Genomic DNA, 57,671 nt, shown 5'->3' with positions numbered 1-57,671 from the left:
AGAAATACTGTTCAAGGACGCAAAGGTAACAGGTGTGCGTTTTGAAGAAGAGGGTAATATAACCGAAGTTTCTACAGACAATGTTGTTCTGGCCATCGGACATAGCGCACGTGATACATTTGAGAGCTTGCTGAATTGCGGTGTTTATATGGAGCAAAAATCCTTTGCGGTGGGAGTACGTGTTGAACATTCCCAAGAGATGATAGATAAAATTCAGTACGGCGACTTCGCCGGACACCCTGAGCTTGGCGCAGCTGATTACAAAATGGTCGTGCATCTGCAAAACGGAAGGGGCGTATATACTTTCTGCATGTGCCCAGGGGGGACTGTAGTTGCGGCAACTTCAGAGGAAAACGGTCTGACAACGAATGGAATGAGCGAATTCGCTCGGGACGGTAGAAATGCCAATACCGCACTTTTAGTAACCGTCGAGAAGGAAGAATTCGGGAGCGAACATCCACTTGCGGGTTGCGCTTTTCAGCGCAGGATAGAGGCAGCAGCATTTACAGCGGGCGGCGGAGGGTATAAAGCACCGGTACAAAGGTTGGAAGATTTTCTCCAAAAGCGCAAAACAACGGCATTCGGGGATGTACTCCCTACCTATCTTCCGGGGACTGAGTTCGCCGTGTTGGATTCCTTTTTGCCGGAATATATCACAGATTCGCTGCGTCAAGGTATCTTAGAGATGGGGGACTGGATGCCTGGCTTTGCCTACCCGGATGCATTGCTGACGGGGGCCGAAACTCGCAGCTCTTCTCCCGTGCGCATAACAAGAGGGGAGAGCTTAGAAGCCATTGGCTTTAAAGGTCTTTACCCCTGCGGAGAGGGAGCGGGATATTCTGGAGGGATCATATCGGCTGCGGTGGACGGAGTGCTTTGCGCAGAACAAATACTGGGTAGTTAATTCTCTTCCTCATGCATAAACTGCATGGTGGTGGATGTGGCTCGTCGATTAATCATCCTGCGGCGCTAAAGTGTTCGTCACTGGAAGCTGTCATGTGTGACGCTGGGAAAAGCAGAAAAAAACTATCTTCTAACGAGGTAGTTTTTTTGCTTGAGCTATACTTTGTCATGAAGTTCCTGAGTCACATCCTTTCGATGGTAAGTGTTAAACAACAAACAGGTGTATTGAAAAAAATGAAACCTTTATTTAAGCTGATTATTACACCGAATGAAATGAATTATTTTCGAAATGTGTTTGATTCAGCTCTTAATGAATTAAAAGGCAGAGAGCAATACATTCAATATCAGGAACCTCTGTACAAACAATGAGGAACATATTATTTAGTAAGGGCAGTACTATTTCTGCGCTTATTGGTTTATATGTAAAATCATAACAAACTCGAGTGTATTTTAGATTGACGAGAAAAAGACGATCAGCGCTATATACTCCCCCTCGGGGGAGCTTTTTCATGTCTAAAAGAAACGTGGTCGCCATTTGGAGCTTCTGGGTTTAAAGTGGAAGAACCTGTTAATACCAGGACAAGGGTATTGAGAATATATTGAAATGATTGTAAGATTAATTTGAATAAAATGAAGGAGTAGATATGATGATAATTGAAGCTGTTCTGGATATTATTGGGGATACCCCAATGGTTAGTCTGAAGAAACTAACAGCGTTAAACATCTTCGCTAAGGCAGAATATCTAAACCCTGGTGGAAGTATTAAAGACAGAGTTGCCAAACATATGATTGAACAGGCGGAAACTAGAGGGGTTTTGAAGTCCGGTATGACAATAATTGAACCTACTTCTGGTAATACGGGGATAGGCATTGCTTTAGTCGGTGTTCAAAAAGGATATAGGGTAGTCATTGTTATGCCGGAAAATATGAGCGATGAAAGAAAAAAGATCATATTGGCATTAGGTGCAGAGCTAATATTGACTAAAGCGGAAGAAAGTATTGGGGGATCAGTTTTGGAAGTTGAACGACAAAAAGCAAAAGATCCCAATATTTTTGTTCCTCAGCAGTTTGAAAATCCCGATAACCCTCAAATTCATTACCTTACGACAGCTTCGGAAATCTGGGAACAAATGGAGGGCAAAGTAGATATTTTCGTTTCTGGGCTGGGCAGCGGAGGGACTTTGGCAGGAGTGGGAAGATTTATTAAAGAAAGAAATCCAAAGGCTAAAATAATTGCAGTAGAACCTAAAAATGTTTCTGCACTTCTGGGTCATGAGCCGGGATTACATAAGATTCAAGGAATTGGTGACGGTTTCATCCCGAAAGTGCTCGATGTAAATCTCATTGATGAAGTAATTGAAGTTACAGATGACGATGCAATTAGTACTGCCAGAGATCTGGCCAGAGTTCAAGGTATTCTGGTAGGGACTTCTTCAGGTGCTAATGTTTGGGCTTCTATCAAAATGGCTCAAAAGTTTGGTGCGGATAAAAACATAGTGACTGTTTTGCCTGACAGAGTTGAAAGGTATTTTAGTACCTCGCTGATATAAAATTCAAGAAGAATCTTTATTCATGCTTAGAATCTTGAAGATCTCCATTTCTGGGGAGAGCAGTCTATTATGAACGAAATCGAAAGCCGGGAATTACTTTAGCTTCAATTCCCGGCTTTTAGTTCCCTTTGACAAGAACATATGTTTCGTATTATAGTATTATTGTCAGGGGGTGTTGATCATAGATGTCTATAATAAGCTTACAATCTTGTCTGATTCAGCTAAATATGATGTGGCTTGCACCTCTAGCGGTGTGGATAGGAAAGGGAAATTTGGCAGTATCGGAAGTGCTGCCAAAGCGGGAATATGTCACAGCTTTTCAGCGGATGGACGGTGCATATCCTTATTGAAAGTACTCATGACTAATGTCTGCATCTTTGATTGCAAATACTGTGTCAATCGTGTGTCAAATGATATTGTAAGAGTAGCATTTACACCCCATGAATTAGCAGAACTTACGATTAATTTCTACCGCAGAAATTACATTGAGGGACTATTTCTAAGCTCCGGAGTGATTAAAAGTCCCAACCATACGACTGAGCAATTAATTAAAGCGCTTGAATTATTGCGCAGTGTTTACCACTTTAACGGCTATATTCATGTCAAGGCTATTCCCGGAGCAGATAGCGAGCTTATAACACGCTTAGGACTTTTAGCCGATCGGATGAGTATTAACATTGAGTTGCCTTCTCAGGAGAGTTTGACGCTTTTAGCTCCAAACAAAACCAAGGAATCAATACTGCGTCCGATGGGACTGATTACTGCTAAGATCCAGGAAAATTGTACGGATCTTGTGAAATACCGACATGCTTCCAAATTTGTGCCTGCTGGTCAGAGTACACAACTTATAGTGGGGGCAACACCCGATACTGACCATAAAATATTAACTCTTACCGAAGGGCTGTACAAAAAATACCATCTTAAAAGGGTTTTCTTCTCTGCCTACATGCCAGTCGCGGAGAATTCCTTGTTGCCTTCTATGGATACAAAACCGCCTCTCTTACGAGAGCATCGGCTTTACCAAGCTGATTGGTTGCTAAGGTTCTACGGTTTTGAAGCTAAAGAATTGCTTGATGAGCAAAATCCCAATTTCAATTTACAAGTAGATCCTAAGTGCAATTGGGCGCTCAACCATTTGGAGAAATTTCCGTTAGAGATTAATAAAGCGCCTTTTGAGATGCTGTTACGAGTGCCGGGAATTGGCGTGACCAGTGCCCAGCGTATTCTTACGGCCAGGAGAAGTGGTCCCATTGATTTTTCGGGCCTTAAGAAGATTGGTGTTGTACTGAAACGCGCGCAGTACTTTATAACCTGTAAGGGAAAGATCATAGACGGTCTGAAAGTAACATCTGATGGAACTATTAGAGCGTTGATGGCGGATCAGTATAAGCTCCCGTCACCATACCCTGAGCAACTATCATTTTTTAACGAACCCCTCATTACTAGGGAGGATGTGCAACAATGCTTGACGGGACAGATTTAATCTATGCTTATGACGGCAGCTTTGAGGGACTAATGTGTTGCGTCTTTGAAAGCTACCAACGAAAGGAAATTCCCAACATTATTCGCCCCCCTAGTGTTCAAGAGACTCTTTTTGATAGGGCGAAATGGATTGAAACAGACGAACAGAAGGCGGACAGGGTTTATAATTCGATTCCTATGAAGATATCTTCTCAAGCCCAGGAGTTAGTTAAGCTGGGTTTTTTAACATGTGATCCCCACAAAGAAGTGCTAATCTTTCGTTTCTTGCGTTTGGGGTTTAAGCATGGAGGCAAGGTTATGATGATGCTCACCGATGATACGGTTTCTTCCCTCCAAAAGGCAGTACGCCACTTGACGTCAGAATGTCATAAGTTCAAAGGGTTTGTGCGGTTTTCCGTCTACGGTGAAGCACTTGTAGCGGTTATTGAACCCAAAAACTATGTTCTTCCCCTTTTGTCACCGCATTTCTGTGATCGTTACCGCAATGATAGGTTTATGATTTATGATAAAACCCATGGTATGGCCTTGATTTTTCAATCACAAAAAGCAGAGCTGATTTTTGTCGAAGAGCTAACCTTGCCGGATGTTGATTCCGCAGAGCTTGAATACCGCCGTTTATGGAAACAATTCTACAAAACAATTGCCATTGAAGGCAGGAATAACCCCCGGTGTCGAATGACTTTTATGCCGAAACGCTATTGGAATCAAATGACCGAATTCGACGAAATTGTTGGGTTAGCACAATGGCAAGTGGGGGAAACAGGAGCAAAAGAACCCCAAACTTCACTTTGCACTCTGGATGCTCAATCTACCTATAAAATAAGCCCGGATTAAAAGGTCCCAACAAAAGATTAAGTTCATGTTTTAACCGCGATAAAAGAACACCATGCACGTTTTCAATGTGTTAAGGTTTTTTGTTTGCCAAAAACCCTTGGAGAACAGGAGATAAGTGAAAAAATTGGCAAATTAATTCCTGAGCAAACAAGGAATTTAACGAGTTTTGGCGAAATTATAACTAAAGTATTTTTAAGGGGTTTAAGTTAAATGAAAAGGATAAACTCTCTGCATAAAACAACCTTAATCAGCATTATCGGAGTCTTCCTGTTAGTGGCGTCATCGATGCCTGCGCGGGCAGACAACTTACAGCAGCAATTAAATCAATCTCAACAACAAGCCAATCAGTTAAATGGGGTTTTGAAGGCTCAACAAGAAAAAGTTGCCAGTGCAACGACGGAGGTTATGGCCTTAAAACAATCCGTTGAGGTTTTAAATGACAGTATTGATCGGGAACAAGCAAAACTCACGGAGGAACAAAAGAATCTTAAAGATTTGGAAGATCAGCAACAAAAGCTAGAGACAAAACGTCAGGAACACATTAAAGCCTTAGGACAAGTCTTAAGAAGTAACTATGAAGATGGAGTGACTACATACTTGGCTGTCTTGTTTGAAGCTACCAGCTTATCGGATTTTATTGATCGGGCGGACAAGATTCAGATGATTGTCAGTAATCACGGTAAGCTTCAAGAGGAAATTATTAAGTTGAAAGAGACCATGAATAGTCAAATGGGACTTATCGAAGAAAAGAAGGTAGCCATTCAGGCTTCAATTGAGGGTAAGACCGAAACACAGCAAGCTGTGCAACAAGTTCTATATAAACAGCAAGCCGTACTTGATCAATTGAGCAAAGAAGAAAAAGCAGCCCTTAATGCTTCCTTATCGGCTAAAGCAAAGGTTAACCGAATACAACAATTAATTGAACAGGAAAAGCTTGAAGCTGAATATGCAGAAAAAGAGAAGAATTCCCCAGGAACATCATCGGGCGGAGGGGGAGTCGTTGGTACGGTCACTGTTTCGGGCGGAGCAAAACAAGTACTAAACTATGCTTCTCAATTTTTAGGAATAAAGTATGTTTGGGGCGGAACAACCCCCTCACCGGGTTTTGATTGTTCGGGATATGTGCAATATGTATACCGTAACAGTGGCATATCACTGAGTAGAACTTCAGAACAACAGTTTAAAAATGGAATTTCGATTTCGAAATCAGATTTAAAGCCAGGCGATTTAGTGTTTTTTGCCACATATTCTTCAGGAGCTTCCCACGTTGGAATTTACGTCGGAAATAACACCATGATACATTCGTCTTCTGGCGGGGTTTCCTACGATGACATGACTAGTTCTTATTGGGCTAAACGTTATCTTGGGGCTCGGCGTGTTATTGCTCCTTAACAATTAAATCAACTTTGGATGTGGATATTTGAAGGGGCTCAACTTATAGTACTTGAAAGGAAGGCGTTTCCTGCGTGATATAGTATCAGCGCAAGAACGCTTTTTTTGCCTTGAAATCCTTAGAGATAACCATGAAAAATAAGGCATCTCTTCTGTATAGGAAAGAATAATTGGCGTTACTTGAAAGTATTTATCAATTCCGAGAGGGGCCGTAACGAAACTTGAGATTTTTTCAAGCTGGTGGTGGGTTATCCCAAAATAGAGGACTGTACACCTTTGAAGTGGTGAACAGTCCTCTAATATATCAGGGGATTGCAAATAGAGTGGAGATGTAATAAACCGGAAAACAAGTTTCGTTAGATCCCCTTCGGATTTCCACTTCGGTGGGGGTAAGAATCCTCTACCGAAGCCCCGATGTTCAGCTTAAGCTGAACGAGTTCACTCGAGTAATTGTATTGGTTCGATTCGAAGATAATATTTATTTAAGTAATCGACTTAGATGTTTGGGCTTGATTTTAAACCCGTATTTGTATAAGGGCTTAATTGAAGTTTTGATTTTATGATATAATTAAACAGTTTGTTATTGATATATCGACAAATGGATTTAAATAGGGGGATAATACTTGAAAGTACTTGCTATAAATCCGGGGTCAACATCCACGAAAATTGCAGTTTATGAGAATAAAACTTGTCTTTGGAAATCTGGAATTGACCATCCTGCCAGTGAGATCCAAACATTCTCACACGTAAGTGACCAATATGAATATCGAATTGAGCACATTTTAAAATTATTAAAAGAAAAGGGAATTCCAGTGGAATCCTTTGATGGAATAGTTGGCCGAGGAGGTATGCTGAAACCTCTTGTTGGAGGCACTTACTTAGTTGATCAATATCTTGTTGATAGCTTAAAAAACGCGACTAGTGGAGAGCATGCTTCTAATTTAGGGGGTATTATTGCGTTTCACTTAGGACAGAGGATTAATGTTCCTGTCTATATAGTCGATCCCGTTTCCGTTGATGAAATGGAACCGGTAGCTAGGTTTTCAGGATTTCCGGAGTTAGCTCGGCTAAGCCAATCTCATGCTTTGAACATGAAGGCCGTCGCTCGTAAGGCCTCTCGTATGCTGGGAAAAGCTTATCATGAGGCGAATCTGATTGTTGCCCATTTAGGCGGAGGAATTTCTGTATCACCCCATCGCAAAGGAAAAATGATTGATGTGAATAATGCCAATAATGAAGGACCGTATTCTGTTGAACGGTGTGGAACCTTGCCTTGTTCACAACTAGTCAAACTATGCTATTCCGGGAAGTATTCAGAGAAGGAAATGAACACAAAAATTCTTAAAGAAGGCGGTTTGTTCGCCTATCTCGGGACAAAAGATGCTCGAGAGGTTGAGAAACGTATGGATGAAGGAGACTCCTATGCCAAGCTGGTATTAGAAGGCTTATGTTATCAAGTTGCTAAAGAAATCGGTGCAATGGCCACGGTGCTGGCGGGTGAGGTTGATCAAATCGTCTTAACCGGAGGGCTTGCTTATTCAGAGTTCATCACTCGAGAAATTATTCGAAGAGTGTCTTTTATTTCCTCAGTTACTGTGATTCCCGGAGAAGAGGAAATGGAAGCCTTAGCTCTTGGTGCGTTGCGAGTCCTAAATGGCGAAGAACAAGCATTAACTTATAAATGAAACTTACTTCAGGCGGAGTTTAGCTGAACTTATCTAGAGACTTAGCGGCATTTATCTCTCGACGGCCATGAACGACCGAGTGTCGCTGTAGTCATCGGATAAATTATTACAGGGTAATGAAAATGGGGTGTATAGAATGCGCTTTAGCGGGTTTGATGCTTTATTCGACAGAGCAAAGAGTTTAGGCAAGACAAAGGTTGCCGTAGCCGCGGCCGCAGATAAAGAAGTCATGGAAGCTATCAAATTAGCGGTGAGAGAAGAACTAATTATCCCTGTTCTGATAGGCGATGTTGAACAAATCAAACGACTGGCGGTTGAAATTAAATTCAGTTTGGAACGTGTCGAGTTGGTTGATGAGCCAAATGCATTGGAGGCGGCAAACAGGGCAGTTGACTTCATCGTTGATGGAAAAGCACATTTCTTGATGAAGGGGCTTATCAACAGTTCGGATTTTTTACGCGCTGTACTTCGCTCAGAACGAGGACTTCGAACTGGGCGTTTACTTAGTCACTTGGCAGCCTTTCAAGTTCCAGGGTTTTCACGGTTATTGTTTGTTACCGACGGAGGGATGAATATTGCGCCTAGCTTAGTTCAGAAGAAGGAGATACTAGAAAATAGCTTATTATATTTGCAGGGTATAGGAATGGATTTGGTAAATGTAATTGTCTTGGCAGCCAACGAGATGGTGGATTCAAAAATGCCGGCGACCATGGATGCTCAGGCACTAGCTGAGATGAGCCGAGCAGGGAAATTTTCGGGGGCAATTGTAGAAGGTCCACTGGCTCTCGATGGAGCATTAAGTGCAGTTGCCTTGAAACATAAAGGGATTAGCAGTCAGATTAATGGCGAGGTGGATTTGTTCTTGACTCCTACCATAGAAGTGGGCAACGTCTTAGGGAAATCGATGGTTTATTTTGCCGGGGCGACAATGGCAGGGATTATCCTTGGAGCTCAGGTTCCTATTGTACTGACATCAAGGAGTGACACTCCAAGAAGCAAGTTTATGGCCTTGACTATGGCTGCTTTAAGTCGAACAATACCCTAAATTGAACCATTATCTTATTGAGATTAATCTGGCCTCTTACATTTTTTTGTTATCTGAGTTAAAATGCTTACATGGACAAGGTTTAGTACAATTTTGATCATTTCCACTAAGGGGGGAGACTAGAGAAGGCATGAAAACATTAATGACAGGCAATGAGGCAATTGCTCGGGGTGTCTACGAATATGGTGTCAGCGTTGCTGCAGCCTATCCTGGTACACCAAGCACGGAAATCCTCGAAAATATTGCGAAATACCCAGAAGTTTACAGTCAGTGGTCGCCAAATGAGAAGGTAGCGATGGAAGTAGGAATTGGGGCAGCTATTGCCGGCGCTCGCGCTATTGTTGCCATGAAAATGGTTGGCGTTAATGTAGCCGCCGATCCCCTTTTCACAGTGGCTTATACAGGAACGCGCGCCGGCTTAGTCTTGGTATCAGCTGATGATCCTGGAATGCACTCCTCACAAAACGAGCAGGACAATAGACTATATGCGGCGTTTGCTAAGATACCTTTGCTAGAACCCTCGAACTCCCAGGAGGCTAAGGACATGGTTGGCTTAGCGATGGATATTTCCGAAGCCTTTGATACTCCGGTTATGATACGAATCACAACTCGCATAGCGCATTCCCAAAGTTTAGTAGAGCTGAAGGATCCTCAAGAACGACAAGTTAGAACCTTTGAACGGAACCCGCGTAAGTACGTCATGCTTCCGGCAAATGGACGCGCCCGACGTTTAGTGGTCGAAGAAAGGATGTATAAACTAGCAGCCTATACCGAAAGGGTAGCTGTCAATTATATGGAACTGCAAGACCTGACTATTGGTATCATCACTTCGGGAATTTCGTATCAATATGTCAAAGAAGCTCTTCCCGCGGCGTCCATCCTCAAATTAGGATTAACCAATCCCTTACCGTCTGGATTAATCAAAGAGTTTGCTGCAAAGGTAGATAAGCTTTATGTTGTCGAGGAATTAGAACCTTATATGGAAAAGGAAGTCCGTCTTTTAGGAATCAATGTTATAGGGAAAGAACTCTTCCCTCCTTATGGTGAACTCTCCGTTCGTATGGTATCAGAAAAGATCAGCGGCCAACTCGGGATAACGGTGGCCCCTGCTTTTGACTCTCCGATTCGTCCACCTGTCATGTGCCCCGGTTGCCCACACCGCGGAATGTTTTTTACCCTGAAACAACTTAAACTCATTGTTTCCGGTGATATTGGCTGTTACACTCTGGGAGCCATGGCTCCACTTGAAGCCATGGATACTACTATCTGCATGGGGGCGTCAATATCTGCAGGCTTAGGAATGATTAAGGCCCATCCGGAAATGGCAGAAAATATGGTCGCTGTAATTGGCGACTCAACTTTTCTGCACTCAGGCATTACCGGCCTAATGGATGTAGTTTATAATGGAGCAAATCTAACTACGATCATACTGGACAACTCTATCACCGCCATGACAGGACACCAGGAAAACCCTTCTACAGGTAAGACTCTCATGGGTCAGCCAGCTCCTCAAGTCGACTTTGTTGCCTTATGTAAGGCCTTGGGAGTAAAGCGAATTACTGAGGTTGATCCTTTTGACTTGGCAAGTGTTAAGGAGACTATCAAGACTGAAGTTGCCGTTCCCGAACCCTCAGTGATCATTGCCCGGCGTCCATGTGCCCTTATTATCAAAAACACTGAAAAACCACTCCAAGTCCAAGACTGCAACGGGTGTAAAATGTGCTTGAAGTTGGGATGTCCAGCAATCTCCTTTGATCAGGAAAACAAAACAGCCCAAGTTGACCAAGCCCAATGTACAGGGTGTGGAGTGTGTATTAATGTCTGTAAATTCAATGCCTTGCGAAAGGCCGGTGATCTTAATGCCTAAAATTATTAATGTTTTACTTGTGGGAGTCGGTGGCCAAGGAACAATTTTGGCCTCCAAAGTTTTAACTCATGTCGCTATTGCTGAGGGTTATGAAGTTAAAATGTCAGAGATCCACGGTATGGCTCAACGGGGCGGATCAGTAGTAACTCAAGTCCGAATGGGAGAAGGCGTATATTCTCCGGTCATCGAACCGGGAGAAGCAGACTTTATCGTGGCCTTTGAGCAGTTAGAAGCTTATCGGTGGGCTCACTTCTTAAAAAAGGACGGCGTCATGATCGTTAATACTCAAAAAATTGTACCTTTAACCGTACTCATCGGAGCATCAACTTACCCCGAAAATATTCTTAGTGACCTTAAAGAGCGAGTAGGGCGTTGTATTGGATTGGACGGATTAAAATTAGCTTCCGAAGCTGGCAATGCCAAAGCCACGAACGTTGTGCTAATGGGAGTTCTCTCTCAATACATGGATTTCCCTGAGGATTCTTGGCAAAATGCACTTGAGGCAAGAATCCCAGCTAAGCTGCTGGAATTAAACCAGAAAGCTTTTGCTTTTGGGGTTGCCGAGGCAAAGTAGGGATTATTAAAAAGCTGGAACGCCGTTAGGTGGACCAGCTTTTTGTTCCGGGCTACAACAGATAGAATCCAAATATTATCGTAAGTAGGTATATTATTTATTAACAAGCATGATTTAGTATTTGTATTCGCCAGGGACTTTGTTTAAAGCTCTGGTATTTTTTATAATAATTTGTATTTATAGCAGGAATAATTAGGAAAAGTATTGAATTCTATGTTTAATAAGATGATTGTAACATATTACGATTACCAAGTAATATTTTACACGAATTACCAATTGTAAAAGATTGGGATGACAGTTACAATTGGCTAGACATCAGTTTGAGTGATAGTTGATTAGCTTAGAATTGATACAGTAGAAACATGAACTTTGGCTCCATCCTATCAAAAAATGCCAGCCACAGATAAATAAAGGGCATTATTTGGTTTTGCTTTTTCGATAAGTCGAAACACAAATAATAGACGAAAACGTTTATAAGGGAAGAGGAGGTGCCTTGAATATTGATACCATGACAATCCTATTCAATATATGTTTAGTAACGGGGTTTGCTGTACCAATACTAAGTCTGTTAACAGGTGTATTCGGGTCAATACTCGATGTGGATTTTGACTTGGATACAAATCATGATTTTGATGGACTCGTACCATTCAATTTAATGTCGACTTGTTTTGCATTGATTGTTTTCGGGTCACTCGGAAGATTGTTTGCGCCATACATGATCAATACGGTATTCACAGTAGTAATTATTGCGTTGTTAGCGTTAGTATCATTTGTAGCCTATATAGTGTTATACAAATATGTGATAGTTAAGTTAAAACGTAATAATCCTTTAGCAATAACGAGTGATGATATAGTAGGGGCAGTAGGGAAATTAACGTTGAGGATTACAAAGGACAGTGATGGTGTTGTATCCGTTTTGGATAGTACAGGAGCCTCCATATCCTACAGGGCTAGGGTATGTGATTTCTATAAGCTTGACGATACTGGGAGGATAGACCAAGGAACAGAAGTTGTAATCACTGGGGTTGATAAAGATGCAAATATTTATTATGTGCATCCGTTATATGAATAGACAAATGAAGTGGAGGTAGATTTAATGTTTAGTTCGGTCTTTGGGGTTGTAGGGATAATTTTGTTAGGTCTTATTTTGATCATCGTGGCGGTATTGAGTACTTGGAAAAAAATACCATCAGACAAAGCGGCTGTAATTGTAGGGTTAGGCAAGCCTAAGGTAGTTACTGGTGGTGGTACTATGGTAATCCCGATTATACAGAGAATGGATGTCATCACACTAGAGAACATTATGTTTCCGGTAGAAATCAGACAAACTAAGACGGCATTAGGGGTACCACTTAATGCAGAGGGCATCGTTGTAATTAAGGTTAAAAATGATCAAAATAGTATTTTAGCAGCTGTGCAACAGTTTAATTCTGCAAAAGAAGAACAAACCTTAATGACAATCAGAACCCAGGCATCTGAAATATGTAAAGGGAAGCTTCGTGAAATTGTATCATCCATGAGTGTAGAGGATATCTACAATGATAGGGAAAGTTTTTCAGCTAAAGTACAACAGGTAGCGGGAACTGAACTGGGTGAAATGGGTCTTGAGCTCAAATCATTTACGATCAATGATATCACGGATGATGAAGGATATATTGAGGCTCTAGGTAAAGAACAAATCGCAAAGGTCAAATCATCGGCTGCTATTGCAGAAGCTGAAGCGGCTAAAGAACGTGAAATTCGTACGGCAGACGCTCTTAGAGAACAGCAAATTAAAACGGCAGAGGCTCGTAAACTGGGTAAACAGGCAGAGCTGGGGGCAGAGGCTCAAATCGCTGAGGCAGAAAAAGATAAAGAGTTAAAAATACTCACGTACAAAAGAGACCAAGAAACACAGAAAGCCGTAGCGGATGCTGCCTATCAGATTCAGAGTAATATTACATCTAAAGAAGTTAAGAATACTGAAATGGATGCACTTGTGCTTGAGAAACAACGTGATAAAGAAGTAGCTGAAGCACAAGTACAGGTACTGATCATCACTGAAGAAAAGAACATTGAGCTTGCTAAGAAGAGGGCTGAGAGAAAAGAAGCTGAGCTATCAGAGACAGTTGTTAAGCCTGCTGAAGCAGCTAGACAAAAACAACTATTAGAGGCAGAAGGGAGAAAGTTTGAGCAAGTTAAAGCGGCGGAAGCCGAGGCGGAAAAACTCCGCTTAGAGGGTGAGGCTCAAGCTAGTGTCATTGAAGCTGTGGGTAAAGCGGAAGCCGGTGCCATAAGGGCGAAGGGATTAGCGGAAGCTGATGCACTCGCGGAGAAGGCTGAAGCACTTGCAAAAATGGACGAGGCTGGTAAACTCCAGATGGTTATTGAGAAACTTCCTGAAATCGCTAGAGCAGTTGCGGAGCCTCTATCTAGAATTGATAAAATCACAATCATTGGTGGCGGCGGCGGTTCAGATGGAACATCTGAAGTATCGAGATACACAGTGGGAGCACTTAAGGCAGTAACAGAGTCACTAAAGGAAACGATTGGGTTTGACCTTATGGATGTAATGAAGGCAAACACATTCGATGCTAAGACAACCAAGAACCTTAACATTGACGTAAAGGGTCTGCCGGAGGGTCTAGGATTAAGCAAGGAGACTATAAGTGCTACTGTAGATAAAGTATTCGACGATACTAAGTAAAAAACCAAAGCTTAATAAAAAGTGTTAATAAGTAGGGTGTTCCCTAGGTAATTGAGTATGCAGAAGCTTGTCAATGTAGAGTAGTTAGTATCATATTATCATATCCGTATAAGCCCAAACAAAAGAAGCCGGAACGCTGCTAGGCGCTCCAGCTTCTTTTGTTTGGGCTTATACCTCTTTTGACGTCTGGGAATCTTCAGTGCTACTATGCTCTTGTAAACGTCCTGCCCGTCGGACTGCGTCCCGGAGCAAAAATTCGATATGTGCATTGGCACTTCGAAATTCATCGGCTGCCCAGCGTTCTAAGGCTACATAAAGTTTAGGATCAAGGCGTAAGGGGAATTGTTTTTTTGTTGCCATAGTTATCCACATCCAATATCAAGCTGCTAATTCTTTGTACTGTCGGAATGTATAAATCGCTTAGTGCAGCAAATTTTCACATTAATACATAGTTCCGGTATTAATGACAGGTTGGCTTGAACGTTCAGAAACGATGGAAACGAGCAGGTTATTAATCATTGCGGCCTTGCGCTCTTCGTCAAGTTTTACGACACCATCATTTTCCATTCTTTCAATAGCCATCTGAACCATACCGACAGCACCTTCGACAATAATTTGGCGGGCAGAGAGGATGGCGGAAGCCTGTTGACGTTGAAGCATTGCGCCTGCAATTTCAGTAGCATAGGCTAAATGAGTAAGGCGAGCTTCGGTCACTTCCACACCGGCAAGCTTAAGTCGTTGCTGGAGTTCTCTCATTAATTCGGCTGAAACTTCTTCTGGATTCCCTCTTAGCGAGAAACCTGAACCTTCATAGCTGTCATAAGCGTAACGCGTAGCTACGTGTCGCAAGGCAGTTTCGCTTTGAATCTCCACAAATTGTTCGTATTTTTCAACGTCGAAGACAGCTTTAGCGGTATCAACAACCCGAAAGACAACGACTGCAGCAATTTCAACTGGATTACCCTCAATGTCATTGACCTTTAGAGTTTTGCTGTTGAAATTTCGAACCTTTAAAGAAACTCCTTTGCGAATAGCTAATGGAACACTTAACCATAGGCCAGGTTCGCGGAGTGTTCCGAGATAGCTTCCAAAAAAGACCAAGGCATAGGACTTATTAGGTTGAACGACAATAATTCCAGTTGCCAGGAAAATAGACATAATAATCAGAGGGATACTAACTAAATTCTTCTGGACGACTAAGGCAATTCCACCGATCATCAGGGCAAGCATAAGAATCAGAGCAAGATAACCATTGACAGCCCAAGCTTTTTTTTCTATCATTTAAATTTCCTCCTTGAGTTCATATCGATATTAATATGATATCACTTTTTGGCGATATGTAAAGCGTTATCTATGTTTTCTTAAACTGAAAGATTTACCATTAAAGAGGAACATGATTTAACTATAAAGGACATTTAATTATAAAGGACCGAGGCTTTATTTTGCCCCGGTCCTTTATAAGGATAGTTGGGAGATCTGCCGGAACAAAACAGAAGAACTCTGAATTCCGATCTCTTTTTATTTTTTCCGTCTGTACCATCACATTTCTAATGTTTTAATAATTTCTTTCAATGCACAAGCAAACTCAATGCAAGCTCCTTCTAGATCTTCTTCTGGTATAGAATTAAACCCAAAGAGGAAGATGTTTTCCGATGCTTTTTGCTGGTTCCGCCAATGGTCTTTCGTCCCATAAATTCCATAGCCTCTCAATCTCATCTTCGTGATCAGGCCTTCTTGACTCGTGCATCCCGGAATTTGTATCAAGGTATGAGAACCTGCCGGTGCCGGGAAAATCTTAACGACACCTGCAAGATGTTCTTTTATCACTTTGTTAAATATTCCGTATTTTTTTCTGTTTGACAGCGACATTTTGCGTACATGTTTTTCGAGATGCCCATCTCTGATAAAATACGCCAGTGCCTTCTGATAATAAGTCGGAAGCGCCGAATAATAATACTTGTATTTATCTTCATATATTTCCATAAGTTTGTATGGGAGGACAAAATACGCACACCGAAGAGACGGAGAGAGAACCTTCGATAATGTACTCAAATAAATCACATTCTGCCCAGTGCTTAAAGACTGAATAGAGGGAAGGGGTTTTTCTCCATATAAAAACTCATTGTCATAATCATTTTCGATAATATAGGCGCGGTTCTTTTGGGCCCATTCCAAAACCTGCAAACGTTTTGGCAAGGATGTAGTGACTCCGGTAGGAAATTGATGGGATGGCGTTAAGTAAAGTAGATGACACATGGAGTTTTCTAGGACATCAATATCGATCCCTAGATCGGTCATGGGTAGCTCTTTGATCGAATATCCTTTATTCGTAAATATTCTTTGCATTCCAATAAAGCTGGGGTTTTCCACACCTATTGTATGTACTTTCTCATGTAATATTTCGGTAATAATATCCATAGCATATTGTGTGCCGGCGGAAATGACGATTTGCTCCCAACTGCATTTTACCCCCCGGCTGTTGTTGATGTAATCGCACAGACTTTTCCGTAATTCTACATTTCCTTTGTTGCATTCATATGTGATTTTCGTGGAACAGGATTCCTCCAACATTGCGTGCTGCATGTACTTTCTCCACTTCGTCCACGGGAAAAAACTTGACTCAATGCTCTCATAATTGAAATCATACTTCAGCGGAACAATAGACTCCCCTACTACTTCTTTTTGTCCCTTTATATATAACACGCTCGATCTCGGTAAAGTTAACAAGTTCTCCACATAATAGCCGCTTCCCTGAACCGACCGGATATATCCTTCCTCCAGTAGCTGCTGATATGCCCTGCTCACGGTATTGATGCTGATGTGCAGTTCTTCCGACAATACACGAATCGGCTTAAGAGCGTCGTTTGTTTTGAGATCACCTTGTATAATACTCTGCCGTAAAGCCTCAAATAGCTGTTCATACAAAAACGGTCCAATTTTATCCAGCAAGAGCATGGAAATCCCTCTCTTTCCAATTCTGGATATTAACAATATTCTTGGTTCAGATGGGTTTTTTACCCCACCTGAACCTTAGAAGATGTTATCCAGGAGCCTTAGTGCCACTTATCCGACGTCCATGGAGGGACTAGTGTCGCTGTAGCCAAGGATGGCGAGAAGCGACCCGCCGCTTGAAGAAGCGGAGGGGTTAGTGGCCAGTTAGCTATCGGATAAATCCTGTAATCATGATAATGTAGCATACCACCGGAAAAAACCCTCATCATTTTTTCACATTGCAAACCAGCTGACTCAGAGAAAAAAATGACGCTCTTCTGGGAAATAGGTTAAACCTACCCCGGAAGAGCGCCGTTGCTCAGAGAAAATACCTTACTAATAAGCCATTCATAAAGTAAGTCATTCATAAAGCTACGATGGTTTTCTTGAATTAACTTACCATCACAATATATGATAAAATTTTACTAGTCAATAGTTTTGAACTATTGAATATTGTATTTTGGCTTAACGATTGAATCAGGTAACTGAGTATGTTATTAAATGTACCTGGCAAATTGACGCCGGATATGTTGCATAAACTTATTATGCCATCTTTCTTCCCGCCTTACAATACATACAGGTTTTCCCTGAGGATAAGCAGTTCCCGCAATCATTTCCGACGAAGTTTTGTTTACTGTTTGTGACCAGAAAGAACCCAGCATAACTCTTTATGGGCGACATAAAACCACTGTCCAGCAATTTTAAACTGATTTTCTCGCCATCCAATATGGCAAAAAATTGCTCCAACTGTGAAATATCCATACCGAAAAAACCCGGTCCAAAATTATCGGAAACATACCTGTCTGTATTGCAACTCAATCCCTGCAAATATTGTCTTAATATTTCCTGCCCGGCGTCCATGTATGCATTTTGCCACATATCATAGTAAACTTGATTCAGGATACTGGCTTCGCTCAAATTTAGTTCTCCAACTGTTAACAGGTAGATGTATATTCGCTCAATTTCCTCGGCGGGAATCTGAGCAAGAGCATTGCAAGCAAACAGTTTTCCGTCCAGCAGCATATTAATTCCTTCAACACAAGTTTTTTCGTATTCTGAGATCAGAGCCTTGATTTCCAGCTGATGGTACACATCATTCAAACTTCTTAATGATCTTTCAATTATTCTCTCAGCTACAGGTTTTCCTCTGTTATACCCGCACATGTCTCTAAAATTCTTTTCCGCGAGTTCCTTTCCCTGATCCTTATCTAAATGAATTATATGGTTTTTCATGCCCAACTCCGACAATCGGTTTTTTTGAGTTTCCGTAAATTCTATACTCATACCGTCACCTATTTTCTGGCATCCGTAAATACCGTCTGGGAATATTTCGTCAGTTTCCATTCCGGGATCTTGCACTTTTTACAGGGATTTTTACACCAACGATTGCGCAGCCATCTTGCGCTCCGGCTATTTTTCGAATCCCACGCGACAAAGGATTCTCCACAGTGTGTCGTCACCACCATGGTCTTACCTCTGTTTTCTAATGATTTTACACCGTGAAGGGTTCCGGACCGGGACGGCCATAGTTTGACCTTATTGATCAATTGGAATAGCTTCTGATTTTTATAGATATACCTTACGACTTTTTGTTTTTTGGTTTCCTTTATCTTTTGGTCCATATCTTAACCCTCTAACTGTTTCATACAATTAAAATACATGGTTATGATCCCAAGCTCCAATGGATTATGTATTACGGTGGCTTTTTCTCTGGCTGCAGCTGTCGCTCCGCAGGGCATACCCGGTGCCGCAATGATTGTTTTTTCGGTCACGTCTTCTCCCGTAATAAAATCGCCTGTCGTACCGGCATCGATGATATAGGTGAACTGATGGATTGGGGCAGGGGAAGAAATCCATGCGGAATGCTCCAAAGTTGCTGCCAAGGAAGCTGCTTTGTTATTGTCCAAATCGCAGATTACTGGTATCGCATGTTGTTCAGCAATGTAATGGGCCGCCGCTTCTCCCACCGGGCCGGCTCCGATTATCAGTACGGGTTCCTGCCGAGGATTTATTCCTTGTTTTCTCATAGCCTCGATGATTGCCGCTGCAAAGCCCCTTCCCGTGGCCCAGCCATTGTCGGAGTGCACGGCACTCCCAATCCCCAAGGCCGCGCACACGCAATCGTCGGCAAGAAATGCGATGCCGCATTTTGACCGATAGGCTTGTTGGAGACCGGCAACGTCCGTTTTCTCCGCAATCAAGGTTTCCACCCGGCAGTGACGAAGAATGGCTCCCACCGCTTGTGAGAATCCGGTGATAATGCCCAGTCCGCTCGTAACGGAAATGACGGCGGTCTTGATTCTCTTTGTATTTTCCCTTAAACCCACCGCTTTTTGAGCAATTTCCTCCATGGAATAGCCTGTTTGACTGATAAACTGATCTTCATAATCCTGAAGTTGAGTTTCAATCAAATCAATATCAGATTCCAGCAGTCTCGACATACCTCCGTACTCCTCTCATTATTCAATAAACTCCCAGTCCTCGATCCCCAACCCTTTCTTCAATTGCTGAATAAACATGAGAAATGTTTCGTGGGCTTGCTGTTCGGTTTCCCCGGTAACGATAATAATTCCTTTCCAGTCAGTGCTGCCTTCTTCATAGTCGGTGATGGCTTCTGTGCATCCAAAGAATCTTTGGCGAATCTTCAATTGGCGGCAAGCCCCAATGATATGTTCTCCCGTGACTTTAATTTTTCCGTCCCAAACCTGTATCTGCTGGTACAGACAAACCTGTTTTGCCGGAAGAATCCGGATGCTCTCGGGGTTTCCTAATGCCAGCTCGGTCATCATTTCCACCATATTCATCCCCGTTGAATGATATACGCTGATGGGGGTCTGGCTTGGCAGCCTGGCATCAATCTCTAGTATTTTCAGTTTTCCTGCCTGGCTGATAACTTCAATGTCGAAAATGCCCTTAATTTTCAGGATTTCCGCCAGCCTTTCACCGATCTCCAGCATCTGTTGCTTTTCCTGCCCTGCCAGATTGGCAGGAGCAACGATTCGTTTGCAGTCATAGTCCTCGTCTACTATAACTTCTGTAATCTGAGGAAAATAGAAACGTTTTCCGTCTCCGACCACTTCCAGAGAATAAGAGGGGCCCTCCACATATTCCTGAATGACAGTATGAATGTTTTTATGGGTTTCCAGGTATTCTTCTACCTCGCGACGACAATAAGCCTTCCTTACATGCTTGCTGCCACTTTCCCCGTCCGGCTTTAAAATAACAGGGAAGACACAATCCGGATATATTGCGGGTATGGGCAGACAGTTTTTTTGAAAAAGTTCAAGGGAGCGATGTTTGGAACGGGAAATATTGTACGCATTCACATCAAACATGACTTTAGTGCCCATTTTCCTTCCGTACTCCTCCACTTTGGCAATGACTTCATGATCCTCTATTGCCGGCAGCACGACATCCGCTTTCAAAAACAGCGGAAGCATCCCTTCTTCATCAAAGACCTCCGCTTTGACAAATTCGTCAGCCAGATCTCTGCCGGGAGCATCCCCATTGTGATCCAAAGCTGTAACATGATACCCGGCCTTTTTCGCCAGATATATTGCCTCAACTCCTTGCAATTTCGCACCGATGACTAGTATGTTTATCATGAAATCCCCACCTTAACCGCCAATGAAATCGCCTGCACATTTTCTGGCGGCATGCTTATCTATAGTTCTTCTGTCTGCAACCCAACGGCTATATTCCTGGGCTGTGGCATTCTCTAAATTACATTTCTTCAATGTATTCTGAATCCCCGCTACCGTACGGAAGCCCTCATCAATGTCATTTTTAGAGTTTGCAACCCCCGCGAACCCCTTCTTAGGCGGAATGATGGAGGTCACAATGTTTGCCCCAGCCATCAATCGCTTTTCAAGGCCACCCAACCCTTCTACATCCATGGATGCCGGGATCAATACATCAGGGAATAGCAACCTCATGACCGCGATATTCATCAGTTCGTTTTGATACCCCTGATTCTCCGCACCTTCAAGGGGTGCTCCCTCTTGCGGGACAAAGGTCATAGTCCTTATTTGCCTTGCTCCCAGTTTTTTCATCTCTCTAAAGGAATGAACCCTGTCCTCTAACGTGTCTCCGATTCCGGTCAGCAAGCCTTCCTCAATGAGCATCCCCAGATCTCGGGCATGTCGTTTGGCAATCATCCGTTTTTCGTAACTTTGCCCTTGCCGCAGCTGTTCAAACAAGGGTATTTGATGTGTCTCCTGATATAACGCATACCAATCGGCCCCCGCACCCTCGATCAACTCCAAACCGTGCTGGTCCAGCACTCCCGGGGATACCATGATAGACAGGCCGGTTTCGTCTTTTACGGCTTTCACAATTGAGGCCAGTTTCTCCGGATGTTCTGTATAAAACCTATCGTCTCCCGTGGTCAAATCAATCAAATGCACTCCGGACTTCTTTAATTCCACAGCTATGTTAACCACTTCCGGCAATGTTTTGCGATACCGTGGAGAATTGGGGTTTTCTTTTCTGAAATAACAAAAGGTGCAGCTGTTCTGACAGTAGGTTGAAAAATAGACGAAACTATATAGAAAGACTTTATTCCCGAATACCCCTTGCCGTACCTTTCTTGCGACCGCAAAAATCCGTTCCATTTCACTTTCATCCGTCCGGCTCAATAGGTAGACAATTTCTTCGAAGGATATTTGATTTCCTCGCTGGCATTTTCTGAGTATCGTTTCAAGCATTCCGTAAGCCTCCTGCTTAACTTTTTCCTTCTGTATCTCTTTACACTTTGGCCAAAAAGGCAGAAAAACAAGCGAACATAACATAAGCGCCATCCCCAAACCTATGGATCCATTTTTCAACAAAAAAATATAGGAATCTGCAAGTGCTAAACATACTTCCATGAGACATACCAGAATGTTTAGACCTTTCAGACACCTATATACCAAAATGCATTATGGCGGAGAGTCCCGGAGTCGCACCCGGCTGTACGGATTTAGAGTCCGCAAGATCACTACGATCCACCCTCCAAATAGTCATCTGCCAACAGTCCGCAGATCGAACTTACGAACCACCCTGTGTCAATAAGCGTGAAATCCACAGACTGCCGACAGATTAATACAGTAATAGTAGTTATGCCTGATTGAAATTAGTCATTCCAATATGTCAGGCCTAAATCAGTCATAATTTTAACAGCTTCATCGTAAACCTGGATATATTCCTCGGTGGGAACCAGTTTCTTTACATCATAGCATTCCTGGAAGGTTTTCCCCGCAGGTGCCGTTTTATAATCCTTTTCATACATGGAAACTAGTTTGTCCAACAGAATGTTTACTTCATGAAGATCCATTCCCGCAACAGCATGTGCTACTTCACCCATGAATCGAGCTTCCATGGCTGTAAAGAGGTCGGTGACAACACCTTTACCGGCTGCGACACCGGACAAGATCTCTCGTCCGCTGATTGTATCCGTAATAGCCTGAGCTGCCGTCTCCAGTAAGCACATGACTGTGCAGGGACCTGCTAATGTGTAATACTGATTTCCCAAGATCAGATGGGTATTCTCTTCAATGGCACGAGCTGCGTGACCAGCAACGGCAAGAGCCTCTCTCGTCGTTGTTATGCCCCAGCGCACATGCACCGGCCCATCCAGATGCCAGGTGGCCTGTAACATTACAAATGAGTTTAAAGTTGTAGCGACATCAACGATGGTGGTCTCTTCCAGGCCACCTGCGTATCCGCCGAAGATAGGCATCTGTTCTACCATTACGTTTACACCAGCTGTAGCGTAATGTGCTCCAACAACCAACGCACCTACGTCGATTTTGAGCTCATTCAGCTGAGAAACCTCATGTGAATCAGATGGCCTCATGCCGCCTTCAAAGTCAGCAGATATGACCCCTGCGGCACTTAATGATGTCTCATTGCCCTACGTTCCCATGCCTTTGCGTCCGGCTCTGAGCTGTGCCTCACGCACTTGTAAAGCCTCTGAACGCACAGCCATTATCTCCCAGGGAGAACCGGGGGACGGGTCCTTACCCATGACAGTCTGCAACACACCATCAACAATCGTATCGATGATCCGTTCTTGGGCATAGGACTGGTGGATTGCCAGGAACAGTTCCTCAGAACAGGGAGAACCGGTGGGGCCGCCCTGAATAACGGGAGCTTTCGGCGAATCATAACTCCTAGGCACCACATTTATAGCTTCTCTACCTTCACCGTAGGTGAAATGGTTCGGTGCGGCTTTAATGGCATGGAGCACCTCATCCTTTGTGTACTTGATGACCCGTCCGGTATCCATACAATAAATGCCGCACTCAACCAGCATCTCCAAACCTGCCTTAAACAGCTTCTCGATAAGTTCTTTGTCCTCCGGAATCATTGTTTTTTTGTCCATTTTTATTCCGTATTTATCTTTTAATTTTCGGGCGGTCTGGGGTATTAATTTGAAATCCCAATCTTTTTCATCCATTTTGGGTCCGGTCTTTGCCCGATCATAGACGTCAAACACCGTAACGTTTTTCCCTATTGCCTTCATTAATTATGCACCTCTTTTCTTTGCAATCAAGTCTTTGGCCATTGCAGCTACCTCTGCAGCCGTATCGGTGTAACCGTCTGCTCCGATTTCCTTACACCACTTGGCAGATACGGGGGCGCCTCCGAACATGACGATGTATTTATCACGAATTCCGTCTTCCTTGAGAGAATTGACAATTTCCTTCATGGAGGCCATGGTTGTGGTCATAAGGGCGGAACCGCAGATAAGATCCACGCCGTATTCTTCCGCCTTTTTGATGACTAAGGGCACCGGCACATCACGTCCAAGGTCAAATACTTCAAAGTTGTTTGCCGACAACATGACACTGACTATGTTCTTGCCAATATCGTGAATATCGCCCTGCACTGTGTGAATAATAACTTTTCCACTGGAAGCTTTGTGTTTCTCCTCGACAGACAGTGCACTTGTCAAGATATTGATTGCGGTTTCGAATGCCTCGGAGGCCATCATCAAATCAGGAACAAAAGCCTCGCCTACATCGAACAAGTCACCCATAACCGCCATGCCTTTCGAGAGGCCCAAGCTGATACACTCCAACGGATCAAGGCCCGCTTCAATGGCCTCATTAGCTGCTTCTTTTGCTAAATCAGGATCCATTTCCACAATCGAATTTTTGAGTTTTTCATAAATATCTTGGCTCAAGCGTGTTTCTCCTCCTTTAAAAGAAATTTTCTTTTGCTAGAATACTGACTCATTACAAACAAGCTAACGACGATATGATTGATTTGACACAAGATTGCTTTACTGCCAAGCAATTCTCCCAAAGCTTAAAATGACAATAAAAAAAGAGCCATAACTATTTGCGACCCCATTGTCTGCTTATCACTTCGTCTCGTCCGTCTCATGTGCCAAATCTATATGCAAATTATAAGATACCGTTCCTCAGCTTCAAAGATACAATTTTAGAATTTTTTCGGGATACAATTCCCAACGGTGTCTGTCAATTAAACAATGCAGCTTTTTCACTTAGTCAATGAAGAATACACTTTGGACGGCTCGCCGAAGAAATTGTATCCTGAAAATCCTTTCAAATTGTAGCTTCACAATTTTTAGACCATAATTTATACTTTCGTTAATATCTATCAAAAACTCATCACAGCAAAACAGCAAAGACAAAGACGCTGTACCAGCTTATCGGAAGCGTCTCTTTGTATACATTGCCCCTGCATTTGACGCGGGGTTCGGTGGATGAATGTTCATTTCAAAACGTCAGGAGGATACAAAAAATGGGTAAAGAATTGCTAATGAAGGTGTTGAATCACGAGGATACTAAGGGACAGATTCCATGGATTCCTTTCGCGGGTGTCCATGCAGGAAAACTAAAAGGTTATTCAGGAAAAGAAGTCTTAACCGATTCCGCCAAATTGATCGAAAGTCTGCGGGAAGTATACAAGCTTTATCAACCGGACGGTATGCCAATTACTTTCGACTTGCAACTAGAGGCCGAAATTCTTGGTTGTGAGCTTATGTGGGCTGATTACAACCCTCCCTCTGTTGTGTCTCATCTCTTCGACAAAGAAAAAGGGATTCCTTGCAAATGCAAATTCCCGACACCGGAATCCGGACGGATACCCGTTGTCTTGGAAGCAATGCGCGTAATGAAAGAAGAAATTGGCAATGAAACCGCGCTTTACGGTTTGATCTGCGGACCATTGACACTGGCCTCCCATCTTCGCGGAAGCGACTTTTTTAAAGATATTAGAAAAGATCCTGATTACGTGGTACAACTCACGTCCTTTTGTGCCGAGTATGCGCAGAAAATGGCCGACTTATATATTGATGCCGGCATGGATGTGATCGCTGTTGTCGACCCGTTGGTCAGCCAGATTTCTCCGAAGGTCTTTGCCAATCTGATGCACGAGCCCTTTAAAGCTGTCTTTGACTATATCCGTTTGAAGGGTGTAAAGTCTTCCTTCTTTGTCTGCGGGAATGCCTCTTACCAAATAGAAGTCATGTGTGAGACCCATCCGGATTCCATGGCTGTGGACGAAAACGTCGATATGGTTGGGGCCAAAGGGATTACGGATCGGTATAACATTGCGCTGAGCGGCAACATTCCGCTGACAACCACCATGCTTTTCGGTACCCAACAGGATAATATCAAGGGCGTTCTGGATTTGATGGATAGCATCGACAACAAACACAACCTCATTATCAGTCCCGGCTGTGATATGCCCTATGATGTGCCTCTGGAAAACACAGTCGCCTGTGCTTTGGCTGTCCATCATCCGGATGACGCCCGAGCCATGGTTGTCAACTATTCCGCAAGCGACTTTGACCAGATTGAAATCGAAATTCCCGATTACTCAGCCATGGATAAAGTATATATCGAACTGTTTACGTTGGATCCGGAACAATGTGCCGCCTGCACCTATATGGTGAAAAGTGTCACCGATATTTTTGATGAGATTAAAGACATGGCTGACTATATTGTGTATAAGTACTTTATCAAAGAGGATATTGCCAGAACCGCTAAAATGGGACTGAAAAATCTTCCCACCATGTGCATTGACGGGGAAAGTGTGTACATTTCCATCATTCCCGATGGAGATGAATTGATCGCTGAGATAACCAAACGCTACAATGCTAAGCACAACAAATGAGAATGTGCCGATTAAAATTTCAGAGATGAAAGAATGATGCTTTATGACACAACTGATCCTGATTACAGGCTTTCTGGGTGCGGGAAAAACTACGCTTATGGAGCGCTTACTTCATTACTATGGGGACAGCCCTGTGGGGGTTATCGTCAACGAATTCGGTGAAATCAATATTGATGCACGTTTGCTGGAAAAAGACGGGACTATTATGCGTGAGTTATCTAACGGCTCAATATTCTGTTCCTGCATCAAAGAGAACTTCATCAAGGCTCTTATCGATATGTCCTGCCATGAGTTCGAATATTTGTTTATCGAAGCATCCGGATTGGCAGATCCCGGTAACATGCAGCAGATTCTGGAGGTGATCGAGAAATACACTGTTCATTCCTACGACTATTCAGGTTCTATATGTATTCTGGACGGCGAAGCTTTTCTCGAATTGAAGGATCTTCTTCCGGCAGTAGGTCACCAGTTGACCCATGCGGGGGTCGTTCTTGTCAACAAAGAAGATCTGATCTCTTCCGCAATTAAAGCGGAAATCCAGGCTGAAATACGGAATGCCAATCCCCATGCCCCTGTATATTTTACCAGTTACTGTGATATCGATATTAAGACATTAGTCATGAATTTGCAGCCCTCAAAATCGGCAAGCCATGACAGCACTAATACACCGGAAAACAGGCCGCAGACATTTATCATCAAGGTTCTGCCATCTATTACAATGCAAGAACTTCAGGGTTTTCTAAATTTCATTGCGCCCATTACTTATCGCATGAAAGGTTTTGTGACTGTGGGAGATGCCAATTATTCTGTGAGTGGTGTGCGCTCTCATCTGATGATCATGCCATGGATCAGAGATATTCCATCTTCTGAAATAGTACTTATTTCCGCTGTTGGGATAGGCTTGACAGGGGCCATAGCTAAGGCGATAGAAATGAATGCCCCCAAATCAATTAAGCTATGATAAATTGATTCTGAATGCCCGAGTTGAAATGACACCGGCAAATTTAGAAAACATAATAAATAGCAGAATCTGACGGTTGCAATAACCACTGCACCATCGTGTGGTGTCATTGCAGCCTATAACGAAGGTAAAATACTAGAGAGCTGCCAAATAATGATGGTAGCTCTCTAGTATTTAATATCGTCCGGCGCACGGATAAAATTATCAATTGTTGTGTTTGGCTCGCTCAATAATTTAGAATCTGTATGTTCGTTGATAAACGTGATATCTATTTTCAGGAGCGTGTCAAGGTCTTCTAGGTCACTGTAATTTCTATCTGGTATAAAAAAAGTAATAGGGGACAGGTGAAACAGTGCTTAAAGTGCTTAAGAGGAAGGATAGGGAAAAACCATGAGTATAAACTAAAAAAAAGGTCATTTTAATAGGTGAAATAGAAAGTGAGGAGGAAGTTTATCGATGCCAAAAATACCTCAACCCACCTTTCCAGCACAGCATCAGGATCAACAACCCGGATTTGAATCCTTGATGAATCCGTTACCTATTTCAGAAGATGACTCGTATGTGGGAAGCAATAAGCTTAACGAAAAAGTTGCCATAATTACTGGAGGAGATAGTGGTATCGGTCGCGCAGTGTCAATAGCATATGCTAAAGAAGGGGCCGACATCCTGATGGTCTATTTTAATGAACACGAGGATGCTCAAGCAACAAAGAGGCGTGTGGAGGAATTAGGGCGCCGTTGCCAAGTTCTGGCAGGGGACATCGGAAATGAGGCCTTCTGTTTACATGTGGTGGATCAAACGATTCAGACCTTTGGTAAACTTGATGTTTTGGTCAACAATGCCGGAGAACAACATCCTCAAAATAGTCTGCTGGATATTACAAGTGAGCAGCTTGAAAGAACATTTCGAACGAATATTTTTGGATACTTTTATCTAACAAAAGCTGCTTTACCATATCTAAAAGCGGGGAGTGCTATTATCAACACTGCCTCCATTACCGCATATGAAGGGCATGACCAACTTATCGATTATTCTGCGACTAAAGGGGCCGTGGTTTCCTTCAACCGTTCTCTGTCAGAATCACTTTCTAAATTGGGGATTCGGGTTAATGGTGTTGCGCCCGGTCCAATATGGACGCCATTGATACCTGCTTCTTTTCAAGCGGACGAAGTGGCGACTTTCGGAAGTACCACTCCAATGCAGCGCGCAGGGCAACCGAAAGAACTTGCTCCTGCCTATGTTTTTTTGGCCTCGGCTGATTCCTCTTATATGTCAGGACAGATGCTTCACATCAATGGGGGGACAATTATTAACAGCTAAAACCTTGCAATTTGGACTAAGCTGGGATTGTGTATTAACCCTGTGAAAACCACTGGTTTTCTGGAACGGGTGGTTTTTTTCTTGTCAACTTAAGTTAATCGTAACTCGTATAAGTATTTTTGAGTTGATTGTAAAAAACGATAAGAAAAAGTCATTCGTGAGTCACGAATGACTGACAAAAGTCTTTAGTGACTTGAATTTTAAAAGAAGATAAGTTAAGTTAGACATTGAGCAGAGAATGATCTTCAGGAAATTCTGAACAAACTGATATAGCCATTCAAAAAAAACCAAGATTACGGCAGTTAAGCAGTCCTTTTAAGAATTTTAGTTAATTATGTGTTAATAAGATAATTCTAAAGGAGCTTCAACCCAATCTTGGCATTGAATTTGCATTATATCAAAATGTAGTTCATTAGAGTCTTGAAGTCATTTACACATGGGGGGTAGATCGGATTGATCGCGTGGACTCTAAATCCGCGTAGGCGGGTGAAACTCCCGTACTCCTCGCCAATTAATTCAGGGGGTAAATTAAGTGAGCATAACATGGACGTCAATCCAAAAACAACGATTTCAAGAACTGAACGCTAGTGAAATACTTCAAGAGATGTGTTTCGAGACTCAGAGTGAACGGGATAGAGCCTACCAAGAGCAAGAACATCTTTTAGTTGTTAGAGGAAAACAGAAGTTACAGGAAATGTTAGAGACTGCAAGACGTCCGCCTTTGAGTGTACTTGAACAACAACTCGCAGAAGCTTTAACGAAAAAGGGATTCGTTCAGGTAGTAACTCCAACTATTATCTCAAAAACAGCCTTAGCAAAAATGTCGGTGTCAGATGATCATCCGCTTTTTTCCCAGGTCTTTTGGCTTGATTCAAAGCGATGTTTACGTCCGATGCTGGCACCTAATCTATATACATTGTGGAAAGATCTCTTGCGATTATGGGAAAAACCAATACGTATCTTTGAGATCGGTATTTGCTACAGGAAGGAATCCAAAGGATCATTACATCTGAATGAGTTTACCATGCTTAACCTGACTGAATTAGGTTTGCCCGAAGATCAGAGGCATCAAAGATTGGAAGAGCTGGCAGCTCTGGTCATGGATACCGTGGGAATTGACGATTATCAGTTGGAATCAGAATCCTCCGTTGTTTATGGAGATACATTAGATGTTGTTTTTAAAGGGATCGAGTTAGGTTCAAGTGCGATGGGGCCCCATCCCCTTGATGATCAATGGGGGATTTTTGACCCATGGGTTGGCATTGGATTTGGTTTAGAACGGTTACTAATGATCAAGGAAGGATCCCAGAATGTCCAAAGCATGAGCAGGAGCCTTACATATCTTAATGGTGTACGGTTAAATATCTAATGAACTGAGAGAGATACAGAAGGAAGACTTTAGGATCGCTGCACTGGAATTTACTAATTAGATGTTAGAGAAAATTCTAATATGAAATGGGAGGATCAATAATTTATGACTGAATCAATTATGATCGAACCCTCCATATCGATGGAGCATATCGGACGCATCTACAAAATGATTAGTGAAATTCCTTTCTTCAAAGATGCTAGAATAAGTGCAATTGAAATATTACCAGGGGGGTTAACGAATAGCAACTATAAGGTAACAATTAGTGAAGTGACCTATGCGGTTAGGCTTGCCGGAGCAGGCACTATTGAGTATTTGAATCGTCCGGCAGAAAAACATAATGCTCAGGTTATGGCTGATATTCAAATTAGTGCTCCTATTATTTATTATGATGAAACAACAGGAAACCAAGTATGTAAGTACATCGATGATTGTAAAACCTTACATATACCGGATTTTAAAGAGGAAGAACGTTATCTTAGCATGGCAGCTCATGTTTTTAAAAAATATCATGATTGCCCAAAAGAATTTATTTCTGTTTTTAACCCATTAAAAGAAATTGATACCTATATTCAATTACTAGCCGAGAAAAACTTTGATTTTTATGAAGGTGCCGAAACCATGGAGAAGAAAATTGAGGAAATTAAATTGCTATTCAAGAATAATCCTCCTCCTCAAGCGCCTTGTCACAATGACCCACTTTGCGAAAACTGGTTGGACGACAAAAAGAACTTCTATCTTATTGATTGGGAATATGGTGGAATGAACGATCCTTTGTTTGACTTAGGAGCATTGTCTATCGAAGCAGAACTAACGGATAAACAGGAACGTTTCTTCTTAAAGGAATATTTTGGTGGGGATTTGACTGAGAAACAATTGGGCTCTCTCATTATTAATAAGTTCTTGTGCGATGCTTTATGGGCTTATTGGGCAGTACTTCAAATTGCTATGGGTAAATCAAGAGAAGAGTATTGGCCATATGGCTTAAATAGATTTAATCGAGCTTATGCATTAATTCACAATGGAAGCCTAGACCGAGCCATCAAAGCTAATCAATAAGATTCCATACATTTCAAATATGTCTCGTTAAGATAAGGATTCAGTTATAGTTAGAGGGTTGCAGAGCATTTTAATCCTAGGTCTGATGAGTTGGCAATTTCAAACAAATATCTACTCTTTACAAATGACGGGATACTGAAATAGGTATCCCGTTTAATAATGTCTTCTACCAGGATTGTAGAAAACGTATATCCCTTGATTGGGAAGCAACTCATGTGAATTTACCTATACGGAAGGGATTCGTTTTTAAATTCTTAAGGGCAATTTTTGAGTTAATAATGACTTATAAAAGGTTTGTTTGGACTTGGATATCGTCTCTTTTATAAGTTCTTGGAGTTAGTCAGTTGATAAGTCCTTTGTAAAATGAAGCAATGTTTCGCTGATAGCCTTCGTGTACATGGATCTTAGAGTTCGTAAAGGAGAATCTTATGAGATCGGTAAAATATCAATATCTTGGCATGGAATTTGCAATAATGAGAGAATATATCGAACTCTGAGAACTCTGCAACCCAAAAGATTGAGAGAGCAATATCAGACCTTGAGATCTTTGTAACAAAAAAGAAGGTGATTTAAATGATAGTTTCTATAACTTCTAAGCTGGATGAGATCCTGGAAAAAGCTGTACAAGAGAATCCTTTAAGCAGAGAGGACCTTTTGTTTTTGTTGAAGTTATCGGAAAAAGGTGATCTTGAAAAGGTGTTCGAAGTTGCCCGTCAACTCCGTACACGCTACTTTGAGGATAAAGTATTTATTTATGGATTCGTGTATTTCTCGACTTATTGTCGCAATGAGTGTGCTTTTTGTCTCTATCGCAAGTCAAATCAATCCCTAAAGCGGTATCGTAAAACGGATTTAGAAATCATGGAGACTGCTTTAAGTCTCGTGGAATCGGGGATACATTTGCTGGATTTGACAATGGGAGAAGATCCGCTTTATTTTGATAAACTAGAATCAGGCTTTGAACATTTGATAAGGACAGTAGAACTGATCAAAAAAAGCACAGAAATTCCAATCATGATTTCAGCAGGAGTTGTTCCTGAAGAGGTATTAAGAGAATTTAAAGCAGCAGGTGTCGATTGGTATGCGACCTATCAAGAAACCCATAATCCTGATTTATATCATAAGCTCAGACTTGGACAAAGCTATACTGAGCGAATGGAACGAAAAAAGTTAGCGCACAAATTAGGTTTCCTTATTGAGGAAGGTTTACTGACGGGTGTGGGGGATACAGATGAGGATTTAGTTAATTCGCTGGAGGAAATGGGACGTTTAGGAGCCGATCAGCTTCGGGTCATGAGTTTTGTTCCCCAGAAGGACACTCCCATGTACCACTACACTTCAGTATCTCGGCATAGAGAATTGCTAATTATCGCTATTATGCGGTTAGTATATCCCGATCGTTTAATACCGGCTTCATTAGATGTAGATGGTCTAAGTGGTTTGGCAGATCGTCTGGATGCCGGAGCTAACGTTGTTACATCTATTATCCCTCCACATTCTGGCCTGGCCGGAGTGTCCAATCATGCTCTTGATATTGAAGACGGAAATCGAAGTATCATTAAAATTGTTCCCGTGCTGGCTGGACATGGTTTGGTTCCGGCCAGCAGAGACGAATATGCAGAATGGGTCTTGAAGCGTAAAAACCGTAGAATTCCTTTGGGAGGAGCATAAGCATGCGGGTTGTTGTTGTTGGGGGTAAGCTTCAAGGGGTTGAGGCGGTCTACCTAGCCAAGAAGGCCGGATGGGAAGTAACTCTGGTTGATAAGAATACTTGTGTTCCGGCTGTTGAGCTTTGTGATCATTTTTATTCTATTGATGTTACAAAAGTGGTAGAGTGGATAACTTTTCTTAAAGATATTGATCTGATTATTCCTGCCTTGGAGAATCACGTGGCTATAGACAGCCTTATAAGAAGTGCAAAATATGCCAATGTTCCCTTAATGTTTGACGAGGATGCTTATGCCATTTCTTCTTCAAAGATTAAGTCCAATGAATTGTTCGCCAGTATTGGTGTGCCGGCACCCCTCGCTTGGCCGGAGTGTGGTTTTCCGCTAATTGTAAAACCTTCAGGAGCAAGTGGAAGTGAAGGGGTTGTAAAACTCGAGAGCAGTCAAGAATTCCATCGCTTGTTTGAAAAGGGTATGAAGGATTGGGTCATTGAGGAATACCTGGAAGGTCCGTCTTATTCGCTGGAGGTTATCGGTTTTTCCGGAGTCTGCAAAGTCTTGCAAATTACTGAATTGTCTATGGATCAAGTCTATGATTGCAAACGGGTTGCGGGTTCGGTTTCTTTATCAGATCAACTTAGGGAAGAGTTTGAACAGATCGGATTAAGTTTGGCTAAAAGCTTAAGTTTGAATGGAATTATGGATGTTGAGACCATACTGCATCGAGGGCACTTAAAGGTCCTTGAGATTGATGCTCGATTTCCTAGTCAAACTCCCATTGCGGTCTATCATGCTACTGGTGTTAACATGTTGGAAGTTCTGGGCAATGCCTTCGTTCAAAATAAACCTTGGCAGGAGTTTGAGATTACTGAAAAGCGTGGCGCAATTGTAGAACACATTCGTGTCGGAATTGACTGTCTCGAAGTTTCAGGTGAACATATTATGGCGGATGCAGGCTCTCTCTATCTATATCCGGATTTCTTTGGAGCCTATGAAGTACTTACTAACTATTCACCAGGCAAAACGGAGTGGGTTGCAACTCTGATTATTACCGGAACAGACTTGAAAGATGCTTGGATTCAGAGAGGTTTGGTCATTAAAGCGATCCAAAATGAGTGGGGTATAAGGCATTATATTGACCGCTGTCCCGAGTATGATGAGAGCCTTTTTATTAGAAGACTTGGCTAGCGCCTAGCTGCAGGCGAAGGTGGTCCGCCTTAGAGCCCTTATGCGCTGGCCATGGATGGCCGAGTGTCCCTGTAGCCATGGATGGCGAGAAGGGGCCTTGGAAAGTATATAACGCAAGTTTATACTTTCTGACTGTAAAAAAAGGTTTCTGGGAGGTGAATCATAGTGACACGACTGAAGGAAAATGATGTTGACCAAATTGCCGCAACTATAGCTGATTATGATGAAAACCTCTTGAGAATGACGGGTTGCTCTTTAAAAGAGATAGCTAGGTTAGCATCTGGCAAAGGAGCTGACTGCCTCGTTGACCGGAGTTTGCAAGTGGCGGTAATACCCATGACCTGTGGTCAAGGGATTATTGGAGGCTTTGTTGAATCAGTGGCGAGTATCATTACTTATTTGGGCTTTAAAGCTGTTATCACGGAAAGCAGCGATGCCGGAGGGGTAGCTGAAGCAGTAAAAAGGGGCTCGGACCTCTTATTTATGGCTGACGATGATCGATTTGTGGCTATTAATCTAAAAACAGGTAAGGTTTCTGATAATGGTGAGGCAACAGGAAAAGGGTATGTTGCAGGTCTTGAGCGGATGTGTCACGGACTTGCCGGTAAAAAGGTATTAATCCTTGGGGCGGGTCCGGTGGGAAGCAGTGCCGCTTTAGCGCTAGTTCGTTATGGAGCTGAGGTTACTGTCTTTGATCCCAATTTAACGGCCAGTGAGCGTTTGAGCAGCGTAATGGAAAAGCTGGGTTGTATTGTTCAGGTTGAAACTGATTTGGAGAGCTCATTAGCTAGGCATGAAATCTTAGTCGATGCCTGTCCGGCTGAGAATATTATTGAGCTAAGGCATATTACAAAAGATACAAGGATCGCGGCTCCGGGAATTCCATTAGGGGTGCAGGATTTAGGGGCAGAGCAATTGGCTGCTGATCGGCTTTTGCATGATCCTCTCCAAATTGGTGTAGCTACTATGCTATGGGAAGTTCTTTGAATATTTGGGACAAAGGAACTGTGAATGGATTGGAGTTGTATTGATGGCCATAGATTCGTCAAAAAAGCGCTATTACCGTAAAAACGTAGATTTCTTTAGATTTGTAGAAAAACTTAAATTATGGCCCTCAAGAAGCGGGACCCTGCATGGCATTAAGAGTATGACGATTAGAGGAAATCGCGCCGAAATTATTACTCATTGCAATGAATCATTCCAGATCTACAATTCTAAGAATAGCCGTGCTGCACGTTGCCTGAGAAATAAATTGTTCTTTAAGGCCTGTGGGACCTGCAAAATTCCACAATGGAAACTAGAAAAATACTCGTCAACATTTGTCAATCAAAACTATGGATCTCGTTTATAAATGTACCTACGGTTACTTTCACAAGGTAGTGAAAAGTAATACCTAGATTGTTCCCCTCATTGATAATGCTTGTTCTTACCCTTTTGTTGGAAAGGCGAGCTTTATTATAAAGGCCATTACCTAGGCGACAAAAGTGGTAAGCACAGGTATATGGGCTAAATCAGATTTTTGTCTTGATGAATACTTAAAAGAGGAGGGAAATTAGTAATGGGTAACTATGCGGATCTTGCTAAAAGTGTTATTGAGGGACAGAAGGATCAGGTTTTGAGTCAGGTTAAGAGCCTTATTGAAGCCGGGAACAGCCCACTGGAAATTGTAAACGAGGGTTTAATTGCTGGAATGAATGTTGTTGGGGTTCGATTCAAGGCAGGGGATATGTATGTTCCGGAGGTTCTCATGGCAGCTAAGAGCATGAGCGGCGGACTGGAAATTGTTAAACCCCTAATCGCCGTTGCTGACCAAAAAAGCCAAGGGAAAATTCTACTGGGAACTGTAAAGGGAGACTTACACGATATTGGGAAAAATCTTGTGGGTATGCTGATTGAAAGTGGCGGTCTCGAAGTTATTAATATGGGTGTCGATATTTCGGCTGAAGATTTCATTGATGCTGTTATTGAGCATGAACCCGATATTGTTGCCTTGTCTGCTCTACTGACTACAACGATGCCAGCGATGCAAGACATTATTGAATTATTAGAAGAAGAGGAACTCAGAGACAAAGTAAAAGTAATTATCGGGGGAGCCCCGGTTTCTCAAGAGTATGCTGACACGATTGGTGCGGACGGTTATGCCCCGGATGCCGGCTCAGCGGTTGAACTTTGCAAGAGACTTATGGCGTCTAAATAATAGGAATCTAACAAGATAAATGGGGTGTTTAAGGGGGTGATTTGTCCACGTAATTTGATTTTAGGTATACCCATTATTGTTTCTTATAGCTCTTGAATTATATGGAGGTGATTTTTTTGACATTCAGAGGTATACATGCCGGTTCCACCCGAATGGATGGGATCGGACTGAATATGTTTACCAACGATGAGCTGTACGATGTCCATTTAGCCACATTGGACCTGCTTTGGGATATCGGTGTAAGAGTTGAAAGTGAAGAGGCACGTGAAATGTTTTATAGTGCCGGATGTACTCTTGACCGAAACACAAACATTGTTAAAATACCAGCGCACTTAGTAGAAGATGCTATTCGCTCAATACCTAAGACATTTAGAGCATGCGGAAGAAAGCGCGAAAATGATTGGCTGAATGAAGGGAATCGGACCGGTTTCGTTAACTTTGGAGAAGCTATCCGAATGATTGACCCATATACTCGGAAACTGAGAAAACCATTCAAAAAAGACGTTGATGATGTAACTCGCTTTTGTGAAGCAATGGATCAGATTATTGTCTTTGAAAGAGCTTTGGGACCTTCAGAAGTTGATCCTGACGTTGCGCAAGTTCATATTGCGGAATCATTTTATAACTATTCCACAAAGCATGCCTATATCGGGATGAATCGCCCGGAAAACATGCGCGCAGTTGCTAAAATGGGCTATGTTGTTTCTGGCGGAGAAGACAAATTCCGTGAAAGGCCCCTTTTCTCACAAAGTACAGACCCGGTTGCTCCCCTTGTCCATGCTAAGGGTGCAACAGATACGTTGCTTCAAGCAATTCGCTTAGGCGTTCCTGCTAAGATTAACTCCATGGGTCTTGCCGGTGGAACGACTTGTGTTAACCTAGCGAGTACACTAGTGACACATAACGCCGAGATTTTGAGTATGTTTGTCTTAGGTCAGCTTGAAAAGAGAGGGTATCCGATGGTCTATGGAACTTCCACGACCATGATGGACTTGAGAACAACCGTCGCCTGCGTAGGCACACCTGAACTCGCTCTTTTCAGCGCAGCTTGTGCCAAACTTTCTCAATTTTACAATATTCCTGTCTGGGTAGCCGGTGGATAGACAGATAGCAAAGTACCTGATGCCCAAGCAGCTCATGAGTTTACCCTGACCGCTTTATTACCAGCGTTAGCAGGCGCTAACATGATATATGGTCTGGGGATGCTCGAAGGCGGCTTAACTTGGGACTACGCTCAAATGGCTATGCAGAATGAAATGGCTCGTATGATTATGCATACCATTAAAGGTATTCCCATAAGTGATGAGAAAATGGCCTTGGAGGTTGTCCGTTCGGTAGGTATCGGCGGAGAATTCATTAGCTGTGATCACACTTATGCGCATTACAAGGAGCTGTCCAAATCTGAATTGTTAGATCGCAAGAATCGAGAGAACTGGGAAGCAGCCGGCAGTAAGGATATTGTCGAAACTTCTTATGCAAAATCGATTGACATTCTTGAGAACTACGAAAACCAAAATCCTCTTTCGGAGGATATCCAACGCCAGTTAAAAGAAATTGTCTTAGAAGCAGAAGCAGAAACGACAGAGATTAAGGCGAAGGAAAAAGAAGCTAGAAGAAGACCACGAAAACCAAAATTTTAGAATGTCGCAAAGAGGCGGTACATTTACCGGCTCTTTTTCTTTTTTTGACTTAGACAAGTTGAAATTGACTCGATAAAGGTTTTGGTTATAGGGTATATCAACGAAATCATCAAGGTTAGGGCTTTCTGCTGGTGCGTTTTCACATGGCACAGTTATTGCATTAATCAAAGTAAAATAAAAATTTTTGACTATTCAATAATTTACGGGGGAGATTGAGTAGAGATTTTTGTAAGATGGAAGGTGAGAGTATCTAAAAATGAACAGGTCGGTTGATCAAATGAATTCAGTTTGAAGGAGTGATTATGAATGGGTAATGCTGATGTAAGTCCATTGTGGTACTGGTTAGTTTTTATAGCATATATCGTCTTTCTTATCGCAGTTGGCCTGAATGCCTATAAAAAGCAGAAATCGGCAGCTAGTGCAGAAGAAGAACATAATGATTATTGGATCACAGGCCGCAGTCAACCAGCCTATATGGTCGGCATGTCTGTAGCTTCAGGGTGGATGTTAATCGGGATGATCACGTGGATGACGTGGGCCACCTACGATCTGGGTTTATCAGGTCTATGGGTTGTAGCAATTCCATGGTTTTTCTCGAACATTTGGCAATTTTTAATGGCTCGTCCATTAAGAAGGATCAAGGCAATATCGCAATGCCAGATGCTGGAAAAACGATTCGGACTGCCGGCGAGGATCTTGTCTGCTCCAATCAATATCTTTTCATATACAATATGGTCAGCTGCTGAGCTTTACGCTGCATCGCTGATCATGGCTCCGGCTCTCGGGATATCTATCGAGGCGATGATTATTATTTATGCAATCCCTATTGCCATGTATATGTGGATGGGTGGTTTCCGGTCAGTCATCAATGCCAATGTAGTGCAGTTTTTCATGGGCGCAATAATATTGATTGTAACTACAGTCGCTATATATTTAACGGCTAACGGCATCGCAGCGGCTCAGGGTACAACGATTTGGAGTATGTTGCAAGCACAGCCAATAGTAAATAGTCTTGCTTATCCAGTTGATGGTGCCAAGAATTCAGCTAGTTTTTTTGCTTATGTCTCCTTATCATTCCCCTTAATTGTTATGCTTGGACTGGTGCCGGGGTGGGCATCGGCAGAAGATTTCTGGTTAAAAGCGCAAGCTGCTAAAAGCACAAGAGAAGCTCGTCTGGGCGGGATATACAGCATCCTTTTTAATTTAGTGATTATTGTTATACCTGCCGCGGTTATTGGTTTTTTGGGCCTTATCGTGTTTCCTCCCGAAACCACAGACGGAGTTGTAGGTGCTGCGGCGGTTCTTGGGGATAAGGGCGCTTATAACATAATATCGACTTATATTAATTCCTATATGCCCCCAGTGCTTAAAGGGCTGTTAATTTTCTTGTTGTCAGCGCACACGATGTCTACTGTAGCCAATTACAGTAACATCACAGCTATGAACCTGTCGTTTGATGTTTTACAACCGCTGGTATATAAGAAGAGGAACTGGTCAGATGCCAAGATTGTGAAATGGTCACGCATGGTTACGGTATTCATGATTGGAATTAATATACTTATTGCTTTACTCTATAACAGTCCGATGGTGGGAGCAACTCTTAATGATGCTTATTTCCTGTCATCAGGTTTGCTTACGGCAGGTATCTCAGTGATGCTTTATGTGTTATGGTGGAAGCGTGCTACACTTTTAGGGGTAATGTTAGGTGGATTATTCGGTACTCTGGGAACCTTCATTTTCTTCGTTTTGGAATACAAGGTCTGGAAATCCGTCTATAATACACCGGTATGGGACTGGATATTCGGGCAAGGTGCAATGGCTAACTCTTACTTGGGCTACTGTGTCGTTGGTTTAGTTTGCGGTATGGCCGGCGTTATTATCGGTACGTACGCCTCCCCGCCTCCGACAAAGGAACAGCTTTCGGCTATTGCAGATAAGCCTATTGATAACAATGAAGAATTCTTTTTAGGAATGCACTCCTAATAATTTATAGAATTAAGATTTTCTGGTTAACAAAATGGGCCGTAAGGAAACTTGAGATTTTTTCAAGCTGGTGGTGCGTTATCCCACAATAGAGGACTGTATACCTTTGAAGTGGTGAACAGTCCTCTAAGTATATCAGGGGATTACATCCCTATTATTTGTCAATAAATGTGGTGTTGTATTTAGGTTTCTTAAATGTATATAATCTTAGAGATACTAGTACGAACTAAGAGAGGGGTTTTGAAAATGCTTGCTGCAGATTTTTCGAGATTTGTGCTTGTTCCCTTATTTGTGCTTAATATGGGTGCAATGGTTGTAACCTTACATATGAAAAAGAAGATTAAACCAGAATTCTCTGGCAATCTAAATAAACTTTTTTTTGCAGAAAATATAATTGGCTTACTTTGTTCTGTTGCCTTAGGATATATTGCCTTTTTTGTTGAATAACAGGAAGGCTTAAGAGTATTTTCATTCATGTTAATCCGTCCGCTTAAAGTCATGTTCTTCAGATGGAAAATACTTTCGTATCAAACGACTTGCTTTACTTTGGCTGATATCCAAGAATTTAGCAACCTCATAGGAGCTCCCTAACTCTTTATAAGCATGCAGAATTAAGTTTTTTTCCACATCACCCAGCGCATCATCCAGGGAAAGGGGTTTATTTGAAATAGACTGAATAGGGGCTGTCCGACGCTCTATTGAGGTGAGAAATGATTTAGGCAGATCATATTCATCAATAACTTTGGCCTGAGTTACAACGATTAAACGCTCAATAATATTTTCTAATTCTCGAACGTTGCCTGGCCAGGGATATTCAACAAATAAATCATAGCATCTCTCGCTTAATTCATGATCCAATTTATATTTTTGATTAAATTTTGCCAAGATTTCCTGAGCTAAAGGAATGATTTCCTCTTTTCGTTCTCTTAAAGGGGGAAGTACGAGCTCAAATATATTTAAGCGGTAATATAAATCTTCACGAAAATCCCCTTTTATGATCATCGCTTGTAAGTCACGATTGGTAGCGGCAATTACTCTGCAATTGACATGCTGAATCTCGCGACCTCCTACTTTGAAGTATTGATTTTCATGGAGCACTTGCAAAAGCTTCGCTTGCATGCGAGGAGACAGTTCGGCAATTTCATCTAAGAAAAGAGTACCCTCATTTGCCAACTCGATTAAACCGATATTTCCTTTAACATTGGCCCCGGTAAAAGCTCCTTTAGAATAGCCAAACATTTCTGCTTCCATGAGTTCTGATGGAATTGAAGCACAGTTAACAGTAATAAATGGTCCGTCTTTGTTAGGGCTGTTATTGTGTATATATTTAGCCATGTGTCCTTTACCGGATCCGGATTCACCAAGCAACAGAACTGTTGAATTAACTGAAGCGATTCGTCGGACAAGTGTCAGGAGGATTTCCATTTTTGAACTTTTACAAACGAATTCGGGGATTTTAGTTTCTTTTTCTCGAAGGACGGCAACTTCTTTTTTATAGCGCTTTAGCAGCTGAGTACTTTTCTCTAATTCGTGTCTGATACCCTCGGATTCGGTAACGTCTCTGGAATTTTCTATGATAAGCTCAATGTTACCATCTGAGTCAAAAATTGGGGTAGCTGTTGTGAGTAAGGTTTTACCCGTACAAGTTTTTTGCTCGAGGGTAATGCTCATTTTTTTATCAATAGCAATAGGACTGACCCGAGGACCCCAATATTTTTTTTCGGAAATTTCTCTTGATTTTTTACCGATAATTTCAGAGGCTTTTACACCGTAGTGTTTTTCGCAGGCATTATTCACATAAACAACGATACCGTTAGCATTTGTAACGTAAATCTCGTCGTGGGAATTGTCTAGAATTTTTTTCAAAGTGTTTTTATCTAACTCTTCTGGTTCGATACTCATCCTGCTTTACCTCCTGCGTTTGAGTATGTTATATCTTTAAAGTCTTTAGACAGACTCCTTTGAATTAATTATTGACTTATATGTATATTATTTTCGACTTAATTCTTAAAAAACCTCTTAATTTTTGTCCGTTTATGCAGGATAATTATCAGTTCACAGGCAACTACTTAAATTAAGCGAATTCCTTTGTTTTTTACCCTCGGATAAGTTCAAAGTCAGGATAAACTGTTAAGTACTTTTACATTTATGAGTTCAGTTGGATTCATACAGCTCTTCAGGGTATATTAAGGGTTATTCCAGACAAGTATATGCTTGTCGAGGGGCGGATATTTCCCATCCTGTTTAAGTAAACTCAATCCAACTAGTAATACTTACTATTATGCAATTTTTATTCCAGGGGTAATTAGTTTAAGGTCTCCTACACGGGCTCTCTTAAATTGCTAATAGTTGGAGCCTTCTACAATTTCTTTTATTAAAATTTGTAATTCAGTACCGCAGTTCTTCAATTCATATATAAGTAGGTTAATTGTTCCTTCCTATTATACAACTGTCGCCATGTTAATAGGGATTATATCTGGCTTAGTGATAATTGCCCACTTGTCAATTTCATAATAATGGTTCTTTCTACTGTATTGATTTGTCTCTATTATTTTATATGGGGTGTCAAAAGTATGTCTGCTTGGACGCTTGAGTCAATATAAGTCAAAGATGACTCGTATTCGCAGATTATTATGAAGTTTACGAGGTTCTGAGAAGAATTGAGTGAAATCTCTGTGATTATTTATTCGAATTTCCGGAACTGGGAAAACGAACAGGTTCAAAAGCAGGAGCATTAGCCTCAATCTTTAAAAAAGAATCAGATCTTTGGAAAAGAATTGTTTGTTCAGTTGCGAGTGGGACACGCTATTTTTCACAATCGTACTATAATCGAGTGAGATATGGGTCGCTGAGTCATAGCTGACTTGTCTGAATTGCTCGAATTGGCATCTTTTCCTGATGGCATTGGCTTAATTGTATACTTATACAATGGCATGGTTTTTGCATTAGTATATAAACGAACTATGTATGTCTTTCCCTATTAAGCACTACAAAAACTTTTTAAGTTATCAATTAAGTTTATCCCAGGATCAAATTTGTAAATACACTTTCAAATGCGGGAATACAGCCGTTGTCTCAACGGCTTATGGTTATAGTTTAAAACTGGAGCGGTCACTGAATTAGGTCGCTGAGTTAGCAACGATGTATTCCAAAGGTAATTGATTTAGTTGAAAGGAGCAAACACAAATGGCTATAAGAGAAGATCTCGTAGCACTAGGAATGGTAGAAACCCGTGGAATCGTAGGAGCCATTGAAGCGGCTGATGCCATGGTCAAAGCAGCCAATGTAACCTTGATTGGGAAAGTAAAAGTAGGAGGCGCTTTAGTGACTGTTATGGTCAGAGGAGATGTTGGAGCTGTTAAGGCCTCGGTTGATGCCGGAGCTGCTGCAGCAGAGCGAGTTGGAGAACTCATCAGTTGTCACGTTATTCCGCGCCCACATCCGGAGCTTGAAGCCATTTTGCCGAAGCTGCCCGTTATCGAGGAAAAACCGAAAACTAAAAACGTTGAGAATACAAAATAAATCGTCGGAACTAAGAAAAAGGTCCGGCATTAATAGGGAGGGTAACCATGATAGAGCCCCTTAAGCCAAAAGTACTAGCCGTTAGATTAATCCCCAATGTGGCCCCCGATCTCGCCGAAAAGCTGGGCCTCACCGGCAATCAACGTTCTATCGGCATGATCACTGCAGACATTGATGATTCAACCTACGTCGCCTTAGACGAAGCCACGAAAAAAGCAGAAGTCGAAGTCGTCTATGCTAAAAGTTTTTATTGCGGAGCCGCCCGAGCCTCAGGCCCGCTGTCGGGAGAAATCATCGGAATCTTAGCCGGCCCAAATCCAGCCGAAGTGCGTGCCGGAGTGGATGCCTGCATTGACCACCTTGAAAACGAATGCTTCTTCTACACCTGTGATGGTGGAAAAACAGCTTGGTTCCCACACACTGTTTCGCGTACAGGAAGCTACCTCTCTAAACTGGCTGGAATCGAAGAAGGTCAAGCACTCTCCTACCTCATCGCGCCCCCAATCGAAGCTATGTATGGCTTAGATGCTGCGTTAAAAGCTGCGGAAGTGACCATGAAAGCTTTTTACGGACCACCAACCGAAACTAACTTCGGCGGCGGACTCTTAACCGGCTCGCAAAGCGCCTGCAAATCTGCCTGTGAAGCCTTCCAGAGGGCTGTCATCGACGTCTGTGAAAATGGTTTGAAATTCTAAGATAAAGGGAGGTGCAGCTAGTTTGGAACTTGATCGAGACCTGTGTTCCTTACAAGAAACCCGAAATTTAGTACGAGCTGCGCGCATAGCCCAAGAAGTCCTTAAAGACTTCACGCAAGAACAAGTGGATCATATCATTGATATGATGCGTGAAGCTGGCGAAGCAAATGCAGCACGATTGGCCATGATGGCCGTTTCTGAAACCGGAATGGGAAACTATAATGACAAATGCTTTAAAAACTATTTTGCTTCTCGGACCTTGTATGACTTCATAAAACCGATGAAAACCGTGGGAATCATCCGAGAGGACCGCGAACAAAAGCTTTGGGAAATTGCTGAACCTGTAGGAGTTATCGCGGGAATCGTACCGACTACTAATCCCACCTCAACGGTTATTTACAAAGCTATGATTGCTCTTAAATCACGCAATGCCATCGTTTTCTCTCCGCATCCGAGTGCTGTACGCTGTACGAATGAAGCTGCGAAAATCATGCATCAAGCTGCAGTCGCAGCAGGAGCTCCTGAAGGAGTCATAGGGTGCATAATGAATGTATCAATGGGGGCTACAAACGAACTCATGAAACATCCAAGTGTGGCTATGATTCTGGCAACGGGTGGAAGTGCTCTAGTCAAAGCCGCCTACAGCAGTGGAAAACCAGCCCTAGGTGTCGGCCCCGGAAATGTACCAGCCTTTGTAGAACGAAGTGCTGATTTAGCGACAGCGGCCGAATATATCGTCATGGGAAAAACCTTTGACAACGGAACCATCTGCGCCTCTGAGCAAGCCATTGTTGCTGAGGAATGTATCGCCGATGAACTGATAACTCATCTTAGGAGACAGGGAGCTCACTTCCTGGATCCAGAGGAAGTAGCGAAAGTTTCCCAAGTCGTTATGTTACCAAAGGGAGGAGTCAATCCCAAAGTTGTAGGGAAAGAATCTAAGTTCATAGCACAACTGGCAGGAATTAATATCCCAGACCAAACAAGATGTTTAGTAGCCCCCTTAGCTGGGGTGGGACCTCAATGGCCTTTATCCTATGAAAAGTTAACCACTGTTTTAGGTTTTTACCGAGTAGCAGATTGGCATGAAGGATGCGACCGCTGCTTCCAACTTTTAGAAGCAGGCGGTGTAGGCCATAGTCTAGCTATGCATAGTAATAATGTAGAAATTATTCGTGAGTTTGCGCTCAAGAAACCAGTCAACCGATTACTCGTCAACACCCCAGCGGCTATGGGAGGTGTCGGAGCGACTACCGGCTTAGCTCCATCGTTTACATTAGGGTGTGGAACTTGGGCCGGATCGAGTGTCTCTGAAAACGTTACCCCCCTTCATCTGCTCAACATCAAACGAGTCGCTTGGCATCAAGGGATGCCCGAACGCAAACCTGTTGAACCCATTAATCCTACAGGAAGCAGCGAGAGAGCTCAACAACAAAACCAAGCCCAAAGGCCGCAAGTCGATGCACAATTGGTGCGAGAGATCATCAACCAAGTTATGCAGCACTTAAATGGCATGAAGTGCTAAATTGGATGACTCAACCCATCTCAAGTCGAAGAACCTGCTCCCATAAAAATAGACCCTTGAAACAGGATGGATCAAGTTCATAAAACATTGAACCCAGTGACACTGACATGGAGCGTAAGCCTCGAACCACGAACAACGAATATCGAACTACGAATTTGGGAGGGAATAAAATGGCACAAGATCGAAGTGTAATAGCACTCGGAATGATAGAAACAAAGGGACTAATCCCAGCCATCGAAGCAGCCGATCAAATGTTAAAAGCAGCTAATGTCACATTATGCGGAAAAGAGCACGTCTCCGGTGGATTGGTCTCAGTCATGGTGCGAGGGGATGTTGGAGCTGTCAAAGCTGCCGTCGATGCCGGAGCAGCAGCGGCCCAACGAGTCGGAGCACTCCTCAGCGTACATGTGATACCACGCCCTCATCAGGACGTTGAGTACATTCTGCCAGTCGGTGATAACAAAAGTTACGGAGATAAATAACTAAACGTCAAATGTTCGAGCCAGAAGTAAAAGGAAATAGTCTGATCTCTGGCTTCTGACCTCTGACTTCTGTAATGAGGTGAGGACTTGATTGTCACAGAGTATGAACTAAGAGCTAATTGGCATAAAACCAAGGATAAACTGATCATATTGCCTCAGGGTAGTGTGATCACCCCATCGGCAAGGGACTTCATCCGCTCCAAGGGAATTGATGTTCAAATTGAAGGGAACGGACTGCAGGATATCCATAGGAATACCTTCTCTAATTATTCCCAAAGCATCGATAGAGGTAGTAGGCCTAAATCTGTTCAAGAGCCAGATGCACTTCAGGGACCTCAAACCCAGATCAAGAGTAATTCTAAATCTAATTTTAAAATTCCTCCTGGTGTTAAACCCGAACACATGACCCATTTGCGTACTGGGGCTTTAGTCACCAAGACCCATCCGGTGATTGCCTACCGAGGGCAATTGGACCTGTTTCAATGTGAACTTATCGAAGCCCAAGGCTTTTTCCTGCAGGCAGGGGAAGAGGAACTCATTCTGAAATTAGAAGAAATCTCGTCCCTGTGCCGACAACTCATGGTTAGTGAAGTTAAACAGGAACCTTTTCAATGGGCAACTCTGATGGGGCTAACCCCCGAAGAACTGCGGGAACGATCCCATCATCCCAAAAAGTATTTTGGAATCGACCATACCCCCTTAAGCTATACCCATGGACCCATCGTAGCCAAACTCCATCATTTAAGAGCCAAGTCACGAGAAGTCGAACTCTATGCCAACCGGGCGTTCACGGATGAATCTGGGGCATGTAGCAGAAGGGATCTGATTCAGGCCTTAAACCGGTTGTCCAGTGCCTTCTACATTCTTGCCTGCGAAGTAAGAAGTAGGAAAACTCAGGATCACAAAGTAAAACGAGTTCCCTTGGGAACTTCGAATCGCCATATCCACCTCTCCCAGGCCGACCTGGAGGTCCTCTTCGGTGAAAACTATGCTTTAACGGTTCAAAAAGAACTCTCTCAGCCCGGGCAATTTGCAGCTCAAGAGACGGTAACCTTAGTTGGACCTAAAGGAAGTTTAGAGAAGGTCCGTGTCTTAGGACCTGTGAGAAAAAACACGCAAGTGGAAATCAGTGTCACGGATTGTTTTAAATTAGGCATCAAGCCAATCATCCGAGATTCGGGGCAACATGAAGGAACTCCCGGCCTACAGATTGCAGGTCCGGTCGGTAAGGTCGACCTTAAAGCAGGGGTCATGGTAGCAAGCAGGCACATCCATCTGCACAGTAACGATGCTAAAGAGTGGTCCCTAAAGGATGGAGACCGTGTGTGTGTAAAAGTCGAGAGTCAGCGTCCCATGGTCTATGAAGACGTGTTGATCCGAGTAAGTGACCAATATCGTAAAGAAATGCACCTGGATATGGATGAAGCCAATGCGGCACTTATCGACGCAACGAGCCAGGGCAAACTCATGGGGGTATGACCATGAATGAAGAATTGATTAACCAGATCCTGCGCCGTATCCTGTCTGATCCAACCTTACAAGGATTACTTCAAGAAATTAAAAATCAAGAGGAGAACAATGTGGTTAAATCCGAAGCTTTAGTCCTCTTAAACTATGTCTCGGATTTTCCGCGCCTTCTGACCGCGGTTCAACAACGATGGGGATGCGACTATAAGCTTAGCATTTTACCAAGTGACCAAGTTTATTTACTTAAGCCGGAACTACCCGTTGGCATGACATGGATTACTGCTGAAGATGCTTTGAGCAAGTCAGACTGGCAAAAATTAATCCTGCCCGCGTGTTCTCTGAACACCTTGGCCAAAGCCGCCTTGGGTATTCGAGATAACCCAATCTGTGAGATGATTGGACGCGGGATAAGCAAAGGAAACTCCATCGAACTAGTGACAGAGTATCTTTGCTTTACCCCTCAAACACCGCCGGCCTATCGCGAACTATACGAAGGATATATCCGGAAGCTGCAATCTTATGGAGTCATGACATGTGCGAAGTTAGAAGAACGAGGTTCATTAGCCTTGAAATCTGTTCTAAAGGATCAGACAAATCAATATGAGCAGACATCTGTGACCTATGAATCGAAGAAAACAGGCTTCTATACAGAAAGTGCTCCCTCGCTGGATGAGATCCGCTTTGCCAAGAAATTCTTAGGAGATAAACAGGCCTATGGATTCCCCGAAGGTTCAACGATCCTCGTCAAACAAGGGACTGTCATATCACCGTTAGCCCGGGATACCCTAAAGTTGCGCCGAATTGAACTGTGCATCGAGAAGGAGGAAGGACAACGATGATCCTAGCACGTGTCATAGGAAATGTCTGGTCAACCCGTAAAGAAGAATCCTTGCGTGGCTTGAAGTTCCTCGTTGTCCAACCGGTCACCCTCTCTTATCAAGAGGATGGAACACCAAGACTTCAGGAATTTGGGAATTCCCTAATCGCTGCAGACCAAATCGGAGCCGGAGAAGACGAAATTGTCATGGTAGCCAGCGGTTCCTCGGCCAGGCAGGGTCTGGCAAATAATAGCATCCCCATCGATGCAACTATTGTAGGCATCATCGATAAAGAAACCTTTGAAGCGTGAGCTAAGTGGGTGAAAAAATGAGTGAGATAAAGAAGAAAGAGATAAGTGGGAAAGTTCGAGATGCTGGTGTCGTTGGCGCAGGCGGAGCTGGATTTCCAACCCATGTCAAGCTTTCTGCCCAAGCAGAGATAGTCATTGTCAATGCGGCAGAATGTGAGCCCTTGCTTAAAACCGACCAACAACTGGCAGCCCGCTATCCGGAGCTTCTCGTTAAAGGCTTAACCCTAGCCATGGAGTCGACGGGTGCCCAAAAAGGGATCATTGCCTTAAAAGCTAAATACAAGGATGCCATAGCAGCCTTACAACCCTATATCAGGAACAAAGACAACCTAGGGATTTCTATTATGCCCGATATCTATCCGGCAGGAGACGAAGTCATCACCATCTGGTTAACCACCGGGAGGCGAGTTCCACCGGGTGGAATACCCTTGAACATCGGAGTCGTTGTCAATAACGTACAGACCCTGATCAATGTCGCCAAAGCTGTCGACGGAACCCCTGTTACCACACGGACTCTCACTGTCACAGGAGCCGTCAAAAATCCTATTACTGTCACCCTCCCCATCGGAACGTCTATACGAGATGTCCTCGCACTGGCCGGCGGCGGAAGCGAGGATCTATCCTATATCAATGGAGGACCGATGATGGGAACCCTCATCACCGACCTTTCAGCCCCTGTCACCAAAACCACAGGCGGGCTGATAGCCTTGCCAAACAATCATATGCTCATCCAACGTAAACGAATGACCGTCGATAACATTTTGCGCATAGCCAAAACCGTCTGTGAACAGTGCAGTTTCTGTACCGAGCTTTGCCCGAGACACATAATTGGACACGAACTTTCTCCCCACCGACTTATCCGTGCGGTGAACTACAAAAACATCGGAGATCCGTTGTTGGTAACCAGTGCCTTAACTTGTTCTGAGTGTGGTGTGTGTGAAGCTTATGCTTGTCCGGTGGGAATCTCACCGCTGCGAGTGAATATCGCCTTAAAAGCAGAGCTCCGAGCCAAGGGCATCAAATATCAAGGAGAACTCGGGAAGGAAGACCCGATGGCCAAACACCGTTTAATTCCATCTGCCCGTCTGATGGATCGCTTAAGACTTCGACCATGGTATAAGGAAGCCCCTTTATCCTTAGACATATATGAACCCGACGAAGTCGTACTAAAGTTGCAGCAACACATTGGTGCTCCTGCAGTCCCTGCTGTCAAAGTCGGAGACCTTGTTTCTGTTGGACAACTTATCGGAGAAATCCCAGAAGGAGCACTGGGAGCAAAAGTTCACGCTAGCCTTGAGGGAACCGTGACTCAAATCACCCCTCAAGCCATAACGATAGGGAAAGGTGGTGCAGCCAAATGATTCATGCCATAGGGCTGGTAGAATTAACAAGTATAGCACAAGGCATAGAATGTGCTGATATCATGACCAAAACAGCCGACGTGACCATTTTAGCAGCCAAAACCATCTGTCCGGGAAAGTACATCGTCATGGTCAGCGGAGATGTATCAGGGGTGCAGCAGTCCGTGAACGCCGGAGTCGACTTAGGAGCAGAGACCGTGGTGGATTCCTTCGTCATCCCCAATGTCCATCCTTCCATATTGCCTGCCATGGGACGCGCCAACACATTAAAGGACATTAAAGCCTTAGGGATTATCGAAACCTATAGTGTGGCATCCCTAATTGAATCCGCGGATGCAGCCGTAAAAGCTGGTGACGTCGAGCCTCTGCTCATCCATCTGGCCTTTGGAATCGGCGGCAAAAGCTACACACTGCTCACCGGAGAAGTAGCCTCCGTTAAAGCAGCAGTCGAAGAAGGAAGCGCTTTGGCGAGTGATAAAGGACTTCTCATCCGTCAAGTCGTCATACCAAGACCCGCGAAGCAATTGATTGAAAGTTTGATGTAATAATAGGAAGCAGATGTATGAGGCAAAAGGCATGAGCACAAAGCTCAATGTTCCAACTTCGGACCTCTGGCCTTTGACTACTGACTTCTATTTTAAGGAGGTGTACTATGGGACGATTTATCTCGGCAGCGGTTTTACGAGATTTGGCCAAATTTGATAAAAATATAGTCTTGGAAGAAGACAGTGTACTGACTCCCTCCGCCAAAGATCTGGCCAAAGAGTTGGGAATAACTATTAGCAAAGGCAGACAAGAAATCATAGGTCATAATGTTATAGGGCAATCGGCAGGACAACAAGTGAATTCACAGTCTGGTTTTAATAAAGTCAGCGTTTCCTCTGAAGTTGCCACAGACGCAGAAAGCCAATGCGATGACTTGAAAAAAGCGGTGCAAAGAATTCTCGGTGAGGTTCTCAAACCCGCCTGTGAAAACCCTAAAGCAACCCATGTCAAAGGGGAAACTGTGGTGATCCAGCCCTTTCCGGAAGCTCCTCCGGGGCAAAAGGTGGGACTCGTGGACGTCATCGACTCACGTGTGGGAAATCTTGCCTCAGGTTTTATGACCTTTGATCATTCTAAGCTGCCATGGTTTCTAAATTATGATGAAGTGGATTACGTCATAGAGGGAGAGTTTGTACTTGAAGTCGAGGGGCAAGTCTTTCGCGCTAAACAGGGAGATGTGGTTTATATTCCAAAGGGAAGCCAAGTGGTCTTTTCCTCTCCGACCTTTTGTAAAGTTTTCTATGCTACCTACCCAGCTAACTGGGCAGATTTTTGCGATTAAGGACATTATGTCAGATTGGGGGATCGTTCGATGATTTTAAAGGCGAAAGTTTACAATAAAATTTTTGCATTCCAAAGTCTTAAAGAAGTGATGGCTAAGGCCAATGAAGAGAAGTCCGGTGATGAACTGGTCGGAATTGCTGCGAAATCAGCTTCTGAACGAGTGGCAGCAAAATTGGTTCTCAGTAATCTTACCCTTGAGGACATTTACAATAACCCGGTCATTCCCTACGAAGAGGATGAAGTCACTCGAGCAATTTATGATGGACTCAACTTAAGAATCTATCAAGAGATCAAAAGTTGGACGGTCGGTTATTTGCGAGAGTATATTTTAGACCATAAGACAACAGGAGAAGACTTAACTCACATAAGTCGTGGTCTTACGAGTGAAATGATTGCTGCTGTGGCTAAGTTAATGTCTACTATGGACCTTGTCTTTGGGTCGAAGAAGATGCGCGTTCAATCTCACTGTAATACGACGCTCGGTGTGCCCGGAACTTTGGCTTTCCGCTGCCAGCCCAATCACCCAACCGACAATATAGAAGGGATGCTGGCTTCCCTCAAAGAAGGATTAGCCTATGGCTCAGGGGATGCAGTCATCGGAATTAATCCGGTGGAAGACAATGTAGAGACGGTCACTCGCCTCTTAGATACGGTTAAGAACTTCATGATAAAATGGGAAATACCAACTCAAAACTGTGTTCTGGCTCATGTAACAACACAGATTAAAGCTATTGAAAAAGGTGCTCCTGTAGACTTGGTTTTCCAAAGTATTGCCGGAACTCAAAAAGCTAATGATGCCTTTGGTGTAAATGCCGCCATTCTTGATGAGGCCTTTGCTTTAGCACAGCGTAAAGGAACGGCGACAGGGCCTAATCTTATGTATTTCGAAACCGGACAGGGTTCAGAGGTTTCTCTGGATGCTCACCTCGGCGTAGATATGATGACGCTGGAAGCAAGAACTTATGGATATGCACGCGGATATCATCCGTTTATGACTAACAATGTTTCTGGATTTATTGGGCCTGAGACGATTTATTCAGGTCGAGAAGTAATCAGGGCAGACTTGGAAGATTTATTCATGGGTAAGCTGCATGGGTTGCCGATGGGGATTGCTCCCTGTTATACAAACCATATGAAAGCAGACCAAAATGATCAGGAAATGGGAACTCTCCTCTGCGCTATGGCTGGTTCAAACTTCTTCATGGGAGTTCCGGGCGGCGACGATGTTATGCTGAGCTATCAGGATACCAGTTACCATGATGACGCTAGTACCCGGGAAATCTTAGGGTTGCGGCCGCTTCCTGAGTTTGAGAAGTGGTTGGAAAAAATGGGCATTTTAGCAAAGGGCAAACTGACAGAGAGAGCCGGAGACCCATCCATTTTTGATAAATAGGGGAGGCGAATCCAGGTGACAGTCGCGAATAATGAATTAGAGAAAGTCATTATCCAAAGTGTTATGGAAGAACTGGCTAAGAAAGGGCTGCTTTCACATAAGGGGAAAGACCAGGTGATGGCGGCGGCGATGATGGATACGCCTTTAGTCCCTAACACAGAGTCCGAGGAGATGGTTACATTCCCTCCTCAAGAAGAAATGCAGATTTCAAACCCATTTAATGCAGATGCGGTTAAGGCTATGAAGAAGTTGACCCCAGCTCGGATCGGAATTGGCAGAGCCGGAACTCGCCCCAAAACTATGTCCTTGTTAAGATTTTTGGCAGATCATGCAGTAGCTCAAGATGCAGTATTTCTCGATGTTTCTGAGGAATTTCTGCGACGGATGAACTTAATGTCTGTGCAAAGTGCTGCTACTAGTAAAGATGAGTTTTTACAAAGACCCGATTTGGGACGTCGTTTATCGGAGGAAGCGGTGAAAATAGTCTCGGAAAAATGTGAAAAGAATGTCCAGGTTCAGATTCTGATCGTTGACGGACTAAGTTCAACTGCCATTGAGGCCAATATTCCAGATTTATTGCCGGCGTTGATCCAAGGGCTGAAATCTGCGGGAATAAAAGTCGGAGCTCCCTTCTTCGTGAAGAATGGGAGGGTATGGGTTCAGGATCATGTAGCATCTATTGTCAATTCTGAGGTGATCATTTCCTTAATTGGAGAGCGACCGGGACTGGGAACTGCCGAGAGCCTTAGTGCTTATATGATTTACCGACCCAATGAAAATACGGTGGAAGCAGATCGTACGGTTATCTCCAATATTCATAAGGGCGGAATCCCTCCTGCTGAAGCAGGGGCTCATCTTACAGATGTTATCCAACAAATTCTGGCCGCCAAAGCGAGTGGCGTTAAGCTGAACCAGCAAAAATAGGGGCGGTGACAAAATGCCCGAATCGACTAACCAAAGGATCACGAGTGTGGGCATTGACATTGGAACCACTACTACCCAACTGGTGATCAGCCAATTGACTATCGAGAATACTGCTTCAGGAACTTTAGTTCCTCGCGTGGAAATTACGGATAAAGAAGTAATCCATCGCAGCAGGATCTATTTTACCCCCCTCTTAGACCGCGACTTGATTAATGCGGTTGAGGTCTCGAAGATTGTGGAAACTGAATATATGGCTGCTGGGCTGACTCCTGAGATGATTGACACAGGTGCAGTGATTATTACCGGGGAAACGGCTAAGAAAGAAAATGCTAAGGCGATTATTGATGCTTTAGCTGGATTTGCGGGTGACTTCGTCGTGGCCACTGCCGGTGCTAATTTGGAGGCAATCTATGCGGGCAAGGGATCGGGAGCTGCCTTATATTCAGCCCAGAGGCATCAAGTCACAGTCAATATCGACGTAGGTGGCGGAACCTCCAACTATGCCATGTTTCATGAAGGTAAGGCTGTTGACTCTTCCTGCCTTAATGTGGGCGGACACTTAATAGAGTTTGAGCGACAGGGGGACCGAATTACTTACATTTCTGAGCCGGCTGAAACCGCTTTAAAACATAGGGGACAAAGGCTTCAGGTAGGGGAACGAGTGACTCTTCCTCAACTTCGTCCTATTGTCAAGGCTATGGCTGGGTGTGTTGTGGACGTACTCAAGACATCTGTGCACACTGAGTTGACCAAGGAACTGCTTATGACCCCTCCCTTGCAGTTAGCTCACCCGATTCGAAAAGTAATGATTTCCGGCGGGGTAGCGGACTATGTCTATGCTTTAAATGGACCGATGACCATGGCGGAAGTGACAGCTTTCGGAGATTTTGGGCCGCTTCTCGGCTGGGAGCTTAAAGTATGTTTGGAGAGAGATGGGTTTGTCCTAGAAAAGCCTGAGGAGACAGTACGAGCAACGGTCATCGGAACCGGAACTCAGTCGGTCAATTTAAGTGGCAGTACCATCCATCTTCAGGAAAATACATTGCCTATTCGCAATGTCATGGTTATTTCTCCATTTACATCCTTGATTCCTGAAACACCTCAAAGCATAGCAGAAGTCATTAAAAAGGAAATCCTTCGGCTCCAGGTCGATCGCTTTGAAGGAATTGTAGCTATAGCCATGAAAGGGCCGCGAACCATGTCCTTTGCAAATATAGATATCTTGGCTCAAGGGTTGCTGTTGGGCATGCATGACTACTTATGTAAAGCTAAACCCCTCATACTTGTTGTCGAAGCAGATTGTGGGAAAGTTTTGGGACAGTGTATAAATGCTTCAGTTAATAAACCCCTTGAAGTGATTTGCATTGATCAGCTTGAAGTGGATAATTGTGATTATATTGATATCGGTAAACCTCTTATGGGCGGCCGAGTTGTACCGGTAGTCTTGAAGACCTTAGTCTTTAATCGGTAATTAATAGAGCTCTGTGACGTTCATAAATGCTTGATCGAAATCTATTCTCTTTAAAGATATCCTTTTATGGAAGGATGAGTTCAATGCTCCAACCATTAGATTCTGACCTTCTGGATCCAAAACACCTCGAGGAAAGCTTGGGTAGCTTTCACAACGCAACAGGGTTACATATTGAGGCTATTAATAATGAGGGTGAGACTTTTTCGGTACCGGGAAACTTTGGACGAAGTGAATTTTGCCGTTATATTCGTTGTCAAGCTGAGGGAGAAAGGAGATGTCAGGATTCTTATAAGCGGGCCAGCTTTGAGGCTGCCAAGTGGGAAGAACCCTATTTCTTTCGTTGCCATGCAGGGTTAGTTATCTGGGCTGTCCCGATCATGATTCGAGGGGTCTCTTTGGGAAGCATTATCTGCGGACAAGTACTAATGTGGGAACCGGATCACTTCTTCTTTCAGGAACTGAAGAAACTAAATGCTGGAATCGAGAGTTTTGAAAAGTTAAAAAGCATGGCGAGTAAGCTTGAAGTCGTTTCGCCATCTCGCTCTCAAGCCGCTGCTGATATGCTTTTTGTAGTTGTGAACCATTTGGTCAAACGGAACATCAATAGTCTGGAGGAAATTGATGCAACACGATTGCAGCAACAACAAATCCGACATGAAATTGAGGAACGCAAGCGGAAAAATTTACCGGATCTTAGTGATTATGACGATTATTTAAAGAAAGAGCGCAAGTTTTTGCGCTATATTCGGTTAGGAGATAGAACAAGGGCCGATCAGACTCTCCAAAGTCTTTTGACGGATCTTTATACAAAAACCGTGGGAGATCTCGAAACGGTCAAAGTCAGGATTCTCGAATTAGCGACCTTGACATCCAGGGCGGCAGTAGAAGGGGGAGCAAATGCAGAGCGTATTATGAGGCTTCTGAAGGAATTCAATAAGGAAATTGAGGGTATTGAGCGAGTTGAAAAGTTTTTCTATAAAATTCAAAGGATTGTAGAAACCTTCTTAGAGGGTATATTTACATTAGCAGATAAAAAACACATTGCTATAGTTAAAAATGCTCGGGATTTTATTATGGAGAACTACGCTTTGCCTCTTACAGTAACTGATGTAGCTCAGCACCTCTTTATCAGTTCCTCTCATCTATCAAGGTTGTTTCGAGAAGAATTGGACTGTACAATTAATGATTACTTGACCCGAGTCAGAGTGGAGCAAGCCGTTGAAATTATGAAAAAACCCGAATTCAGTGTTGCCCAAGTCTCTAAAGCTGTGGGTTTTAAAAACCAAAGTTATTTTTCTAAAGTCTTCAGGAAATATATCGGGGTTACTCCCCTTACATATAAAAACAGCTTGTATTAGAAGGTGAGAGTTATGGTATTTCAAGGAATCATTAAATCTATCGCTGCTGGGGACGCTGAACAAAGCATGGTCTTGACCCAACGAGCTTTGGCGCAGGGGTTTGCTGCGGAATCCGTTCTGGAAAAAGGTCTAATTGCCGGAATGGATCGCGTGGCTGAGAAGTTTCGCGAGCAAAGGGTTATGGTGCCTGAAGTCCTCATGGCTTCTCGGGCAATGCATGCGGGTTTAAGTCTTGTGGAACCCTTATTAGAGAGTTCTGAAAAGAAAAGCACCGGCAAAATCGTTATGGGAACAGTAGCCGGAGATCTCCATGACATTGGATTGAGTCTAGTCAAGATGTTAGTCATGGCCACGGGTATTGAGATTATTAACCTGGGAGTGGATGTAACCCCCAAAAAGTTTGCCAGTGCTGTGCGTAAAGAAAGACCTCACATTCTGATGATGTCAGCCTTGCTCACTACCACCATGACTATGATGAAAGATGTGATTGACGAATTAGAATCATTGGGAATTCGCAAAAACCTAGTCGTGATTGTGGGAGGTGCCCCTGTGGACGCGGGTTTTGCAAAGCGAATAGGCGCTGACTATTACTTCGAAGATGCCTTTGAAGTACGAGCCTTCTTAGTTGAAAACTTGACGAAGCTAATCTCTAAAAAAAGTCGTTGAAAAAGAGGTGAATATTTTTATTTTTGTATGAAATATCCACCTCTTTTTCATAATAGTTTTTTATCTAGACAAGGAATATCAATATGTGCGGAATAGTAGCAATATTCAAATGATTGTAATGAGTCAAAACGAGCAGAAATGTGTTAATCAAAAATAATTTTTAAATGCTATGATTATTGCAATAGAAAAACCTTTTTACTCTGTTTTAAAATTAAGGTTCCATTCTTTCATTAATCATCCAAGCAAATTTCTATTAGGAGGATCAACATGAACACAAGTAAAATGAGACATCTCGAAGAGCTAAGTGTTAACCAAACGTTTTCTATGTTTACCCAAAGTAAAGACCTCAAAAAAATTGCTGCTCATTTCTTCGAATCTATGGAATCAGTCCTAATCCGTAATCAAATCGTTGATGCGCTGCAAAGCTATGATCTCGGGATTGTTACTGCGGTCTTCGAAATATTTGGTGGGTATGTTAATCGAAGTTTTGGTATTTACACAGAGAAAGATGGAAAACAGTGCGAATACTTTGTGCGAAAATATAAATATGGTATCACAGCTCCGGAAATAATTTTTGAACACTTAATGATTGACTACTCCAAAGCTCATGGCTTGGATATTGCTGCCGGGTTAATTCGTACTAAAGATGGAGCAACCTTTGTCAAGAAAATTGAAGGGGTAAATGGAAATGGAACGGATATCTATTTTGCGGTGTATGAGTTTCTGGAAGGCGATGACTTATACACCTGGGATACTCCAAACTTAAATGATGAAGAGTATGCCAGTGCAGCAGAAGTCTTGGCAACTTTCCATAATGCTGCCAGAGA

Annotated in this window: 50 protein-coding genes and 2 pseudogenes (2 of these 52 running past the window's edge); 41 read left to right on the top strand and 11 right to left on the bottom strand. The window is 43.0% G+C overall.

From position 1 onward, the window contains the following. The 12 genes from LJE72_RS10465 to LJE72_RS10410 form a co-directional block, all read left to right on the top strand. On the top strand, positions 1-904 hold the 3' portion of the coding sequence (locus tag LJE72_RS10465) for an NAD(P)/FAD-dependent oxidoreductase (RefSeq protein WP_229247525.1). 686 nt of this gene lie to the left of the window's left edge; only the last 904 of its 1,590 coding nucleotides appear in the window; its start codon lies beyond the left edge, outside the window; the stop codon is at positions 902-904. 146 nt (positions 905-1,050) lie between these two features. Next, entirely contained in the window at positions 1,051-1,272 is a 222-nt protein-coding gene (locus LJE72_RS10460; protein ID WP_229247524.1) for a hypothetical protein, read from the top strand. A gap of 278 nt (positions 1,273-1,550) precedes the next feature. Further along, on the top strand, positions 1,551-2,453 hold the full coding sequence (cysK, locus tag LJE72_RS10455; RefSeq protein WP_282437890.1) for a cysteine synthase A: 903 nt from the start codon (positions 1,551-1,553) through the stop codon (positions 2,451-2,453). A 181-nt stretch (positions 2,454-2,634) separates the two neighbouring features. Beyond that, complete coding sequence (locus tag LJE72_RS10450) at positions 2,635-3,936, top strand: putative DNA modification/repair radical SAM protein (RefSeq protein ID WP_229247532.1); 1,302 nt, start codon at positions 2,635-2,637, stop codon at positions 3,934-3,936. After that, positions 3,915-4,769, top strand: a complete 855-nt coding sequence (locus LJE72_RS10445) for a TIGR03915 family putative DNA repair protein (RefSeq protein ID WP_229247522.1) — start codon at positions 3,915-3,917, stop codon at positions 4,767-4,769. Before LJE72_RS10450 ends, LJE72_RS10445 begins: the two co-directional genes overlap by 22 nt. A 210-nt stretch (positions 4,770-4,979) precedes the next feature. Beyond that, entirely contained in the window at positions 4,980-6,161 is a 1,182-nt protein-coding gene (locus tag LJE72_RS10440) for a C40 family peptidase (protein WP_229247521.1), read from the top strand. Between the two features lie 623 nt (positions 6,162-6,784). Next, positions 6,785-7,846 (top strand): butyrate kinase, encoded by a 1,062-nt coding sequence (gene buk / locus LJE72_RS10435; RefSeq protein ID WP_229247520.1) that lies wholly within the window; start codon positions 6,785-6,787, stop codon positions 7,844-7,846. A gap of 136 nt (positions 7,847-7,982) precedes the next feature. Then, positions 7,983-8,891: a bifunctional enoyl-CoA hydratase/phosphate acetyltransferase gene (locus LJE72_RS10430; protein WP_229247519.1), complete on the top strand. Its 909-nt coding sequence runs from the start codon at positions 7,983-7,985 to the stop codon at positions 8,889-8,891. 130 nt (positions 8,892-9,021) lie between these two features. After that, a complete protein-coding gene (iorA, locus tag LJE72_RS10425) occupies positions 9,022-10,758 on the top strand; it encodes an indolepyruvate ferredoxin oxidoreductase subunit alpha (RefSeq protein WP_229247518.1) in 1,737 nt (578 codons plus the stop codon). Then, positions 10,751-11,332: an indolepyruvate oxidoreductase subunit beta gene (locus LJE72_RS10420; protein WP_229247531.1), complete on the top strand. Its 582-nt coding sequence runs from the start codon at positions 10,751-10,753 to the stop codon at positions 11,330-11,332. The genes iorA and LJE72_RS10420 overlap by 8 nt, the downstream gene beginning before the upstream one ends. Before the next feature lie 493 nt (positions 11,333-11,825). Then, positions 11,826-12,404, top strand: coding sequence for a hypothetical protein (locus tag LJE72_RS10415; protein ID WP_229247517.1), 579 nt, complete (start codon positions 11,826-11,828; stop codon positions 12,402-12,404). 24 nt (positions 12,405-12,428) lie between these two features. Then, the gene (locus LJE72_RS10410) at positions 12,429-14,018 is read left to right on the top strand and encodes a flotillin family protein (RefSeq protein ID WP_229247516.1); all 1,590 of its coding nucleotides are present in this window, start codon (positions 12,429-12,431) and stop codon (positions 14,016-14,018) included. 168 nt (positions 14,019-14,186) lie between these two features. Here the strand turns inward: LJE72_RS10410 and LJE72_RS10405 are convergent, their stop codons facing one another. From LJE72_RS10405 to LJE72_RS10360, 10 genes and pseudogenes are all read right to left on the bottom strand, one after another. After that, positions 14,187-14,378, bottom strand: a complete 192-nt coding sequence (locus tag LJE72_RS10405; RefSeq protein WP_073033619.1) for a hypothetical protein — start codon at positions 14,376-14,378, stop codon at positions 14,187-14,189. 81 nt (positions 14,379-14,459) lie between these two features. Next, the gene (locus LJE72_RS10400) at positions 14,460-15,299 is read right to left on the bottom strand and encodes an SPFH domain-containing protein (protein WP_229247515.1); all 840 of its coding nucleotides are present in this window, start codon (positions 15,297-15,299) and stop codon (positions 14,460-14,462) included. A gap of 258 nt (positions 15,300-15,557) precedes the next feature. After that, positions 15,558-16,973 (bottom strand): MocR-like pyridoxine biosynthesis transcription factor PdxR, encoded by a 1,416-nt coding sequence (gene pdxR / locus LJE72_RS10395; protein WP_229247514.1) that lies wholly within the window; start codon positions 16,971-16,973, stop codon positions 15,558-15,560. A 579-nt stretch (positions 16,974-17,552) separates the two neighbouring features. Beyond that, complete coding sequence (locus LJE72_RS10390) at positions 17,553-18,293, bottom strand: vitamin B12 dependent methionine synthase (protein WP_229247513.1); 741 nt, start codon at positions 18,291-18,293, stop codon at positions 17,553-17,555. A gap of 8 nt (positions 18,294-18,301) precedes the next feature. After that, positions 18,302-18,631: a pyrrolysine--tRNA(Pyl) ligase small subunit gene (gene pylSn / locus LJE72_RS10385; RefSeq protein WP_229247512.1), complete on the bottom strand. Its 330-nt coding sequence runs from the start codon at positions 18,629-18,631 to the stop codon at positions 18,302-18,304. A gap of 3 nt (positions 18,632-18,634) precedes the next feature. After that, positions 18,635-19,450: a 3-methylornithyl-N6-L-lysine dehydrogenase PylD gene (gene pylD / locus LJE72_RS10380; protein ID WP_229247511.1), complete on the bottom strand. Its 816-nt coding sequence runs from the start codon at positions 19,448-19,450 to the stop codon at positions 18,635-18,637. A gap of 18 nt (positions 19,451-19,468) precedes the next feature. Beyond that, entirely contained in the window at positions 19,469-20,614 is a 1,146-nt protein-coding gene (pylC, locus tag LJE72_RS10375) for a 3-methylornithine--L-lysine ligase PylC (RefSeq protein WP_229247510.1), read from the bottom strand. 12 nt (positions 20,615-20,626) lie between these two features. Beyond that, positions 20,627-21,715, bottom strand: coding sequence for a methylornithine synthase PylB (gene pylB, locus LJE72_RS10370; protein WP_229247509.1), 1,089 nt, complete (start codon positions 21,713-21,715; stop codon positions 20,627-20,629). 407 nt (positions 21,716-22,122) lie between these two features. Beyond that, positions 22,123-23,514, bottom strand: a pseudogene (locus tag LJE72_RS10365) (monomethylamine:corrinoid methyltransferase). 3 nt (positions 23,515-23,517) lie between these two features. Next, entirely contained in the window at positions 23,518-24,177 is a 660-nt protein-coding gene (locus LJE72_RS10360) for a cobalamin B12-binding domain-containing protein (protein ID WP_229247508.1), read from the bottom strand. Between the two features lie 584 nt (positions 24,178-24,761). On the opposite strand from LJE72_RS10360, the gene LJE72_RS10355 reads away from it, so the two are divergent. The 13 genes and pseudogenes from LJE72_RS10355 to LJE72_RS10295 all read left to right on the top strand — a co-directional run bounded on the left by LJE72_RS10355 (position 24,762) and on the right by LJE72_RS10295 (position 39,969). Further along, a complete protein-coding gene (locus tag LJE72_RS10355; protein WP_229247507.1) occupies positions 24,762-26,138 on the top strand; it encodes a uroporphyrinogen decarboxylase family protein in 1,377 nt (458 codons plus the stop codon). Between the two features lie 43 nt (positions 26,139-26,181). Continuing rightward, entirely contained in the window at positions 26,182-27,099 is a 918-nt protein-coding gene (locus tag LJE72_RS10350; RefSeq protein WP_229247506.1) for a CobW family GTP-binding protein, read from the top strand. A 456-nt stretch (positions 27,100-27,555) separates the two neighbouring features. Beyond that, entirely contained in the window at positions 27,556-28,419 is an 864-nt protein-coding gene (locus LJE72_RS10345) for an SDR family oxidoreductase (RefSeq protein WP_229247505.1), read from the top strand. A gap of 532 nt (positions 28,420-28,951) precedes the next feature. Next, on the top strand, positions 28,952-29,788 hold the full coding sequence (pylSc, locus tag LJE72_RS10340; RefSeq protein WP_229247504.1) for a pyrrolysine--tRNA(Pyl) ligase large subunit: 837 nt from the start codon (positions 28,952-28,954) through the stop codon (positions 29,786-29,788). A 105-nt stretch (positions 29,789-29,893) separates the two neighbouring features. Next, positions 29,894-30,847 (top strand): choline/ethanolamine kinase family protein, encoded by a 954-nt coding sequence (locus tag LJE72_RS10335; protein ID WP_229247503.1) that lies wholly within the window; start codon positions 29,894-29,896, stop codon positions 30,845-30,847. A gap of 573 nt (positions 30,848-31,420) precedes the next feature. Further along, the gene (gene pylB / locus LJE72_RS10330; RefSeq protein ID WP_229247502.1) at positions 31,421-32,518 is read left to right on the top strand and encodes a methylornithine synthase PylB; all 1,098 of its coding nucleotides are present in this window, start codon (positions 31,421-31,423) and stop codon (positions 32,516-32,518) included. Between the two features lie 2 nt (positions 32,519-32,520). After that, positions 32,521-33,702 carry a 3-methylornithine--L-lysine ligase PylC gene (gene pylC / locus LJE72_RS10325; RefSeq protein ID WP_229247501.1) on the top strand — a complete coding sequence of 394 codons (1,182 nt, stop codon included), beginning with the start codon at positions 32,521-32,523 and terminating at the stop codon, positions 33,700-33,702. A 165-nt stretch (positions 33,703-33,867) separates the two neighbouring features. After that, positions 33,868-34,689, top strand: coding sequence for a 3-methylornithyl-N6-L-lysine dehydrogenase PylD (gene pylD / locus LJE72_RS10320; RefSeq protein ID WP_229247500.1), 822 nt, complete (start codon positions 33,868-33,870; stop codon positions 34,687-34,689). A 43-nt stretch (positions 34,690-34,732) separates the two neighbouring features. Beyond that, entirely contained in the window at positions 34,733-35,053 is a 321-nt protein-coding gene (gene pylSn, locus LJE72_RS10315; protein WP_229247499.1) for a pyrrolysine--tRNA(Pyl) ligase small subunit, read from the top strand. A gap of 207 nt (positions 35,054-35,260) precedes the next feature. Further along, a complete protein-coding gene (locus tag LJE72_RS10310) occupies positions 35,261-35,899 on the top strand; it encodes a cobalamin B12-binding domain-containing protein (protein WP_073033364.1) in 639 nt (212 codons plus the stop codon). A gap of 101 nt (positions 35,900-36,000) precedes the next feature. Beyond that, positions 36,001-37,539: pseudogene (gene mttB / locus LJE72_RS10305) on the top strand ([trimethylamine--corrinoid protein] Co-methyltransferase). Positions 37,540-37,845: 306 nt separating this feature from the next. Next, positions 37,846-39,522, top strand: a complete 1,677-nt coding sequence (locus LJE72_RS10300; protein WP_229247498.1) for a sodium:solute symporter family protein — start codon at positions 37,846-37,848, stop codon at positions 39,520-39,522. A 246-nt stretch (positions 39,523-39,768) separates the two neighbouring features. Continuing rightward, a complete protein-coding gene (locus LJE72_RS10295; RefSeq protein WP_229247497.1) occupies positions 39,769-39,969 on the top strand; it encodes a hypothetical protein in 201 nt (66 codons plus the stop codon). A 30-nt stretch (positions 39,970-39,999) separates the two neighbouring features. Here LJE72_RS10295 and LJE72_RS10290 read toward each other — a convergent pair whose 3' ends face one another. Continuing rightward, complete coding sequence (locus LJE72_RS10290) at positions 40,000-41,424, bottom strand: sigma-54 interaction domain-containing protein (protein WP_229247496.1); 1,425 nt, start codon at positions 41,422-41,424, stop codon at positions 40,000-40,002. Between the two features lie 1,284 nt (positions 41,425-42,708). On the opposite strand from LJE72_RS10290, the gene LJE72_RS10285 reads away from it, so the two are divergent. The 16 genes from LJE72_RS10285 to LJE72_RS10210 form a co-directional block, all read left to right on the top strand. After that, entirely contained in the window at positions 42,709-43,044 is a 336-nt protein-coding gene (locus LJE72_RS10285) for a BMC domain-containing protein (protein ID WP_229247495.1), read from the top strand. 47 nt (positions 43,045-43,091) lie between these two features. Then, on the top strand, positions 43,092-43,739 hold the full coding sequence (gene eutL, locus LJE72_RS10280) for an ethanolamine utilization microcompartment protein EutL (protein WP_229247494.1): 648 nt from the start codon (positions 43,092-43,094) through the stop codon (positions 43,737-43,739). Between the two features lie 22 nt (positions 43,740-43,761). Next, entirely contained in the window at positions 43,762-45,264 is a 1,503-nt protein-coding gene (locus LJE72_RS10275) for an acetaldehyde dehydrogenase (acetylating) (RefSeq protein ID WP_229247493.1), read from the top strand. Between the two features lie 170 nt (positions 45,265-45,434). Continuing rightward, positions 45,435-45,746 carry a BMC domain-containing protein gene (locus LJE72_RS10270; RefSeq protein WP_229247492.1) on the top strand — a complete coding sequence of 104 codons (312 nt, stop codon included), beginning with the start codon at positions 45,435-45,437 and terminating at the stop codon, positions 45,744-45,746. An 87-nt stretch (positions 45,747-45,833) separates the two neighbouring features. Beyond that, positions 45,834-47,225, top strand: a complete 1,392-nt coding sequence (gene pduL, locus LJE72_RS10265) for a phosphate propanoyltransferase (RefSeq protein WP_229247491.1) — start codon at positions 45,834-45,836, stop codon at positions 47,223-47,225. 2 nt (positions 47,226-47,227) lie between these two features. Then, the gene (locus LJE72_RS10260; protein WP_229247490.1) at positions 47,228-48,052 is read left to right on the top strand and encodes a flavoprotein; all 825 of its coding nucleotides are present in this window, start codon (positions 47,228-47,230) and stop codon (positions 48,050-48,052) included. After that, on the top strand, positions 48,049-48,342 hold the full coding sequence (locus LJE72_RS10255; RefSeq protein ID WP_229247489.1) for a EutN/CcmL family microcompartment protein: 294 nt from the start codon (positions 48,049-48,051) through the stop codon (positions 48,340-48,342). Before LJE72_RS10260 ends, LJE72_RS10255 begins: the two co-directional genes overlap by 4 nt. 17 nt (positions 48,343-48,359) lie before the next feature. Beyond that, positions 48,360-49,703, top strand: coding sequence for a 4Fe-4S dicluster domain-containing protein (locus tag LJE72_RS10250; RefSeq protein ID WP_229247488.1), 1,344 nt, complete (start codon positions 48,360-48,362; stop codon positions 49,701-49,703). Continuing rightward, a complete protein-coding gene (locus LJE72_RS10245) occupies positions 49,700-50,248 on the top strand; it encodes a BMC domain-containing protein (protein ID WP_229247487.1) in 549 nt (182 codons plus the stop codon). Before LJE72_RS10250 ends, LJE72_RS10245 begins: the two co-directional genes overlap by 4 nt. A 107-nt stretch (positions 50,249-50,355) precedes the next feature. After that, the gene (locus tag LJE72_RS10240) at positions 50,356-51,030 is read left to right on the top strand and encodes a cupin domain-containing protein (RefSeq protein WP_229247486.1); all 675 of its coding nucleotides are present in this window, start codon (positions 50,356-50,358) and stop codon (positions 51,028-51,030) included. Positions 51,031-51,060: 30 nt separating this feature from the next. Beyond that, positions 51,061-52,425: an ethanolamine ammonia-lyase subunit EutB gene (locus LJE72_RS10235; protein WP_229247485.1), complete on the top strand. Its 1,365-nt coding sequence runs from the start codon at positions 51,061-51,063 to the stop codon at positions 52,423-52,425. A 15-nt stretch (positions 52,426-52,440) separates the two neighbouring features. Further along, positions 52,441-53,349 (top strand): ethanolamine ammonia-lyase subunit EutC, encoded by a 909-nt coding sequence (gene eutC, locus LJE72_RS10230; protein WP_229247484.1) that lies wholly within the window; start codon positions 52,441-52,443, stop codon positions 53,347-53,349. 13 nt (positions 53,350-53,362) lie between these two features. Beyond that, complete coding sequence (locus tag LJE72_RS10225; RefSeq protein WP_229247483.1) at positions 53,363-54,820, top strand: ethanolamine ammonia-lyase reactivating factor EutA; 1,458 nt, start codon at positions 53,363-53,365, stop codon at positions 54,818-54,820. 83 nt (positions 54,821-54,903) lie between these two features. Then, positions 54,904-56,178, top strand: coding sequence for a PocR ligand-binding domain-containing protein (locus LJE72_RS10220; protein ID WP_229247482.1), 1,275 nt, complete (start codon positions 54,904-54,906; stop codon positions 56,176-56,178). Positions 56,179-56,190: 12 nt separating this feature from the next. Next, a complete protein-coding gene (locus tag LJE72_RS10215) occupies positions 56,191-56,844 on the top strand; it encodes a corrinoid protein (RefSeq protein WP_229247481.1) in 654 nt (217 codons plus the stop codon). Positions 56,845-57,111: 267 nt separating this feature from the next. Continuing rightward, positions 57,112-57,671: the beginning of a phosphotransferase enzyme family protein gene (locus LJE72_RS10210; protein ID WP_229247480.1), read on the top strand. 649 nt of this gene lie beyond the right edge of the window; 560 of the gene's 1,209 nt are visible here — the first part of the coding sequence; its start codon is at positions 57,112-57,114; the stop codon falls past the right edge of the window.

The organism is Desulfosporosinus shakirovi, assembly GCF_020595055.1.
Classification (GTDB): Bacteria; Bacillota; Desulfitobacteriia; order Desulfitobacteriales; family Desulfitobacteriaceae; genus Desulfosporosinus; species Desulfosporosinus shakirovi.
The sequence above is the reverse complement of the archived record's forward strand: the minus strand, read 5'-3'. Positions and strand labels throughout refer to the sequence as shown.

Excerpts from the sequence above, each read along its gene's own strand:
- cysK (WP_282437890.1), top strand. The coding sequence starts at position 1,551 with ATGATAATTGAAGCTGTTCTGGATATTATTGGGGATACCCCAATGGTT.
- LJE72_RS10445 (WP_229247522.1), top strand. The coding sequence starts at position 3,915 with ATGCTTGACGGGACAGATTTAATCTATGCTTATGACGGCAGCTTTGAG.
- LJE72_RS10440 (WP_229247521.1), top strand. The coding sequence starts at position 4,980 with ATGAAAAGGATAAACTCTCTGCATAAAACAACCTTAATCAGCATTATC.
- LJE72_RS10430 (WP_229247519.1), top strand. The coding sequence starts at position 7,983 with ATGCGCTTTAGCGGGTTTGATGCTTTATTCGACAGAGCAAAGAGTTTA.
- iorA (WP_229247518.1), top strand. The coding sequence starts at position 9,022 with ATGAAAACATTAATGACAGGCAATGAGGCAATTGCTCGGGGTGTCTAC.
- LJE72_RS10420 (WP_229247531.1), top strand. The coding sequence starts at position 10,751 with ATGCCTAAAATTATTAATGTTTTACTTGTGGGAGTCGGTGGCCAAGGA.
- LJE72_RS10410 (WP_229247516.1), top strand. The coding sequence starts at position 12,429 with ATGTTTAGTTCGGTCTTTGGGGTTGTAGGGATAATTTTGTTAGGTCTT.
- LJE72_RS10405 (WP_073033619.1), bottom strand. The coding sequence starts at position 14,378 with ATGGCAACAAAAAAACAATTCCCCTTACGCCTTGATCCTAAACTTTAT.
- LJE72_RS10400 (WP_229247515.1), bottom strand. The coding sequence starts at position 15,299 with ATGATAGAAAAAAAAGCTTGGGCTGTCAATGGTTATCTTGCTCTGATT.
- pdxR (WP_229247514.1), bottom strand. The coding sequence starts at position 16,973 with ATGCTCTTGCTGGATAAAATTGGACCGTTTTTGTATGAACAGCTATTT.
- LJE72_RS10390 (WP_229247513.1), bottom strand. The coding sequence starts at position 18,293 with ATGAGTATAGAATTTACGGAAACTCAAAAAAACCGATTGTCGGAGTTG.
- pylSn (WP_229247512.1), bottom strand. The coding sequence starts at position 18,631 with ATGGACCAAAAGATAAAGGAAACCAAAAAACAAAAAGTCGTAAGGTAT.
- pylD (WP_229247511.1), bottom strand. The coding sequence starts at position 19,450 with ATGTCGAGACTGCTGGAATCTGATATTGATTTGATTGAAACTCAACTT.
- pylC (WP_229247510.1), bottom strand. The coding sequence starts at position 20,614 with ATGATAAACATACTAGTCATCGGTGCGAAATTGCAAGGAGTTGAGGCA.
- pylB (WP_229247509.1), bottom strand. The coding sequence starts at position 21,715 with ATGCTTGAAACGATACTCAGAAAATGCCAGCGAGGAAATCAAATATCC.
- LJE72_RS10355 (WP_229247507.1), top strand. The coding sequence starts at position 24,762 with ATGGGTAAAGAATTGCTAATGAAGGTGTTGAATCACGAGGATACTAAG.
- LJE72_RS10350 (WP_229247506.1), top strand. The coding sequence starts at position 26,182 with ATGACACAACTGATCCTGATTACAGGCTTTCTGGGTGCGGGAAAAACT.
- LJE72_RS10345 (WP_229247505.1), top strand. The coding sequence starts at position 27,556 with ATGCCAAAAATACCTCAACCCACCTTTCCAGCACAGCATCAGGATCAA.
- LJE72_RS10335 (WP_229247503.1), top strand. The coding sequence starts at position 29,894 with ATGACTGAATCAATTATGATCGAACCCTCCATATCGATGGAGCATATC.
- pylB (WP_229247502.1), top strand. The coding sequence starts at position 31,421 with ATGATAGTTTCTATAACTTCTAAGCTGGATGAGATCCTGGAAAAAGCT.
- pylC (WP_229247501.1), top strand. The coding sequence starts at position 32,521 with ATGCGGGTTGTTGTTGTTGGGGGTAAGCTTCAAGGGGTTGAGGCGGTC.
- pylSn (WP_229247499.1), top strand. The coding sequence starts at position 34,733 with ATGGCCATAGATTCGTCAAAAAAGCGCTATTACCGTAAAAACGTAGAT.
- LJE72_RS10310 (WP_073033364.1), top strand. The coding sequence starts at position 35,261 with ATGGGTAACTATGCGGATCTTGCTAAAAGTGTTATTGAGGGACAGAAG.
- LJE72_RS10300 (WP_229247498.1), top strand. The coding sequence starts at position 37,846 with ATGGGTAATGCTGATGTAAGTCCATTGTGGTACTGGTTAGTTTTTATA.
- LJE72_RS10295 (WP_229247497.1), top strand. The coding sequence starts at position 39,769 with ATGCTTGCTGCAGATTTTTCGAGATTTGTGCTTGTTCCCTTATTTGTG.
- LJE72_RS10290 (WP_229247496.1), bottom strand. The coding sequence starts at position 41,424 with ATGAGTATCGAACCAGAAGAGTTAGATAAAAACACTTTGAAAAAAATT.
- LJE72_RS10285 (WP_229247495.1), top strand. The coding sequence starts at position 42,709 with ATGGCTATAAGAGAAGATCTCGTAGCACTAGGAATGGTAGAAACCCGT.
- eutL (WP_229247494.1), top strand. The coding sequence starts at position 43,092 with ATGATAGAGCCCCTTAAGCCAAAAGTACTAGCCGTTAGATTAATCCCC.
- LJE72_RS10270 (WP_229247492.1), top strand. The coding sequence starts at position 45,435 with ATGGCACAAGATCGAAGTGTAATAGCACTCGGAATGATAGAAACAAAG.
- LJE72_RS10260 (WP_229247490.1), top strand. The coding sequence starts at position 47,228 with ATGAATGAAGAATTGATTAACCAGATCCTGCGCCGTATCCTGTCTGAT.
- LJE72_RS10255 (WP_229247489.1), top strand. The coding sequence starts at position 48,049 with ATGATCCTAGCACGTGTCATAGGAAATGTCTGGTCAACCCGTAAAGAA.
- LJE72_RS10250 (WP_229247488.1), top strand. The coding sequence starts at position 48,360 with ATGAGTGAGATAAAGAAGAAAGAGATAAGTGGGAAAGTTCGAGATGCT.
- LJE72_RS10245 (WP_229247487.1), top strand. The coding sequence starts at position 49,700 with ATGATTCATGCCATAGGGCTGGTAGAATTAACAAGTATAGCACAAGGC.
- LJE72_RS10240 (WP_229247486.1), top strand. The coding sequence starts at position 50,356 with ATGGGACGATTTATCTCGGCAGCGGTTTTACGAGATTTGGCCAAATTT.
- LJE72_RS10235 (WP_229247485.1), top strand. The coding sequence starts at position 51,061 with ATGATTTTAAAGGCGAAAGTTTACAATAAAATTTTTGCATTCCAAAGT.
- LJE72_RS10225 (WP_229247483.1), top strand. The coding sequence starts at position 53,363 with ATGCCCGAATCGACTAACCAAAGGATCACGAGTGTGGGCATTGACATT.
- LJE72_RS10220 (WP_229247482.1), top strand. The coding sequence starts at position 54,904 with ATGCTCCAACCATTAGATTCTGACCTTCTGGATCCAAAACACCTCGAG.
- LJE72_RS10215 (WP_229247481.1), top strand. The coding sequence starts at position 56,191 with ATGGTATTTCAAGGAATCATTAAATCTATCGCTGCTGGGGACGCTGAA.